Origin of the sequence: Serratia aquatilis, assembly GCF_044865145.1 — a bacterium.
Taxonomy (GTDB): Bacteria; Pseudomonadota; Gammaproteobacteria; order Enterobacterales; family Enterobacteriaceae; genus Chania; species Chania aquatilis.
The window spans coordinates 2,132,881-2,190,551 of sequence record NZ_CP173186.1 but is presented as its reverse complement, the minus strand read 5'-3'; the positions used below and the strand labels follow the sequence as shown (position 1 = coordinate 2,190,551).

At 52.3% G+C, this 57,671-nt stretch carries 41 protein-coding genes and 1 tRNA gene (2 of these 42 only partly in view); 10 read left to right on the top strand and 32 right to left on the bottom strand.

Translation table 11 applies throughout. The features are described 5' to 3' along the window. The 15 genes from hybB to SAQUA_RS09605 all read right to left on the bottom strand — a co-directional run. Positions 1-1,162, bottom strand: the 5' portion of a protein-coding gene (gene hybB, locus SAQUA_RS09675) for a Ni/Fe-hydrogenase cytochrome b subunit (protein WP_380672984.1). Its footprint begins 38 nt before the window's first position; the window shows 1,162 of its 1,200 coding nt (coding positions 1-1,162); it begins with the start codon at positions 1,160-1,162; the stop codon falls past the left edge of the window. Then, positions 1,149-2,162, bottom strand: coding sequence for a hydrogenase 2 operon protein HybA (gene hybA / locus SAQUA_RS09670; RefSeq protein ID WP_380672982.1), 1,014 nt, complete (start codon positions 2,160-2,162; stop codon positions 1,149-1,151). Before hybA ends, hybB begins: the two co-directional genes overlap by 14 nt. A 3-nt stretch (positions 2,163-2,165) precedes the next feature. Next, the gene (gene hybO / locus SAQUA_RS09665) at positions 2,166-3,299 is read right to left on the bottom strand and encodes a hydrogenase 2 small subunit (RefSeq protein ID WP_380672980.1); all 1,134 of its coding nucleotides are present in this window, start codon (positions 3,297-3,299) and stop codon (positions 2,166-2,168) included. Between the two features lie 773 nt (positions 3,300-4,072). After that, a complete protein-coding gene (locus SAQUA_RS09660) occupies positions 4,073-5,116 on the bottom strand; it encodes a mechanosensitive ion channel family protein (RefSeq protein WP_380672978.1) in 1,044 nt (347 codons plus the stop codon). A 61-nt stretch (positions 5,117-5,177) separates the two neighbouring features. Continuing rightward, positions 5,178-6,647, bottom strand: coding sequence for an amidohydrolase family protein (locus SAQUA_RS09655; protein WP_380672976.1), 1,470 nt, complete (start codon positions 6,645-6,647; stop codon positions 5,178-5,180). Positions 6,648-6,807: 160 nt separating this feature from the next. Further along, positions 6,808-7,293, bottom strand: a complete 486-nt coding sequence (locus SAQUA_RS09650; RefSeq protein ID WP_380673627.1) for a flavin reductase — start codon at positions 7,291-7,293, stop codon at positions 6,808-6,810. Between the two features lie 9 nt (positions 7,294-7,302). Then, positions 7,303-8,235 (bottom strand): PDR/VanB family oxidoreductase, encoded by a 933-nt coding sequence (locus tag SAQUA_RS09645; protein WP_380672974.1) that lies wholly within the window; start codon positions 8,233-8,235, stop codon positions 7,303-7,305. Positions 8,236-8,252: 17 nt separating this feature from the next. Then, the gene (locus SAQUA_RS09640) at positions 8,253-8,993 is read right to left on the bottom strand and encodes an SDR family NAD(P)-dependent oxidoreductase (RefSeq protein ID WP_380672972.1); all 741 of its coding nucleotides are present in this window, start codon (positions 8,991-8,993) and stop codon (positions 8,253-8,255) included. Positions 8,994-9,002: 9 nt separating this feature from the next. After that, a complete protein-coding gene (locus SAQUA_RS09635; protein WP_380672970.1) occupies positions 9,003-9,485 on the bottom strand; it encodes an aromatic-ring-hydroxylating dioxygenase subunit beta in 483 nt (160 codons plus the stop codon). Beyond that, positions 9,472-10,794 carry a Rieske 2Fe-2S domain-containing protein gene (locus SAQUA_RS09630; protein ID WP_380672968.1) on the bottom strand — a complete coding sequence of 441 codons (1,323 nt, stop codon included), beginning with the start codon at positions 10,792-10,794 and terminating at the stop codon, positions 9,472-9,474. The genes SAQUA_RS09635 and SAQUA_RS09630 overlap by 14 nt, the downstream gene beginning before the upstream one ends. Beyond that, positions 10,784-11,335: a nuclear transport factor 2 family protein gene (locus SAQUA_RS09625; RefSeq protein WP_380672966.1), complete on the bottom strand. Its 552-nt coding sequence runs from the start codon at positions 11,333-11,335 to the stop codon at positions 10,784-10,786. Before SAQUA_RS09625 ends, SAQUA_RS09630 begins: the two co-directional genes overlap by 11 nt. 11 nt (positions 11,336-11,346) lie before the next feature. Then, positions 11,347-11,706 (bottom strand): IacB protein, encoded by a 360-nt coding sequence (locus SAQUA_RS09620; protein WP_380672964.1) that lies wholly within the window; start codon positions 11,704-11,706, stop codon positions 11,347-11,349. Positions 11,707-11,729: 23 nt separating this feature from the next. Beyond that, complete coding sequence (locus SAQUA_RS09615; protein WP_380672962.1) at positions 11,730-12,857, bottom strand: acyl-CoA dehydrogenase family protein; 1,128 nt, start codon at positions 12,855-12,857, stop codon at positions 11,730-11,732. A 112-nt stretch (positions 12,858-12,969) separates the two neighbouring features. After that, the gene (locus SAQUA_RS09610; protein ID WP_380672960.1) at positions 12,970-14,094 is read right to left on the bottom strand and encodes an amidase; all 1,125 of its coding nucleotides are present in this window, start codon (positions 14,092-14,094) and stop codon (positions 12,970-12,972) included. Between the two features lie 427 nt (positions 14,095-14,521). Then, complete coding sequence (locus SAQUA_RS09605) at positions 14,522-14,989, bottom strand: MarR family winged helix-turn-helix transcriptional regulator (RefSeq protein WP_380673626.1); 468 nt, start codon at positions 14,987-14,989, stop codon at positions 14,522-14,524. Between the two features lie 382 nt (positions 14,990-15,371). Between SAQUA_RS09605 and hpaX the strand changes: the two genes are divergently transcribed. The 5 genes from hpaX (at position 15,372) to SAQUA_RS09580 (ending at position 23,387) form a co-directional block, all read left to right on the top strand. Further along, positions 15,372-16,760 carry a 4-hydroxyphenylacetate permease gene (gene hpaX, locus SAQUA_RS09600; RefSeq protein WP_380672958.1) on the top strand — a complete coding sequence of 463 codons (1,389 nt, stop codon included), beginning with the start codon at positions 15,372-15,374 and terminating at the stop codon, positions 16,758-16,760. A 283-nt stretch (positions 16,761-17,043) separates the two neighbouring features. Next, the gene (gene xdhA / locus SAQUA_RS09595) at positions 17,044-19,329 is read left to right on the top strand and encodes a xanthine dehydrogenase molybdenum-binding subunit XdhA (protein ID WP_380672956.1); all 2,286 of its coding nucleotides are present in this window, start codon (positions 17,044-17,046) and stop codon (positions 19,327-19,329) included. An 11-nt stretch (positions 19,330-19,340) separates the two neighbouring features. Next, positions 19,341-20,219, top strand: a complete 879-nt coding sequence (xdhB, locus tag SAQUA_RS09590; RefSeq protein WP_380672954.1) for a xanthine dehydrogenase FAD-binding subunit XdhB — start codon at positions 19,341-19,343, stop codon at positions 20,217-20,219. Then, on the top strand, positions 20,216-20,689 hold the full coding sequence (xdhC, locus tag SAQUA_RS09585; RefSeq protein ID WP_380672952.1) for a xanthine dehydrogenase iron sulfur-binding subunit XdhC: 474 nt from the start codon (positions 20,216-20,218) through the stop codon (positions 20,687-20,689). Before xdhB ends, xdhC begins: the two co-directional genes overlap by 4 nt. A 424-nt stretch (positions 20,690-21,113) precedes the next feature. Next, the gene (locus SAQUA_RS09580) at positions 21,114-23,387 is read left to right on the top strand and encodes an ATP-binding cassette domain-containing protein (RefSeq protein WP_380672950.1); all 2,274 of its coding nucleotides are present in this window, start codon (positions 21,114-21,116) and stop codon (positions 23,385-23,387) included. A 155-nt stretch (positions 23,388-23,542) separates the two neighbouring features. On the opposite strand, the gene SAQUA_RS09575 is transcribed toward SAQUA_RS09580, so the two are convergent. The 7 genes from SAQUA_RS09575 to ygfK all read right to left on the bottom strand — a co-directional run bounded on the left by SAQUA_RS09575 (position 23,543) and on the right by ygfK (position 36,709). Beyond that, entirely contained in the window at positions 23,543-24,907 is a 1,365-nt protein-coding gene (locus tag SAQUA_RS09575; protein WP_380672948.1) for an NCS2 family permease, read from the bottom strand. Positions 24,908-25,035: 128 nt separating this feature from the next. Beyond that, the gene (guaD, locus tag SAQUA_RS09570) at positions 25,036-26,352 is read right to left on the bottom strand and encodes a guanine deaminase (RefSeq protein WP_380672946.1); all 1,317 of its coding nucleotides are present in this window, start codon (positions 26,350-26,352) and stop codon (positions 25,036-25,038) included. 442 nt (positions 26,353-26,794) lie between these two features. Continuing rightward, positions 26,795-28,210: a nucleobase:cation symporter-2 family protein gene (locus SAQUA_RS09565; protein ID WP_380672944.1), complete on the bottom strand. Its 1,416-nt coding sequence runs from the start codon at positions 28,208-28,210 to the stop codon at positions 26,795-26,797. Between the two features lie 354 nt (positions 28,211-28,564). Continuing rightward, entirely contained in the window at positions 28,565-31,447 is a 2,883-nt protein-coding gene (locus SAQUA_RS09560) for a molybdopterin-dependent oxidoreductase Mo/Fe-S-binding subunit (protein ID WP_380672942.1), read from the bottom strand. Beyond that, complete coding sequence (gene ygfM / locus SAQUA_RS09555; RefSeq protein ID WP_380672940.1) at positions 31,444-32,220, bottom strand: molybdopterin-dependent oxidoreductase FAD-binding subunit; 777 nt, start codon at positions 32,218-32,220, stop codon at positions 31,444-31,446. The genes SAQUA_RS09560 and ygfM overlap by 4 nt, the downstream gene beginning before the upstream one ends. 50 nt (positions 32,221-32,270) lie before the next feature. Then, positions 32,271-33,599 (bottom strand): putative aminohydrolase SsnA, encoded by a 1,329-nt coding sequence (gene ssnA, locus SAQUA_RS09550; RefSeq protein ID WP_380672938.1) that lies wholly within the window; start codon positions 33,597-33,599, stop codon positions 32,271-32,273. 2 nt (positions 33,600-33,601) lie between these two features. Beyond that, positions 33,602-36,709 (bottom strand): putative selenate reductase subunit YgfK, encoded by a 3,108-nt coding sequence (gene ygfK / locus SAQUA_RS09545; protein ID WP_380672936.1) that lies wholly within the window; start codon positions 36,707-36,709, stop codon positions 33,602-33,604. Between the two features lie 430 nt (positions 36,710-37,139). Here ygfK and yqeC point away from each other — a divergent pair, with 430 nt between their 5' ends. Continuing rightward, the gene (gene yqeC / locus SAQUA_RS09540; RefSeq protein ID WP_380672934.1) at positions 37,140-37,925 is read left to right on the top strand and encodes a selenium cofactor biosynthesis protein YqeC; all 786 of its coding nucleotides are present in this window, start codon (positions 37,140-37,142) and stop codon (positions 37,923-37,925) included. Between the two features lie 20 nt (positions 37,926-37,945). Then, the gene (gene yqeB, locus SAQUA_RS09535) at positions 37,946-39,535 is read left to right on the top strand and encodes a selenium-dependent molybdenum cofactor biosynthesis protein YqeB (RefSeq protein ID WP_380672932.1); all 1,590 of its coding nucleotides are present in this window, start codon (positions 37,946-37,948) and stop codon (positions 39,533-39,535) included. A gap of 446 nt (positions 39,536-39,981) precedes the next feature. Here yqeB and arcC read toward each other — a convergent pair whose 3' ends face one another. The 5 genes from arcC to ygeW form a co-directional block, all read right to left on the bottom strand. After that, positions 39,982-40,914 (bottom strand): carbamate kinase, encoded by a 933-nt coding sequence (gene arcC, locus SAQUA_RS09530; RefSeq protein ID WP_380672930.1) that lies wholly within the window; start codon positions 40,912-40,914, stop codon positions 39,982-39,984. Between the two features lie 67 nt (positions 40,915-40,981). Then, positions 40,982-42,382, bottom strand: a complete 1,401-nt coding sequence (hydA, locus tag SAQUA_RS09525) for a dihydropyrimidinase (RefSeq protein ID WP_380672928.1) — start codon at positions 42,380-42,382, stop codon at positions 40,982-40,984. Between the two features lie 53 nt (positions 42,383-42,435). Further along, entirely contained in the window at positions 42,436-43,653 is a 1,218-nt protein-coding gene (locus SAQUA_RS09520; protein ID WP_380672926.1) for a YgeY family selenium metabolism-linked hydrolase, read from the bottom strand. A gap of 96 nt (positions 43,654-43,749) precedes the next feature. Continuing rightward, complete coding sequence (gene dpaL, locus SAQUA_RS09515; RefSeq protein ID WP_380672925.1) at positions 43,750-44,943, bottom strand: diaminopropionate ammonia-lyase; 1,194 nt, start codon at positions 44,941-44,943, stop codon at positions 43,750-43,752. Positions 44,944-45,081: 138 nt separating this feature from the next. Continuing rightward, positions 45,082-46,269, bottom strand: coding sequence for a knotted carbamoyltransferase YgeW (ygeW, locus tag SAQUA_RS09510; RefSeq protein ID WP_380672923.1), 1,188 nt, complete (start codon positions 46,267-46,269; stop codon positions 45,082-45,084). A gap of 483 nt (positions 46,270-46,752) precedes the next feature. Between ygeW and SAQUA_RS09505 the strand changes: the two genes are divergently transcribed. Both SAQUA_RS09505 and SAQUA_RS09500 read left to right on the top strand, forming a co-directional pair. Then, positions 46,753-48,501, top strand: a complete 1,749-nt coding sequence (locus SAQUA_RS09505; RefSeq protein ID WP_380673625.1) for a sigma 54-interacting transcriptional regulator — start codon at positions 46,753-46,755, stop codon at positions 48,499-48,501. 170 nt (positions 48,502-48,671) lie between these two features. Then, positions 48,672-50,129 (top strand): AMP nucleosidase, encoded by a 1,458-nt coding sequence (locus SAQUA_RS09500; RefSeq protein ID WP_380672921.1) that lies wholly within the window; start codon positions 48,672-48,674, stop codon positions 50,127-50,129. A gap of 118 nt (positions 50,130-50,247) precedes the next feature. Here SAQUA_RS09500 and SAQUA_RS09495 read toward each other — a convergent pair whose 3' ends face one another. Together SAQUA_RS09495 and SAQUA_RS09490 are read right to left on the bottom strand one after the other, a co-directional pair. Further along, entirely contained in the window at positions 50,248-52,941 is a 2,694-nt protein-coding gene (locus tag SAQUA_RS09495) for an FKBP-type peptidyl-prolyl cis-trans isomerase N-terminal domain-containing protein (protein ID WP_380672919.1), read from the bottom strand. After that, the gene (locus SAQUA_RS09490) at positions 52,938-53,393 is read right to left on the bottom strand and encodes a hypothetical protein (protein WP_380672917.1); all 456 of its coding nucleotides are present in this window, start codon (positions 53,391-53,393) and stop codon (positions 52,938-52,940) included. The genes SAQUA_RS09495 and SAQUA_RS09490 overlap by 4 nt, the downstream gene beginning before the upstream one ends. 1,526 nt (positions 53,394-54,919) lie before the next feature. On the opposite strand from SAQUA_RS09490, the gene SAQUA_RS09485 reads away from it, so the two are divergent. Next, a tRNA-Asn gene (locus tag SAQUA_RS09485) sits at positions 54,920-54,995 on the top strand. Between the two features lie 166 nt (positions 54,996-55,161). On the opposite strand, the gene SAQUA_RS09480 is transcribed toward SAQUA_RS09485, so the two are convergent. From SAQUA_RS09480 to SAQUA_RS09470, 3 genes are all read right to left on the bottom strand, one after another. Then, positions 55,162-55,506 carry a cyclophilin-like fold protein gene (locus SAQUA_RS09480; RefSeq protein WP_380672915.1) on the bottom strand — a complete coding sequence of 115 codons (345 nt, stop codon included), beginning with the start codon at positions 55,504-55,506 and terminating at the stop codon, positions 55,162-55,164. Positions 55,507-55,674: 168 nt separating this feature from the next. After that, a complete protein-coding gene (locus SAQUA_RS09475; protein ID WP_380672913.1) occupies positions 55,675-56,703 on the bottom strand; it encodes an alpha/beta hydrolase in 1,029 nt (342 codons plus the stop codon). A gap of 121 nt (positions 56,704-56,824) precedes the next feature. Next, a protein-coding gene (locus SAQUA_RS09470; RefSeq protein ID WP_380672911.1) for an MFS transporter crosses the window boundary here: on the bottom strand, positions 56,825-57,671 show its 3' portion. Its footprint extends 350 nt past the window's final position; only the last 847 of its 1,197 coding nucleotides appear in the window; its start codon lies off the right edge, out of view — the gene reads right to left on this strand; its stop codon occupies positions 56,825-56,827.

Here is a 57,671-nt window from a genome sequence, read left to right as displayed (position 1 = left end):
GGTTGTTTTGTTTCTTGTGTTGCTGCGCAGGGAGCACCGGTAACAGCCGGATCAGCAAGATGTACGCGCACACTTCTATTGCCACAAAGCCGATGGAGATCAGCAGTTCGCTAGCAGTTGGGAAATAGCCGTACCCGTTGCCTGGGTCATAGGCCAATAATGAATAGTTCAGCCGCCAAAACGACGCGCCGCAAACCATGCTAAGCGCCCCGAGAAACAGCAGCCGCGAGTCCTGGCGGTTGCGCTTCCAGCGGAAAAGCAGCAGCGGTAATAGCATCAGCAGGATTTCAATCCAGAACGAAATGGCAAAACGATCCAGATGCCACAGGTAGGCCGTTTTATTGCGCACGATCAGTTCCCCAAAGCGCAGCACAATAAACAGCAGCAGGAACACATCAATGATGTAGGTCATGCGGCTAAACAGCGGCGTCTCTTCTGCTCCTTTGCCTCTTAGCCCCGCTTGCACCAGCGAACCTTCAAAAATCACAATCGAAAAGCCCAGAATGGCGGCGGTCAGCAATGAATACAGCGGCAGCATTTCGTAGCTTTGCCATAACGGGTGGATTTTGATGCCCGCAGCAATCATCAACGACCCCATTGATGACTGGTGCATTGCTGGCAGTAAGGCACCGAAAGCAATCACCAGGAACATCACCTTGTTCAACCACTTGAGCGAGACCTTCCAGCCCAGGCGCTCAAATAGCGCCGGGGCAAACTCCAGAGCCACAATTCCGATGTAGATAGTCATACAGACCGCCGTCTCAAACAGTACCGACGACGTATTGAAATGGCCGGGAATATAGAAGTAAGGCAGATTCCAGTAGCGCCCTACGTCGATGGAGATGGACAATCCACCTAACGCGTAGCCAAACAGGCTGGCTAACAGCGCGGGCCGCACCAACGGGTGGTATTCACCACGGTTGAACACATACACCGCCCAGGCCAGCGCCCAGCCGCCGCATGCCAGGCCGGTTCCCACCAGCAGATCGAAAGCGATCCAAATCCCCCAAGGATAGCCCCCGTTCAGATCGGAGACCGCACCGAGCCCCAGAACCAGCCGCTTCATGATCAACAACAGGCACAACACTACAAACGGCGCCAGCAGCATCACTGGCCAACTCACCAGCCGCCCGCCAAGGGGTTGGGGTTTATGCGTCGTCATGTTTATCTTCCTTTTTGTCCTGACGCTCGTGACGAGTATTACGCTGCACCAAGAAGGTGATCCCCACCAACGCAGCAAACGGCAACACCATGCCTTTATACAGCGAGTGCTGCACGTGCTCTGAGCGCGCACCGGTAGACAGGTTTTCCAACGGTGGCAACCCCAGATTTTCAAAAGGCACGCCGGTCAGTACCAAAACCTGAGTACCTCCCCCTTCCAGTTCGCCATACAGGTGTTGCTGGTAATGTGGCAGCGGATGTTCATAACGGTCATTGCCTTGCAGAGTCTGGCGTGGGAAGCGGTAGTTTTCGCCAGGTTTTCCTGCCAGCCGCTGTTTGGCCTCTGCCATCAGTTGCTCGCGGGTGCCAAAGATCACCGCACCAGTCGGACAAACCTCTACACAGCCTGGCAGGCCCCCCTGATCCAGCAGTTCAACGCCCTTCTGATTGCAGAGTTCACACTTATGAATTTTGCCGAACGGGTTGTCGTAGTCGTACTTCGGTACGTTGAACGGGCAGCCGACCATGCAGTAGCGGCAACCGGTACAAACATCCGGGTTGTAGTGAACAATGCCGGTTTTCGGATCTTTATGTAGTGCCTGTACCGGGCAGACGGAAACGCAGTTGGGATCCACGCAATGCATGCACTGCTTCTTGATATAGGCATAGCCATTTTCCAGTTGGTCTTTATGCTTGCCGTCCCCACTGGTCCACACCTGAATAATGTTGTTGGTATAAGGGCTGAGCTTATCGTTGTTAGACCACGTGGCTTCAGTACCCGCATAGTTATAGGTCTCACCATGCGGTTCGTTGTCGGTATGGTTGATGCGCTGGCACTGGCTGACGCAGGCCTGACAACCCACACACAGCGTCGAGTCATACAGCATACCCAGCGAGTTCGGGATTGGTGCCCGGTTCTCTGCCCCGGCCTGCGCAGGCGGTGTGACGCCTGCCAACATCACGCTACCGGATGCCAGTTTTAAAAAATGACGTCTGTTCACGGCTTACTCCTTGCGCGGCGGCTGTTCGTCATCTTTGCGATGCGATTTCTGTTGCCGCCCCAGCTCTCTCACAGCCATCAGGCTGACTCCGCCGACCAGACCCACCACCCCACCCAGTAGACCCATTGCTGTCGGGCTGGTATGTCCCCCTTCCTGATTACGCACTTCTGGCTTGGCATAGCGTGGGGTTGGGTTTTCAACGTTGGCCAGTTGAGCAATTCCCTTGGTGAAACCGATACCCTGTTCATTACAGCCATAGCATGGGTGGCCGATCCCTACCGGCCAGATCCCCCCGCCCACGTCACAGAACTCCAGCGTTGAGCAGTTACCGTAGGTTTCCGGCCCTTTGCATCCCAGGTGGTAGAGACACCATCCTTGCCGGTGCCCTTCATCGCCGAACTGTTTAGCAAAACGGCCTGCATCAAAATGCGGACGGCGTTCGCAGTTCTCGTGGATCAGGCGAGCATAGGCAAATTCAGGGCGGTTTTTCGCATCCAGAGCGGGGGGGCGCTGGTAGGTAATGATGTGAGCGACCGTCGCCAGAAAGTTATGTGGATTGGGTGGACAGCCGGGGATATTGATCACGGTCTTTCCAGGCAGGATCTCTTCCAGGCTGACCGCGCCGGTCGGGTTAACACCGCTTGCAGGAACGCCGCCCCAGGCAGCACAGGAGCCGATAGCGATCACCGCAGCGGCATGCTCCGCCGCCTCACGGATATGCTCGACGATCGGCTTGCCCGCCACCATGCAATAAATACCGCCGTCCTTGATTGGGATCGAACCGTCCACAACCAGGACATACTTCCCTTTGTACTGTTCGATAGCACGGTGTTTGTTCTCTTCAGCCTGATCACCAAAGGCGGCAGAAAGGACTTCGTGATACTCCATTGAGACAACGTTGAGCAAGAGGTTCTCAATTGTCGGATGGGTTGCGCGCAATAATGACTCCGTACAGCCGGTACACTCCTGAGCACCGATCCAGATGACCGGTGGCCGCTGTGGAGAACCTACGGAATCGGCAATTTCAGCGGCTGCCTGGCTATTTAGCCCCATAGTGGCAGCCAGAGCCGCACAAAGTTTCATAAAGTCGCGGCGATTCACACCATCACGGAAAAATGTTGGATTTTCCCTTATCATTATTATTAATCCCCTGTAGATAACCGATACCCGTCCCGTAGACATTTGTGCGGGCGGTTAATTTATTGTTATTTTCAGGTAGCGATAGGTTGATCTTTATCAACTTTTGTTAAGGTAATAATCAATATTTCATTAACATGAGAAAAATCGCTTCAGCAAAAAATATTTCTCTTGCATAATTTTATGGCATTAAGTAATTACGCAAATAAAAACCATTAGTGACCCGCCCATCAATCGGATAGGAATATTTTCAAAAGTGGTAATGGTTTCATTAATGATAATTAACTATTCATTTATGAAATAAAATCAGTTTACTAATAAATACCCACAAATAGGTATTATTTTAAAATAAAGACTAGACCCAAAATAATTCGAGTTGCTTGTAGGCGGCAACTGAGCGAATCCCTAGGAGCTTACTCAGGTAAGTGACTGGGGTGAACGACAAATCTGCTTGGCAGATTTGAACGCTGCTTGCAGCGGCCCCGAAGGGGCGAGGCCCGACATGGGCCGAGTAACGCAGCCAACAACCAAGCAATTTGAAGTATGAAGGGTATAGACCCAAAATAATTCGAGTTGCTGGTAGGCGGTAACATCACCAACTCTAGGTTGTGTCCCTTAACAGCACGCAAATGACCGCCAGCGGCGCTCGCGTGCAATTAAGGGACACAGCCTAATCTGGTAGAGATCGTGAAACTGTAATTGGCTTTAGGGGGCGGGCTTACCCGCCCCCTGGTTTAAAGCAATAGCCAGGCGGGGATAAGCTCTTGGCGTGATTAACCCTGTAAAGCGGCAGAAGCCATTTTTTGCTGCTGATTTTCAAAGTAAAGCGTACTACTCGGAAATGCGAAGTCAGCCCCATGCTGATGTACGATATCGATGATCTTTAAATAAACCTCTTGTTGTACCGCCAGCCAATCACTCCACACGGTGGTTTTTGTAAAACAGTAGATCATGATATTTAACGAGGAGTCACCGAACATATTGAAATAGACCAGAAGGGATTTATTCAAGTCGATATTTTCATCGGCCTTTAACATAGCCCGTATATCCCGGGTGATAGCCCCAATCTTGCTCGAATCCTCATAGCGTAAACCAATCGAGGTTTCGATACGACGATTGGCCATTCTTCCGGGATTTTCAACACTGATAGATGAAAATATAGAATTGGGAATATATAATGGCCGCTGGTCAAACGTTGTTATTCTGGTCATTCGCCAGCCAATCTCTGCAACGGTACCTTCAATATTTCTATCTGGTGACCTGATCCAATCACCGATATCAAAAGGGCGATCAAAATACAGCATAATGCCAGAGAAAAAATTACTGAGTATCTCTTTACCGGCCATGCCGATGGCAATACCACCAATACCGCCGAATGTCACTAACCCCGACACACTCATGCCAAAATGCTCGCCATACAGCAGCATCATTATCACAATAATGGTGACTTTCAGTATACGAGAAATAATGTGCGCAGTAATCAGATCTCGCCCCAGCTTAATCTGCTTCTTTTCCAATCGATTGATCATCAGGAATAGCTTCCTGATCAAGATCAATGAAATGATGGTGGTACAGAAAAAGTTAATGCTACTCGAAGAGATAAACGAAATCTTATACTGAACGACAAAAATTTCCGCATAGCCACCCAGGATAGTAATAATACAAACCCAGAGGACAAATTGAGCCAAGTGAACAATAAAACCAAACTTACCTCTTTCCCGTTCACGTTCATAAATAGCCAGCCCGATAACGCCAATAATACAGACCGCCAATATACTAACGCTTAGTATATTATTAGAGACAAACTCACTGTCCATGCACCCACCTTACATTTTCTCTATTTCTCGTACTGCCTATTAGGCGTATTGGCACAGGCAATTACGCTACTGATTTACCCACCAAGGTGTTTTTAAACATCTGCCCATCTTTCATGATGACTCGGAATGCGCTATCTGGCTGAGCCACCAATTGAATATCGCTCAGCGGATCGCCGTCTACCAGGATCAAATCGGCAAACGCGCCATTTTCTATCACACCCAGCTTGCTGGCATAAGGGTTCCTTGGCCCGGAAAGCGCGCAAAGTTCAGCATTAACGCTGGTCGCCATCTTCAGTATTTCAACCGGTGAATACCAGCGAACCAGTTTTGCGAGTTGCGCCCCCTGCCGAGTGGCAAGCTTGGCATCAAATAACGTGTCGGTCCCCCAAGCGGTCTTGATGTGGTATTTTTTTGCCAGCATGTAGGCCGTATCGGTACCGGCTACCATCTGCAGCTGCTTGGCTCGGGAAGCCGGGTTGCTCATCGGCACCGCATCCTCATCATCCAGGAAAGGTTGCAAGCTCCACCAGATATCTTTTTCCGCCATTAACTGAACCGTTGCCTCATCCACCATTTGCCCATGCTCGATGCACTTCACGCCGCCGGTGATCGCCATGGTAACGGCCCTTGCCGTGTAGGCGTGAACGGTGACATAGGTGCCCCAATTTTCCGCCGCCGTGACCGCCGCCTGGATCTCCGGCACCGATCCTTCCGTAACATCGAGAGCATCATACATAGAGGCAACGCCACCTCCCGCCATATACTTGAGCTGAGAGGCGCCTCTCATCAGTTGCTCTCTGGCGCGCAACAAGACTTTATCTGCCCCGTCGGCAATGGCCGTCATTCCGACTCTTTCTGCATAACTCAATGGATCGGCAGGCGCATGGGGCAGATCTCCTAACATGCGAAAGTCGCCATGGCCGCCGGTTTGGGTGATAAAGGCTCCCGAAGGGTAGATACGCGGGCCGGTAGCGATCTGTTCATCAATGGCACGCTTTAAACCAAACACCGGGCCGCCCATATCACGTACGGTAGTAAAACCGCGCATCAGCGTAGCCTTTGCCTCTGCAATAGCCAGCGCCTGAATATAGTTAAAATCTGCCGTCATCGCCGTCATCATTGATGGACGGGCCATAATCGCGTGCCAATGGGCGTCGATCAGCCCTGGCATCAGGACGCCACCAGCCCCGTCAATCACCTCTGCATCCGGCGGCAACACGCTATCCACTGGCTCGACAGACTTGATCTTGTTACCTTCCACTAATACTCGCAGCCCATCCCGCAGGTGGTCGGAGACACCATCAAAGATACGGACATTGATAAATACCGTCAGCCGAGCCGCTTTGGCTAGCCCAGTATGGACTTGCGCTTCAGCGCCAGGTAATGCCGCAGCGACAGTGGCCGCAGTAATTGGCGCAGCTTGCGCCGCATTTTGCGCAAGTAAGGTATTGATACGCTTAAAAGCAGGGCTATGGCAGAGACAGTAATCTGAGTGGGTATGCGGAGCCAGGATCAGTGGAGCATGGGGCATGAAGCTCTCCTTGAGAAGTTGTTATTCATGATAACCGTAATCATCATAGAACAACTTTTCTCGGAATTAACTAGGCTGTGTGCCTTAATTGTCCGTGGTGCCGTCGCAGACCCAAAAGCCCATGATCAAGGTGAAGGGCAGAGTGGCCCCTGCCCTGATGCTATTCCGCAACCAAATCATAGTAACGGCGGTTGAAGTATACCAATCCACGTGGGCTTTCACCGACCCGCACAGCCTTTACCTGGCAGTAAAATACCGTGTGGCTGCCGACTTCATGGAAATCATCAATCTCACAGTCAAAATTGGCCACGGCAGAACCCAGTACTGGCGCTCCGGTGCTTAAGGTTTGCCAACTGTCGTGGTTAAACCGCTGTTCAGAGCGCAGCGCTGCATTGGCAAAAACCCCTGACAGATCGCGGTGGTTACTGGAGAGCACATTCACACACAGCTTGCCATTCTGTTTGAAATGCAGATTGGCAAACGAGTTGCGATTCATACACACCAGCAAGGTTGGTGGCTGGTCAGTCACACTGCAAACCGCCGACGCAGTGAAACCATATTTCCCCGCAGGCCCGTCAGTGGTGATCACCGAAACGGCGCTCCCCAGTTGGGCCATGGCATTACGAAATTCAGTTTGTAACATCATCATATCCCCTTATAAATCGAGCACCAGGTGCGAGCCTTTCGCCCGTGAGCAACACAGCAAGATCAGATCGTTCGCCGCTTTCTCTTCATCCGTCAGATAGCTATCACGGTGATCGGGTTCTCCAGCCAACACATCGGTCAGGCAACTACCACAGATCCCCTGTTTGCAGGATAAGCAGACTTTCAGCCCGGCCTGTGCCAACGCTTCAGCAATGCTCTGATCGGGTTTGACGTGCACGCGCTGGCCACTGCTGGCAATGGTCACATCAAAAGCCGCACCCTGCGTTGCCACTTCGGCGGCAAAGTATTCCTGGTGGATCTGCTCGCGGCGATAACCCAAGCGACTTGCCTGCTGATTAACCTCATCCATCAGGCGTGCCGGACCGCAGACATAAACATGGGTGTTCTGCGGTACATCCGTCAGTATCGGGGCAAGCACCAAACGTCGCTCATCACTGAAATACAGTTGCACCCGGTTAGCATAGGGTGAGCGTTGCAAAGCTTCGGCAAATGCCGCCTGCTGACGAGTTCGGGCGCAATAGTGCAAGGTAAAAGAGCTGCCTGAAGCCAGCAGCGTCGCCGCCATAGCCAGCATTGGCGTAATGCCAATGCCACCGCCAATTAACAGGCTGTGGCTGGCTTTGTCGTCCAGCGCAAACAGATTACGCGGTTCCCCCACCTGCACCAGATCCCCTGGCTGCAAAGCATGGGCCGCCAGAGAGCCCCCCTGTGACTGTGGGGCTTTGAGTATCCCTAACTGATAGCGGTAGCAATCGGCTGGGTCGCTACACAAGGAGTATGGGCGTACCAGACCGTTGCCCAAATGCAGATCGAGATGCGCCCCAGCCTCAAAAGGGGGCAATTCCCCACCCTCTGGTCGGCTCAGCGTCAACAGCACAACATTACCCCGCAATTCCCGGTCAACCACCCGTAATAACAACATACCCACTCCTTCACGCTTCAGCGCATAAACAAGCCACCGTTGATGTCCCAGGTAGCGCCGGTGACAAATGCCGCTTGCGGTGAGGCCAACAACGCAACGGCTTGCGCAACAAACTCCGCATCGCCCAGTTTACCCACCGGTATCGCCGTTATCAGTTCCACTAACTTCTCTTCAGGCACCAGCGCATGGACCGCTGGCGAATCCATCGGCCCCGGAGCAATCGCATTGACCGTGACCCCAGATTTGCTCAACTCACGGGCAAACACCTTGGTCAGCGTCAGGATGCCGCCTTTCGAGGCGGCATAGTGCGCCCCTGACGCGGTGCCCCCATTCTGCCCCGCCAGCGAAGCCAGATTGATAATGCGGCCATAGCCCTGTGCGGCAAAATAGCGCCCAACCGTCTGGCAGCCGATAAAAGTACCGCGCAGGTTGGTGGTGATCACCCGGTCAAACTCATCCGGGCCGATCTCCATTACCGGCGTTGCTAAAGTCAACGCGGCGTTGTTGACCAACACTTCCAGGCTACCAAAGCGATCGATAGTGGCCGCCAGCGCCCGCTCAAAGTCTGGCTTATTGCGGATATCCAGCCCAAGGGCCAACACCCGCCCCTCGCCATTGTCCAGTTGCGCGGCAGCCCGCTGCGCCCGTTCAGCGTCAACGTCGGTCAACACCAGTTGATAGCCCTGCTGCAACAAACCTGTGGCGATAACATTGCCTAGACCACTGGCGGCCCCGGTCACTAATGCTGTCTGTTTCATGTTCACTCCTTACAGGATGTAGCCAATAGTATGCAGCGCGTCATCACTGTTAATCAGGCGGATCACCTTTTGCCGTATCTGCCACGTTTCCCCTTGCCGCCCCAACTGATAAGTAATATCGGCAGCATAGTTACGGCTACTACCTTTACGGTGTTCCCATAACGACTGGGCGCAGCGCACCACAACCACTTGCTCATCGGCCTCCAGCAGACGAAAACGAGAAAGCGTGCGCAACGTGCGGGCACGTGGCGTGGTAGAGATCGATTCACCGCTATTGAGCCGATGCACCCGCTTGGCCCGCATAGCGTGATCGTCATAGGCATAGTTAAGGCTGTTTTTAAAATCGGTTTCCTGTGGGTCTATCGGGATGACATACAGCCCTTCAGGCTGCCAAAGATCCAGCCAGGCAGCGAACTCGCCCTGGTCAAGCAGATCGCCTTCCAGATTAATCAGAGCGATTGCATCAAACAGCACGGCATTAGCGGTTTCCATCGGAGTTCTCCGTCATCAGTTTTTTCCACATCTGGTAAGCGGCACGCATGCCGGTTTCGGCGCTGACATCACTGAGCACACCGTCGGTGGTGGTTTTTTCACCGGCCAGACCACGATTGAGCATGATCCACAGGTTTTCACCCGCTGTAGCACCCCGCTGTACACGTTCCCAGGCCTCTGAGTCATCCGGTGTGCCAAACCCCATCGGCCCCTGAAAGTGTTCATGCATACGTAAACGGGCCTGGTTGGCAATTTCCGGTCCACCATCCATGGTGATCACCGCGTGATGGATTTCTGTCTCATTGACAGACAACGGCTGCAGCACGCGGAAAAATGCCATCGAACAGGCAATATTCGGGAAGATATTCAGGTTGAACCCGGTTCCCCCTACGGCACGTACGATGCGCCGTACCTGCTGTTCGTCGTGATCCTGGCGCAATGCCTGTGCCAGTTCGACAAAGCGGTCGGGGATCGGTGCCTCAAGATCGGCTTCAAGGTCTACCAGTTCAGGGATCATCACCATCACGCTGTGACCATTACCCAGATCTTCGACATAGCCGCTACCGCCGACAAAGTTGAGCATCTCTTCGGTCTGTTTATTCACCGAGCTCAAGAACGAACGATGTACCACCGGAAAATGGTAGCCATCGGTGGTATTTTCCAGTTGGATTTTCCAGTTACCGGGGAAACGAAAACGGTGTGCAGGACCGGTTTTTACCGGGTAACCTGCGCCCTGCTTCATAAACAGATCGATCCACTTTTTGGCCGCCCCCAGGTAGGCGTCTAATGGTTCAATCTGCTGATTGAAGGTGGCAAAGACCATTCCGCCGTATTGCTCGGTACGCAACTGCACCAACCCCAGCTCCCCTTTTTCCAACTGGTCGGCATAGCTTTCAGGGTGTGGCACACCACGCAAGCTCCCGTCCAGGGCATATCCCCAACCGTGATACGGGCAAACAAAGCTGTTGGTTTTGCCACTGCGATGCTCGCAAACCGTTGCAGCCCGGTGGCGACAGCGGTTGAGCAAAGTGTGGATTTCCCCCTTGCGATCGCGCACCACAATCACCGGCTGAGTAGCGATTTCCGTGGTTTTAAAGCTACCCGTGTCCGGTACTTCACTGACGTGAGCTACCCACACCCAGGTTTTGCTGAAGATCCGGTCCAGTTCCAATTCAAACAGTTCAGCCGAGGTATACAGCGAGGTATGAACCCGGTCAGCCTTCACCAATGCGCCAATCTCTACGTTGTCCGGCGCGGTATGGGGTGTGGCTGCCAGATTTTTAACCTGGATAGCGTTATTACAATTCATGGTTATTCTCCTGCACGGGTTCTAATAGCGGCTTTCTTTCAGGTACAGGCAATTTCGCTGTGCTGTTCCAGTGGTCCACCGGGCGGCTGAACAGGTTGCGGGTAGTAAAATGCGCTATCTGCATCGCAGAGCCTTCGCGCACAAACCAGGCAATAATCTCCGCCGCATTCAGGTGAGCGCCCCCGGCACTGAACGCTGAGGTTTGCAGCATCAGCCAACGGCCACGCAGCCGCCCTGGTTGTTCATGAGCGATTGCTTCAGAACACAGGAAGTGTGCATTCATGGCAAAGTGCGCGGGCTGACGCACATAGTGCTGCATCATCGTGACAATGGCCGAGCGCCCCCGATGAACGCCAAGCACGGCGGCATAAGGATCGCCAATGCCTTGCCAGCACGCCTGCTCAGTAAACAACTCACCGATGGCCTGCGCAGTGGCCGGGCTGTTGAGATCGTCACACAGGCGCATGTAATCACTGATGCATACCCGCACCGCTTGTTGATCTTCCAACTGCTGTAGCCGCTGAGCATCCTGTAAGTTCATTGCCACCTCCATCAGTGCTGGATAATCAGCTCACGGCCAATGCGAGCCTCGATCTTGCAGTACTTCCACAAGTTGTAGGTTCCATCCCCCACCGGGGTGGTGCGGAACAGGTTGCATACCGCGCTGACGCATTCGAGGGTGTCGGCATCAGCCAATACGTAGGTGGTCCAAGGCCAGCCCGGTGAAGGCCCGACCATAATCTGGTCGTCGTCCATATTGCCGATTACCCGGATACCCGGCGTTTCCGCCATTCCCTTCATCATCACGCCAAAGGCTTGCCATACCTGCTTAGCCTCCGGACCTGTGGCATCAAAAAAGTTCTGGTTTACGCCGATGCAAAACAGCACCCGCAAAGTGTTTACTTGGCTCATCGATAGTTCCTTTTCAGTAAAAATCACAAGTAACCCGGCAGCGGTTTACCGCCAAAAAACACCGTGCCGGCATTGATATAAGTGAGGTCGCCCATAAAAGCGTGCTGGGTAATCACCATGGTGTCGCGCACATAGCGCTGCAAAGGGCTGGTCAACACAATCCCGCCCATCCCATTGAGTGCCAACGCCTGGCGCGTCGCCTCCGCTGCCACCCGGGTAGCGTGCGTGGAGGACAAACGCAGCGCGTTGACCTGCTGGCAAGAAGCGTCGTCCCCCGCCAGCAGTGTTTGCCAGACTTCATCAATCGCCTCATAGAACCAGGCGCGAGCCGAGCGCAGCTCAGCCTCGCTACGGGCAATCTGCATCTGAGCCTGCTGCCGCTCTGCCAGGCGCGGCGCACCGGTTACAGATTGTTGCTTATGGGCAATAGCGTAAATTTCATTCAGCGCGGCCCGTGCAACGCCTAGCGCTACCACCGAGAGCACCTGCGTCGCCAGTGACAATGTCGGGTAGCGATACAGCGGCCCTTCCAGGTTAAGGGGTGCGCCGCGGATAAAGGTCCACTCCTGCGGGACAAACGCATCGTTGATCACCAGATCGTGGCTCCCTGTCCCCGCCAACCCCACGGTATTCCAGATGGGATCGATCTGGACACTGCTCGGCGGTAACACGGCTATGCGTGGCAGCGGCTGCCCCCCTTCAGGCATGATCCCCACACCAAACACCGAAGCCCCTAGGCAACCACTTGCAAAACTCCAGCGGCCAGTGACCCGGTAGCCACCCTCTACCTGTGACGCTCGTTGAGGAGGAAAAATCCCCCCGGCAAACACCACATCCGGGCCATCGCGATAAAGGAGTTTCAAGGTATCCAGTGGTAATGCCCCGAGATAGAACGGGTTCATGCCAAAGCTGGCTACCCAGCCTGCGGAACCATCGGCGGTCGAGATCTGTTCGATCAGTTCGCAAAACTGGGCCGGAGAACATTCGTCACCACCGAAAGCCTTAGGCACCAGCGCGCGGTAAACGCCAATCTGTTTAAAGCGCTGAACGATGTCTTCAGGGATATGACGTTGCTGCTCAAAATCGCTACTGCGGGCCGTAATGTCCCCTAACAGTGGGGCGATATCTTCACGGATGTGTAAGGCTGACATGGCTTCCTCCCGAGTTATTTTGCGGTTCGCGGGCAGCAGAGTGCCGCCACAGTGAGCCGTGCTTACTGAGTTTGTTGCTAGATTGAGGGTGGATCAGGTCTAGACTACAGCGTCAGCGATGCAGCCTGGCAAGCAGGTATCCCGCCGCCTCCACCAGCATCGCGTCGCGGCCTTTGCTGGCGACCAATTGCAGCGCAACCGGGCGGCCGTCAATCTCACCAAGCGGGATAGAGATCGCCGGATGTCCGCTCAGGTTGAACGGGCGTACTAGCCGCGTCATGCTTACCACCTTCAACGGGTCGCTGGCTTCTGATAACAACGGCGGCAGCTCAGGCAAGGTAGCCAACGCCAACAACGGCATGCTGGTCAGCAGAGTATCCAGGCGATCGCTAAAACTGCGGCGCACCTGTTCGGCCTTGGACAACTCGATGGAACTTACCGATCCACCCGCGCGAATACGGCTGGCAACGTCACTGGAGACCCCCCCCAGCTCAAGCAGTGAATGAAATGCTTGCCAGTTTTCATGGTTGATAATGGTGATCCCGGCAAGGTAGGCCTGTTCCATCTCTGGCAGCAAAACGGTATGTAACCTGGCTTCAGCTTGAATTAACCTCTGATGAATTAACGCATCAATACGCGGCGCGGCGGCGCTAATCAGCCCAATCGCAGGTAATGAGTGCAATGCCTCACCCGTTGGGATGGCTAAACGATCGAGAACTTCACGCAACACATTAGCCTCACGGGCAAACAACCCTACACAGTCCAGAGAACTGAACGGCGGCATGACACCTTGGCGGCTAAGCAGGCCGTAAGTCGGCTTCAAACCCAAAATACCGCAGCAGGCTGCTGGCATACGAACAGAACCGCCGGTATCGGTGCCGATGGCAAAATCCACCTCACCTGCCGCGACTACCGCCGCCGATCCGCTGGAAGAACCCCCAGGGATCAACTGCGGATACTGAGGGTTTAGCGGTGTCCCGCTCCAGGGATTAATTCCGGTGACGCCAAACGCCAGCTCATGCAGCGTGGTCTTGCCCGTCAGAACGCAGTGCTGATTTAACAGGGTAGCCACAATCTGTGCATGGCGTTGAGCCAGAGGAGCTGACGCCAGAGCCCGGCACCCCGCTTGCGTGGCATGGCCTGCAACGTCGAGCGTATCTTTCACCGCAAAGCGCAGGTCGCCTTGCCCTAGGGTAAATTTCTTAATGTAGGCATTGCTCTCACAGAAGTGGTTCATTATTTTTACCTTAATGACAAACAATGTATCTATTTAAAAAACAGTAATATGAGGCTAATGACAACGTGTTCTTAAACCCTTTGGGCCTGATGCAGGAAGAATGTTGCCTGCACCACACCTTAGGTAGCGATTTTCCAGCAACCAGGGTGAGTATATTTTTTGTTCTAATTGACGGTAGAGTCATCATGGCTGATTTAGATGAATATTCAAGTAATATTTCACATAAAAATTACAAGTTATTAACATTAATGTTAATGTGGTTAATGACTTATCGCTATGAATAAGCTAAAGAAATGGTTATTTTTTGACAAAAAAAGACCACCAGAGAAAACCCTGATGGTCCTTTGCCAAGTGTTGTATTTACAGTAACTTAATAGCCGTATCTCTACGTAGATCACAATTTTGCCATCACGCTCTCTAGCCGCGATCACAGCTCATTGAGATTACCCAACACGCGGCCCAGGGACAGATTCATTTTCTCTATCTGCGCCGCCGTCATGCCCTTGAATGCCTTTTCAAACACCTTCTGTGTCAGACGGAGCGCCTCTTCCACTTTAGCCTTGCCGGCTGGGGTGAGTGTCACCTCGGTAACGCGAGCATCCCGTTCACTACTGAGTGTGGTAACCAACCCATCGTCGCGCAGACGCCCGACGATTTTGGTGACCGTGGGCATTTTTGCCATCGCATATTCAGAAATCTGCGAGATGCTGGCCTTGCGATACTGGTGGGTGATCGCAAGTACTCGAAAACCGGAAACATCCAGTTGAACCTTCTTGAGTGTGACTTCCATGATTTGGGTATAACGCGCATAGACATTGACGATCCAGTAGAAAGGGAATTCTTCCCGGTGAAAAACGGGATCCTCATGCGGCTGACTATCAGGCGTTTTGCTCATCATTTTCCTTACTGAGGGAAGTGGTTGCGCAACGATTATAACTGCTTATGTTAAGCCCCTATAGCACTACACTGAACCGATGTGTGACGCTTCCCTCGATGACTCACTTACGGTGGCCGAACATCGCACAAAATTGATACAAAAATGCAACATAGTTAACACTTCTGTATCATTTCTGAAAAACTTGTTGCTTGCCGAAACCATTCCTTCCTATAAGTGAGCCAAGCTCCAGCGCCGATCCTGGCAGAGCGATCCACCGATAACCGGCGGCAAGCACTTACAATAACGGCTACTTTTGTTTTTATTATCATGATATTAGAGCATTAACTCACGTGCCTGCCCTGGTTCCCCAATACCTATAAACGTTTTATGCGGAGTCATCATGAACGGTAGCCCTATTGCTGAACCAATACAGCATGACCCACCAGGTTGTTCAGCGGCGGACAGCGCCAAGCTCAATGCCCGCCAACAGGCCGTCATCAACAAGCTATTTCGTCGGCTGCTGGTGTTTTTATTTATTCTGTTTGTGTTCTCTTATCTGGATCGCATCAACATTGGTTTTGCCGGTCTGACCATGGGCAAAGATCTGGGCCTGACCAGTACCATGTTCGGCCTGGCTACTACCCTGTTTTACGTGATGTATGTGATTTGCGGCATCCCCAGTAACATCATGCTGGGCATCGTCGGCGCAAGGCGCTGGATAGCCATCATCATGGTGATATGGGGCGTGGCTTCTACCGCGACCATGTTTGCTACTGGTCCTAACAGCCTGTATGTATTGAGAATGCTGGTGGGTATTGCAGAGGCCGGTTTTTTACCCGGATTACTGCTGTATTTAACCTACTGGTTCCCCGCCTATTATCGTGCCAGAGCCAACGCGCTGTTTATGATTGCCATGCCGGTGACCATGGCGCTGGGATCGCTGGCTTCCGGTTACATTCTGAGTATGGATGGTCTGCTGGATCTTCGCGGCTGGCAGTGGTTGTTCCTGCTGGAGGGATTCCCCTCGGTGCTGTTGGGAGCCGTCGTGTGGTTCTATCTGGATGACAGCCCGGCCAAGGCCAAATGGTTAACCGATGACGACAAAGCCTGCCTGCAGGAGATGATGGAAGCAGACAAGTTGAGCCTGGTACAACCCCAGGGCAGCACCAGCTATACCGCACTGCAGCACGGCAGCATGTGGCGTGAGTTGTTTACCCCGGTGATTTTGTTATACACCCTGGCTTACTTCTGCCTTACCAACACCCTGAGTGCCCTGAGCGTGTGGACGCCACTGATTTTGCAGAGTTTTAACCAAAGCAGTAGCAATATCACCATCGGTTTTCTCAGCGCGGTCCCGCAGGTTTGTACCATTATCGGTATGATCTGGTGGAGTAAGCGTTCAGACCGCAAGCAAGAGCGCAAGGTTCATACCCTGCTCCCCTATCTGTTTGCTGCGGCTGGATGGATGTTCACGGCGCTTAGCACCCACAGCATGTTGCAGTTGCTGGGAATTATTATGGCGTCCACGGGGGCATTTGCCGCCATGGCAATCTTCTGGACCACGCCAGATCAATCCATCAGCTTCCGTGCCCGGGCTATCGGTATCGCGGTGATCAACGCCACAGGCATGAGCGGTGCGGCACTAGGCCCACTGTTGATGGGCTGGCTCAAAGATGTCACCGGGAGTTTTAATGCCGGTATCTATCTGGTCGCCGGTTTTCTGGTGCTGGGTGCGTTAGTGATCTCTTTCATTCCCATGAAAGGCAGCCGCCCGAGAGCGACACCATAAATCCCCTCTTGGCCCCCTAAACTGGTTTCAGTGTGGGGGGCATTTGGGCTATCAACCTGATAATCGCCTCTATCAGAATGATAAATTTATCCCCACAGGTATCCTCTGCCACCGCTTGCCCCGCCCCCCCAACATTACTTTGATCACGGAAAAATCAACCGCTGTTAATACAAATAGGATTTCTCTCACGAAATGCACATTCTCCCGGTTTATCAACCTACTGTGGCGTATAAGTTGCAGATCTTTCAGGTCGCGACTTTATTCTCTCACCAAGGAGGCCACTATGCCTTTAGGAGCGTCGCTTAAACGCGTAGATGCCGAAGCAAAAGTCACTGGTCGGGCCCGGTATACCGACGATTTGAGCATGCCAGGAATGCGTTATGCCAAGTATGTCCGCAGCCCCATAGCCCATGGCCTGGTCACACGTATAGATACTGAGAAAGCCCTGCAACTGCCGGGGGTGGAAGCCATCTTTACCTATCAGGATGTTCCACAGCACGGTTTCCCCACTGCAGGCCATGCCTGGTCGCTGGATGCCAATAAGCTCGACGTGGCGGATAAACAACTGTTGACCGGCCATGTCCGGCACCACGGTGATGGTGTGGCCATCGTCGTGGCCTGCGATCTGCTGACGGCAGAAAAAGCCGCCATGCTGGTTGAAGTGGAATATCAGGAGTTGCCGGTAATGACCACTGCGGCAACGGCATTAGCTACAGGTGCCCCACTGCTGCACGGTGGTGAAAGCAATCTGCTCAAGCAGCACACATTAAAGGGGGGCGATCCTGATGCCGTGCTGGCAGAGGCCGATATTCGGATTGAAGGCCAATACCAAACGCAAGTCGTGCAACACTGCCATCTGGAAGGCGTGATCTCCTATGCGTATATGGATCAGATGGAGCGGATAGTGATTGTCTCCAGCACCCAGATCCCACACATTGTGCGTCGGGTGGTGGCGCAGGCGCTAGACCGCCCGTGGTCCTCAATCCGGGTGATCAAACCCTACATTGGCGGTGGATTCGGCAATAAACAGGATGTACTCGAAGAGCCAATGTGCGCATTTCTGACCTGGAAACTGGGCGGTGTGCCAGTCAAGGTTGAACTGAGCCGTGAAGAGTGTTTTCTGGCGACGCGAACCCGGCACTCTTTTGCCGTAACCGGTCAAATTGCGTTAACCCGTGATGGCACCCTGCAGGCCTGTAGCCTGGATGTCCTTTCCAACACCGGCGCTTATGCCTCCCACGGCCATTCCATCGCCTCCGCAGGCGGCAACAAGATCGCCTATTTATACCCACGCGTCGCCTTTGGTTACCAAGCCGCGACTTACTACTCCAATCTGCCTAACGCCGGTGCCATGCGCGGCTATGGTGCCCCACAGGTGACGTTTGCCCTGGAATGCATGATAGACGAGGCTGCCGCCCAGTTGGGGATGGACCCTCTCGAACTGCGGATCAAAAACGTCGCCCGACAGGGGGATATCAATCCGCTAAATCACAAGGAAATCAAGAGTGCCGGGATCCTGGAATGCCTGCTGAAAGGCCGGGAGCTGTTTGACTGGGATAACCGGCGTGCCGCTTGCCTGAATCAGAGTGGCCCAATCCGCCGTGGCGTTGGCGTGGCTTGCCTCAGCTATGCCTCCAACACTTATCCGGTCGGGGTGGAAATCGCCAGTGCCCGGCTGCTGCTCAATCAGGACGGTACCATCCACCTGCAAGTGGGTGCCACGGAAATTGGCCAAGGCTCAGATACCGTATTCGCCCAAATGGCCGCGCAAACCGTGGGCGTTCCCTTCTCCTCGATTTATGTCATTTCGACGCAGGATACCGACATCACCGCTTACGATCCCGGTGCCTTTGCCTCACGGCAAAGCTATGTTACTGCCCCAGCGATTTACCAGGCAGCCACCGAACTGCGGGAAAAAATCATCAAGCATGCCGCCTTTATGTGTGGGCAAGCGGAGTGGGCGCTAGAGGTTGTTGATGGCAATGTGGTGCTCAAACACCGGCCAGAGAAAGTGCTGTTATCGGTGAAAGAGGTCTCCATGAGCGCCCATTACCATCAGGAAGTCGGCGGGCAGATCATCGCCGAAGTCTCGTGCAAAACCCGCAGCAATCCGCCAGCATTTGGCTGCACCTTTGTCGATCTCACCGTCGATATCCCGCTATGCAAAGTCACCATCAACAAGATTATCAATCTGCATGACTCCGGGCAGATCCTTAACCCGCAGTTAGCCGAGGGGCAAGTGCACGGCGGCATGGGGATGGGCATCGGCTGGACACTGTTCGAAGAGATGATTATCGACGAGAAAAGCGGCATCGTGCGCAACAATAATCTGCTGGATTATAAATTCCCCACCATTCTCGATCTGCCCGATCTGGACTGCGCGTTTATCGAAACCTATGAACCACAATCGGCCTATGGGCATAAGGCCTTGGGTGAACCACCGCTGATTTCTCCCGCTCCGGCAATCCGTAACGCTATCTGGATGGCAACCGGCGTGAAAATCGATGAATTACCGCTGACACCGAAAACACTTTACCAGCACTTTGCACTGGCGGGTTTGGTCGAGTAACAGGAGAACCTATGTACGATATCGCGCAATATTATCGGGCAACCAGTATAGAAGATGCCGTGCTGCAATTAACCGCCGATCCTCAGGCCAGGTTGATTGCTGGTGGTACCGATGTATTGATCCAGCTTCATCATATGAACAGCAAGTACCGTCATTTAGTGGATATTCACGATCTGCCCGCACTGAGCGGCATCAGTTTACTGCCCGATGGCACGTTGCGGATCGGCAGTGGCACCACATTCAGCCAGATTATCGACTCCCCGCTGATACAGCGCCACCTTCCGGTACTGGCAGAGGCTGCCGCCACTATCGCTGGGCCTCAGGTACGTAACATGGCTACGCTCGGTGGCAATATCTGCAATGGGGCTACCAGCGCCGATTCTGCCTCTCCTTGCGTGGTTATGGAAGCCGAGCTGGAAATTGCCACCGTTGAAGGGCCGCGCCACACGCCAATACACGGGTTTCATACCGGCCCCGGTAAAGTCGCACTGGGGCAAAATGAGCTGGCAGTCGCGTTTCTGTTCCGGCCCCAACACTATCAGGGCTATGGTGCCAGCTATTACAAATATGCCATGCGCGACGCGATGGACATCGCCACCATCGGTTGTGCCGCCGCCTGCAAGATCGAAGGTGGACGCTTCAGCTCGGTGAAAATTGCTTTTGGCGTGGCTGCGCCAACGCCGATCCGTGCGCCCCACGCCGAAGCCGCCGCCCGTGGCCGCCCTTTTACTGCGCAAACCCTCAAGGCGGTGCAGGAGGCGGTGATGCAAGACGTTTTGCCACGCTCTTCCTGGCGTGCCAGCAAAGAGTTTCGTTTGCAGATTATCCGTACGCTGGCGGAACGCGTACTAATCCAAGCGGCCCAACGCGCCGGAGGAGAGTTATCATGATGATCAACTGCACCATCAATGGCCGGGCGTATCAGTTTAGGGTAGATCCCCGCATGTCGCTGATGGAGCTCCTGCGTCAGCAAGGGTTTAACAGCGTCAAACAGGGGTGTAGCGTCGGGGAGTGCGGTGCCTGTACCGTGTTGATCGATGATATCGCCACCGATACCTGTATTTATCTGGCCATTTGGGCCGATGGTAAAGCGATCCGTACCACGGAAGGCGAAGTGAAGAACGGGCAGCTTTCCGCCGTGCAACAGGCCTACGTTGCTATGGGCGCCGTGCAATGTGGTTTCTGTACACCGGGCCTGGTGATGACCAGTACCTCGATGGTGGAACGCTTTCGCGGCAAACGCCTCACCGAGCAGGAGATCCGCCGGGGGTTGTCCGGCAATCTGTGCCGTTGTACCGGTTATACGTCGATCGTGCGGGCGGTACAAAAGGCACAATTACTGGATGAGGGGGAGAAATAATTCACCGCCTGATGGGATGGCCGTGTTTTTACTCCATGTTTCGGTTTAGGTGGATACCTCATCCCGCTACCACAGGAAGCGGCAAATCAGTCTGTTGAGCTCAACCGGACTCAACAGGCTCCCTCCCCACTCTCTTGCACCCGATAAGCACTGGCTAAATGACTTCTTTTCGGTCTATCATCGCTGAGCGCCCCCCACCGAAATCAACAACTATTTTGGGGCTAAAATCAGAAAGCCATACCTATCCCATCAACCGTTCGAAAACATCGATACGGTCAACCCCACCGTCGGGCAAGGACTTTATCTTAGGCTCCCCGCAATTTGGTGCACGACTATCACTCTATCGACGGCGTTAGCCTTGGTTGGATGCGCTATTTTGAGTTTACTGTTACTGCGTTCGAGCAGGGCTAAAAGGAAAACGCTAATGAATATTAGAACGTGTGAAGCCATGCGAATCTGTGGGGCGAGACAGAGCAATCTAAAAAATATCAGCCTATTAATACCAAAAAATAAAATTACGGTATTTACCGGCGTTTCTGGCTCCGGGAAAAGCTCACTGGTATTTGGAACTATTGCGGCTGAATCTCAACGACAGCTAAATGATACATTCCCCCCCTTCATCCGCCATCGCTTGCCTCACTATGGGCAACCCGATGTCGATGAAATACATAATCTCTCAGTGGCGATTATCATTGACCAAAAACGTATCGGCGGGAATGCGCGCTCAACGGTCGGCACTGCATCAGATATTTATACATTGCTCCGGCTACTTTTCTCACGCGTGGGCACACCTTTTGTTGGTTATTCTAATATCTTTTCATTTAACCACCCATCGGGAATGTGCCCAGATTGTGATGGCCTCGGTGTGACCAGCACACTGGATATCAATAAATTGTTAGATGAAACCCGATCTCTGAATGATGGGGCAATTGATTATTCCTCCTTTGCTCCCGGCACCTGGCGCTGGAAGCGCTATACGTATTCTGGTTTATTCGATCCCGATAAAAAAATTGCAGACTATTCAGACGAGGAAAAAGAACTGTTGCTCTACGGCGATAATATTACGCCAAAGACACCTCGGCCTGGGTGGCCGAAAAGTGCGAAATTTGAAGGAGTAATTCCGCGTTTTACACGTAGCTATCTGAGAAAAGAAAATAAAGAAGCCAAAAATGACGAGTTTCAAAAAATCGTCTCGCTGCAAGTATGCCCTAGCTGCCATGGCGTGCGGCTAAACCAGAAAATCCTCTCCTGCAGAATAGAAAATAAAAATATTGGAGAGTGCGCTGTAATGCCTGTCACTGAGCTGAAAAAATTTATTAATCGGCTCTCTTTCCCTGCGGTAAAGCCACTCCTTGTGGCTTTGGATGAAAGGCTCGAGGCAATGTGCGCTGTCGGTTTAGGTTATCTCGATTTGAACCGTTCCACCCCAACCCTATCTGGTGGAGAATCACAGAGATTAAAAATGGTCAGGCATCTTGGCAGTAGCCTGACAGGGATTTCCTACATTATTGATGAACCCAGTACCGGGCTTCATCCTGCGGATATTGCCAAGTTAAACACATTAATCAAGCAACTGCGTGATAAAGGAAATACCATTCTGATGGTAGAGCACGATCCCGATATGATTGCGATAGCGGATCACATTGTTGACATGGGGCCTGGGGCTGGTTCGCAAGGGGGTAATATCGTCTTCCAGGGCGATCTGGCTGGTTTGCGCAAGGCGAATACTTTAACAGCGAAATACTTCTCTCGTCCGGCAATCATCAATATGCATCCCAGGCCGCCCAAAGGAAAAATTGCGATCAAAAACGCAACATTGCATAACTTACAGAATTTGTCCGTCGATATTCCTTTGAACGTTATTGTCGCGGTCACTGGTGTTGCCGGTTCAGGGAAAAGCTCTCTGGTGACCGGAGTCTTAGCAATATGTTGTCCAAATGCGATAGTTATTGACCAAAAACCGGTACATACCTCCAAGCGCTCCCATGTTGCCTCATGGAGCGGGGCCTTCGATACTATCCGGGCGTTATTTGCAGCCAAGAATCATACCAGCGCGTCATGGTTTAGTGCTAATGCGCAGGGAGCTTGCCCTGAATGTAAAGGGCTTGGCATTATCCAGACCGACCTGGCCTTCATGGATACCGTCAATCTTCCTTGCGAATCATGCCAAGGGCAACGGTACAACGCTAACGCTCTGCAATATCTGTGGCAAGGTAAAAATATAGCAAAAGTGTTAAGCATGTCGGTGGATGAAGCCATCACCTTCTTCAATGATGAACAGCCATTGCTGCATATTTTTAGCCACCTGAAACAGGTTGGGTTAGGCTATTTAAGACTGGGAGAGTCGCTGGACCATCTCTCAGGCGGTGAAAGCCAACGCCTTAAGCTGGCTTCAAGCCTTAACAGGCAAGGCGATATTTATATTTTTGATGAACCTACCACCGGTTTACATCCTAGCGATGTCGCAACCCTGATCGTTTTATTCAATCGCTTAGTCGCGCAAGATAATTCAGTCATTATTATCGAGCACAATATGGAGCTGATAGCCCAGGCTGACTGGATTATTGATATCGGACCATTAGCAGGAAAAAAAGGTGGAAAACTTCTCTTTAGCGGCACACCCGAAGCAATGCTTTCATGCCATAACTCGTTGACCGCGCAATGGTTAAGAAATCATTACCAGCCTCAACAAATATGATATCGGTTGGGACAATCAGTATGCTGCTGGCAATAACGCTACACATAAACATTATTAGTAATAGCTCTGGTCGCCACTATGCCGCTACTGGGTACAGGGGACTGGCTTGCCCCGGTACCCAGGTATGTATCAGCGACAATCCACTGACTTAACCATCAGATTGCCCAACCGCCGGCATAAAATGCCACTAGCGCGATAGCGATAAGCACCGTACCAATGTTCAGCTTTCGCCACTCATTTGAGCAGACTCGGCCAATCACCAGAGTGCTGAACCCCAGCATAATGCCGGTGACGATGTTACAAGTCAGCACGATAAATACCGCGCAGATCAAACCCGACATCGCATCTACAAAGTCGTCGAAATCCAGTTTTCCGACATTACTCAACATCAGCAGGCCGACGTACATCAGCGCTGGGGCAGTCGCATATCCCGGCACCAGATACGATAACGGCGACAGGAACAGCATCAGCAGGAACAGGATCCCGACCACTGCTGCGGTCACTCCAGTTTTGCCCCCTGCCGCCGTACCCGCCGCAGACTCAATATAGACCGCAGCCGGCGAGGCGCCCACTAGCGCGGAAAACATGCTGCTCATGGAGTCCGTGGTCAAAGCGCGGGCACCGTTGATGATCTGCCCATCCTTGTCCAGCAGGTTGGCCTGCCCGGCTACCGCCCGAATGGTGCCGGTGGCATCAAACACCGCCGTCATTACCAGTGCCAACACGCTTGGCAATACCAGCGGATTGAGCGCACCTTTAATGTCCAGGCTGAAAATCAACGATTGACCATCCGCCCCGGTGAGACTCGGCAGCGCGAATAGCCCCTGATATTTTACATTAGGGTCAAAAATCAGGCCAACGATGGAAATGCCGATAATGACCAATAAAATCCCGCCGGGTACGCGCAGTTTTTCCAAACCAAGGATCACCGCCAGCCCAAGCAACGACATCATTACTGGGAAAGACGCAAACGCTCCTAACGCCACCGGCAAGCCTTCCAGCGGGTTTTTGATCACCAGGCCAACGCCATTGGCGGCTATCAGCAGCAAAAACAGCCCGATGCCAATCCCGGTACCATGAGCAATGCCCATTGGCAGGTTACGCAGGATCCACGAACGCACGCCGGTCACTGAAATCGCAGTAAACAACAACCCCATCAGGAAGATAGCCCCTAATGCCACCGGAATGCTGATCTGCTGGCCAAGCACCAGACTGAAAGCGGTGAACGCCGTTAAAGAGATAGCACAACCAATCGCCATTGGCAGGTTTGCCCATAGGCCCATAACCAGCGAACCCACTCCCGCAACCAGGCAGGTGGCAACAAACACCGCAGCGGGAGGGAAACCGGCCTTGCCCAGCATGCCGGGAACGACGATAACCGAATAGACCATTGCCAGAAAGGTGGTCAGCCCTGCCAACACTTCCTGCCTTACGCTGCTGCCACGCTCGGTAATTTTAAAATACGCATCTATCGAACCGGCAGCTTTCTCTGACGTCACCTGTGACAAATTATTAGACATAGTTATGCCCTCTGAAAGTTTACACTCACACACCCTTGTTACCAGGCATTACAGCGCTGGCTTGGAGCCTGGTTGCAATGCCAGCCGTTCCGGGTAAGGCCACTCCTGGCAAATTGTGGTGCACTTCTTTACGTCCGTTCATACACCAACCGGCCATCAACATAAGTGCGATATATCGACCGGTCATCCCCTAGCGTCATCATGACAAACAGCTTATCCATCAATGTTTTTGAGTTGTCGTACCGTAGTTGTTGCAATGGTGTGGCGGTGGGTTCGAGCACCACGAAGTCAGCCTCTTTACCCACGTTAAAGTTACCAATGGTGTTTGCCAGCCCCAGCGCATCGGCCCCGCCCAGCGTGGCCAGATAAAATGCCTCGTAGGCCGACAGGCGATAGCCTTGCAGTTGCATGATCTTGTAGGCTTCGTTCAGCGTCTGCAGCATGTTGAAAGTGGTCCCGGCACCGATGTCGGTACCCATTCCCACCTTGACCCTTTTCTGCCAGGCTTTGGAAAGATTGAACAAACCGCTGCCAAGGTAGAGGTTAGAGGTCGGGCAAAAGGCGATGGAGGAATCGGTTTCACGCAGGCAATTCCACTCGTCCTCTTCCAAATGGATGCAGTGAGCAAATACGCTTTTTCTGCCGGTCAGGCCATAATGATGGTAAACATCGAGATAGTTTTTACGTTCTGGGAACAGCGCCTTCACCCAGGCAATCTCATCTTTGTTTTCCGACAAGTGGGTATGCAGGTAGGTATCCGGATATTCCTGACGCAAACGCTGCACCATTGCCAACTGTTCGGGTGATGAGGTAGGCGCAAAGCGCGGAGTAATGGCATACAGCAAACGGCCATTCTTGTGCCAGCGTTCAATCAACGCTTTGCTCTGGGTGTAACTACTTTCTGGCGTATCCAGCAGATAGTCTGGCGCGTTTCTGTCCATCATCACTTTGCCAGCAATCATGCGCATATTGATATGGCGGGCAGACTCAAACAGGGCTTCTACCGATTCGGGGTGAACGGTACCGAAAACCAGTGCGGTAGTGGTGCCATTACGCAACAGTTGCTTGATAAAAAAGGCCGACATTTCACGGGCGTATTCAAGATCGTTATAGCGTTTCTCCGCCGGGAAAGTATGTTTGTTCAGCCAGTCCAGCAACTGCTCGCCATAGGCACCCACCATTTCACACTGCGGATAATGGATGTGGGTATCGACAAAGCCCGGAACGATCATTTTGCCGCTATAATCGCGCACCCGGATGCTATCCGGTATCTGATGATGGCCCTCTTCCCATGAGCCAAACCACGCTACGTGCCCGTCACGGATCAACAATAATCCGTCTTTGATAAAACGCAGACTGCTTTCTATTTCCTCTGGGCACTGCACGGTGTGGGTAATATCAAGAAAATTCCCCCGCACCGCCTTGATTGATTGTTCACACTCCATATTGATCTTCCTTTTAAAATAAACTGAAGACGTTAGGCTGTATCCCTCAATTGCCCGTGGTGCCGTCGCAGCCCCAAAAGCCCGTTATCAAGGCGGAGGGCGAAGGGCAGAGTGGCCCTCTGTTCAAGCCCGACAACACAGAAAACGGGCTTTTGGGGCGCGACCCTTCGGGCTGGGGCCATTTGCGCGCATTGCTGCGTTATTCGCCGCTTATTTGGTCCACCAAACCTCGCAGCTCACGCCTTGCCCTGCGCGCAAATGACCACCAGCGGCGCTCACGTGCAATTGAGGGACACAGCCTAGCCTCAAACTGCTGACAAACCCCGTTATTAGGGAGAGCCTGCCGATGGGGTCGTAACGGCGTAAGCCGTCGGAGCGCCCCTCGCTGCGCTAGGCCCGGGTATCTCGGGTTAGAAGGCGACTTAGTCATCAACCTCAGACGTTAGTCTGTCTCTCTCTCCGCCGATCTCACATTCAACTCAGTGGCTTCTACGCTATGGCTTTCAGTCTTATTCAGCGGTATCAGCAAATTCAGAAAAATAGCCGTCAGCCCGCCAGCACAGATCGGGTTTTCAACCAGGACATAAATTGATGCGGGTAAAACGCGGAATACTTCTGGATCGTAAGAAACACCGAGTCCCAAACCCAAGGAGGTGGCAACAATAATGGTTTCCCGGCGATTTAATCCGTTGGAAATAATGATGCGTATCCCGGCGATGGCAATCATTGAAAACATCAGCGTCATCGCACCACCCAGTACAGGCGCGGGAATAGTAGTGAAAAAGCGGCCAATGACCGGGAATAGCCCGAGAATAACCAGGATCACGGCGATAAATTTACCGACATGGCGCGAGGCAACGCCGGTCATTTGGATCACCCCGTTGTTTTGCGCAAATGTCGTCAGCGGCAAAGAGCCCAACATGGTGGCAATCACCGAAACCAAGCCATCGGCCAATACGCCACCGCTCAGGCGCGAGGTGTATTCCTCCCCTTTAATTGGCCGGTTGGATACCATGGCGGTGGCCGTAATATCCCCCACGGCTTCCAATACGCTCAGCAGATAGATAGTGCCCGCCACCAGAAAGGCGTGCAGATCAAAAGTGAATCCATACTTGAAGGGAACAGGAACCGTGACAAGCGGCAGGTTCTGCATAACCGAGAAATCGACCATGCCTAGGCAAAGCGCCACCACATAACCAACGATGATCCCAATGGCGATCCCGCCCATACGCAACAGCGCATTTTGGCAACAGTTGAATCCAATCACCACCAGCAATACCAGCAGACCAATGCCAATACTTTGGTAGTTGCCAAAGGTGCCACTACTCTTCGCGGAAAAACCGCCGCCGAAATCAATAATGCCGACTTTTATCAGGCTCAAGCCGATCATTAACACGACGATGCCGCTCACCGTTGGTGTAATGACCCGATGCAGATAGGGCAGAATAAATGAGGAACCCACCACCAGAAATGCGCCGACAAAAGAGACGCCCAGCAAGGTGGACATTATCGCCTCCACATGCAGGCCGTCGCCTTTCATGGTGCTACCCAGCGCAATCATCACGGTGACAAAAGAAAAGTTAACCGATTGAATAGACAATAAACCGGAGCCGACGCGCCCATAGCGATTTACCTGGAGCCAGGTACCAATGCCAGAAGCAATCATCGCCATAGAAACCAGATAGGCCGTTATTTCTGCCGGGAGCGACAGCGCGGTACCAACAATTAATGCCGGCGCCACCATGGGAACAAAAATAGCCAACAAATGGGTAATTGCACTAATAACACTTTGGTTAAACGGTGGCTTATCATCAACTTGATAAATAAGATCGCTATTCTCGGTATGTATATCAGACATCTCTTTACTCCCTTCCAGTAAATTTGATCATCTGATTCAATAAATACGCGTTAACTGCTCCACGCCCTGCTCTTTCGCCATGTTAATTCCACGGGCTATCCTGAGCACTTTCACCTGGCTCATTATTTATTAATGGCGGCAATAACAGATTAGCTATTTCGCTCAGCTAATATATTGAATCGTTTATACCCGTCGCCCTTCAAGTTGCATTGTAGAAGGCAAGACCGAGGCTCACTACGTGACTGGTGCGAACGGACGCAGCCAACATCCATGCAGCTTGAAGTATGACGAGTATATCCTCAGGTACTTGAAGCTGCCGGATGTTGGCGGCAGCTCCAAGTACGGTGAGTATATTTACGCTGACAGTTTGTTTAACCCCCTCAGTATTTTCTCTGCCGTGAAATGCCATTCACGTAGCCACACACCGCAGGCGTCATGGATCGCCATGGCGATAGCCGGTGCAGCGCCGTTAACACCGATTTCGGAAATCGATTTGGCACCGTACGGCCCCACATGGTCGTCGCTGGGCACCAGGAAGGCCTGGAAGTCGAGCGGGATATCACCAATCTTGGGCGCACCATAACTCTGCAAGTCACGCGTTATCGGCGAACCTTGACGGTCATAGAGGATCTCTTCCGTCATGCTGTGGCCGATAGCACGCATTGAAGCACCGTAGATCTGCCCCAGCGCCAGCTCAGGGTTGACCGGCGTGCCACAATCCAGTAATGCGTAGAACTTGTCCAATCTGATCTCGCCGGTACGCACGTTAACCGCCACTTCGGCAAAGTTGGCACCAAACGGGAAGGCAAAATCAGAGGAAATATAGCTGGCCGTCGCCACCAGGGTACCAAAGCCGGTGCCAGTCTCAGCCTTGTGTGCGATGTCTGCAAACGACACCTCACCGCGTTTGCCAAGCACCACACCAGGTGCCACCAGCACAACATCGGCCTCAGGCTCACCCAACATCTGCGCCCCATGGAACAGGATTTTTTTCCTGAGATTTTCCGCAGCATTCTTCGCCGCGTTGCCGGAGAAGCAGGTGCCGGAAGAGGCATACGCCCCTTTATCAAACAGGGCGTGATCTGTATCTCCCGAAATCACATGAATATCGGCAAACGGGCAGCACAACACTTCTGCCGCGAGTTTACCCACTACCGTATCCAACCCGGTACCAATGTCTGCCCCGCCAGAGTGCACGATAAAGGTGCCGTCCGACTCCAGCTTGATCATGCAGTTGGCCTGATCGATATCTGGAATGCCGGATTTCTGCATGATGATGGCAACGCCACGACCAATCTGCCAATCGCCGTCTTTCGCCTTCGGCGCGTTCCAGTTGATCAGTTCACGCCCTTTACGCAGGATCGGTTCTAGCGCACAGCTGGCGGCACTTGGTACCGACGTTGGCATTTTACCTTCACCAATTGCCCCCAGTATCTTCAGTTCCTGGCCTTCTACCACCCGGTTGAGTTCAATCAGTTCCAGCGGATCGCGCCCCAGTTTTTCTGCCAGCTCCGCCAGGATCATGGTCAGCGCAAAGTTGCCTTTCGGCGCACCGTACCCTTGATAAGCACCGTTCGGGCAAATGTTGCTGTAGTAGGTGGTGACCTGGAAGTTAACGTTCTCGCAGGGATACAGCGGCAGCGACAGCGCCGGGCCGTTACTTGGCACCGTCAATGCATGGTTGCCAAAAGGACCGGTATTCGCCAGGAAGTTCATGTCGATCGCCGTCAAGCGCCCCTCTTTAGTCGCGCCGATTTTTACCTTCACTTTGGCAACGTGGCGTGAGGTATTACTAATGAACTCCTCTTCGCGGCTGTAGTGGAAATAGACTGCACGGCCGGTTACACAGGTTGCCCAGGCGCAGACCTCTTCCAGCAGGATATCCTGCTTGGAGCCAAAGCCCCCACCCACACGCTCTTTGATCACATGGACCTTGTGCTGCTTGAGCCCGACAATCCGCGCCACCTGACGGCGCAGGTGCCAAGGAACCTGGGTTGACGCGTGGATCACCAAACGGTCGCCGTCCATATAGGTGTAACAGACGTGTTTCTCCGCCGGGCATTGCTGGGCCTGGGTGGATTCGTAAGTGCGCTCCAGTACCACATCCGCCTCGGCAAACCCCTTTTCCATATTGCCAATATGCCCGTGAACCGCTGCGGCAATATTGCTATGGGGCTTGGCACCAATCGGGAAATTGATAGTCAGATATTCGCCATCACGCTGCGCACTGCCCTGATTCTGTTCGGCCAGATCGGCCGGAGCGCCATGAACATAGACAATGGGCTCGTCGTGTACCAGCGGTGCGCCTTCGGCCATCGCTTCATCAATCGACATCACCGGTTGCAATACCTGATACTCAACCTCAATCAGTGCCAGTGCAGCCAACGCAATCTCTTCACTTTCGGCCACTACTGCCGCAACCCGGTCACCGACGTGGCGGAGTTTCTTGCCAAACATGCGCCGATCCAACGGTGAGGGTTCCGGGGCGCTCTGCCCGCCGGGAGTGTAGTAAATATCCGGGCAGTTCAGGTGAGTGATGACATGCACCACTCCCGGTAATGCCTCGGCTTTACTGACGTCCAGCCGGGTGATCAGCGCATGGGGATGAGGGCTGCGCAGCATTTTGATGATGCAGGCATCGCGGGCCACCCGATCCTCTACGTAGCAGGGCTTGGCCTGTACCATTTTCGCTGCGTCCACTTTAGGACACAGTTTGCCAACCACGTTCAGATCGCTGCGAAACTCTGGTGCGGATGGTGACTGAAACCCCGGATCGCTGCGGCGTGCCACCGCCAGTGCCACTACCTGATAGAACTGTTGGTAGCCAGCATCCCGGCTGAACAGACCAGACAGCGCATCGTCGATCTCTGCCCGCGTGGGGGCGGCGATACGATCCAGCAGGTCGGTGAGGATCAGCGCTGCCGCTGGGTCGTTATAACCGGACTGGACAATCCCCACATCCACCATAGCCTGTTGCACCAGACTGAGCTGGTTCCAGCTTCCCAGGGATTCAGCGGTCTTCACCACCGCCCCTTCGAGCTGGGCGGCAATCAGCAAGGAAGCGTTGACGACTACGCCATTAAAAATAATCGCATCCGAACCGGCAAAACCAAATCCGTCGTCACTGTTGCGTACCGAGTGCATCCCCAGTTTGAACAGCAGTGCCTGCACGTTTTCGCCCAGTAGGCTCTGTATTACCTGCTGAGTATCATTGAGTGTAAAACGAATGTTGTTCATTGCTTCTCTCCTGAAGACTGACAATCCGCAAGCAGGTCTGCCACCACCACACCGGTGATGTAGCGCTTATAGTCGGCGCTACCGCAAATGTCGGATTGAGGAGAAATGGCTGCAGCCACCGCCTTTTCCAGCGCCGCACCGCTCAGGCCGAGCTGCTCGGCATCACGCAAACGGCTGGGCCGGTCAACAACAGCGCTTAACGCAATGCGCACTTTGGCATGCAGATCCTGTGATACCGCGGCGGTCACTATCGCCAAGCCAGCTGCTGAACGCGCAATTTTACGCGTGGCGCAACTGCGATAAGGGTCTGGCAACACCACTTCCAGCAATAATTCCCGCTGGCCACTGGCCAGATACTCTTCCAATGTGAGGGTTTTACCGCTGCCCACGACTACCTTGGCACTCAGGGCCAACAGCACCGGTAACAACGCCGAGTCTTTTGCGGCAACGGCAATTTCCCCACCCAGGGTGGCTTGGTTACGAACATGACGCGAATAAACAAATCCCAATGCCTGTTGCAAGGCCTGCGGGATTAACGAAGTGTCTCTTAAGCGTTGCAGGGTGATGGTGCTACCGATATGCAGTTCACCCTGTTGCCAATCCACCCGATCAAGTCCAAGTTGCAATAATGAAATCGCTACCTTTTTCGTCGTCTTGGTCGGTGTGGCGTTTAGTTTACTGCCGCCACCGAAGTAGACGGCATCATCAAGAAACTGGCCTTTCAATTCCAGCGCCTGTTGCACCGACTCTGGCCTATAGAATTGCTCAATCATTTTTCACCCTCTTCAATGTTGCCGCCTGCTTTCGCACAGCGGCAACCGGCTTAGTTCAAGGCATCCATTCGCTTCCAGAGATTGGCCGCAACCTTGCGAGCCTCGGCATAAATAGGCTCTACATCGAATGGGAATTGGCGGTCCTGATAGACCATGCGGCCTTCCACCATCACGCTATTGACACTGCTCGCCCCCATGCCAAAAGCCAGATGACCGGCAATATTCTGTGCCGCCAGTGGTGTAGGTGCCGCGTAATCGCAAATAGTCAGATCCGCTTTGTATCCGGCAGCCAGGCAACCAAACTGGGCAGCAAAATTGCGGGCCAGCAGTTGGTTGCCGTTAGACAGGAAGCGGGCAAAACTGTCTGGCCACAGCGGGCCACCAGCGTCACGGTGTTTGAAGAAGGCAAACTTCAGCTCTTCAAACATGTCAGAGCCGATGCCGTCAGTGCCGAGTGCCAAATTGCGATATTGCGCCAATTGGTGGTTGTAGCCGACGTGGTTGTTCATATTGGAACGGGCGTTGTGCACCAGGAAAGCATCGTGCTGATTGATCAGCTCGATATCGGCGGCGGAAAGATACAGGCCGTGGGCGACCAGGGTTTTGGCATTGATAAGGCCGTGCCGATCCAGTCGTACCATCAGATCCTGACCATATTTGTCATGGCTGTGGGACACATCATAGCGGTCTTCTGCGGCGTGGATATGCAACCCGCGCCCGGTGCTCTGCACCGCTTCCTTCAACATCTCCAACCCGGCATCAGAAACGGTAAACGGCGCGTGAGCACCGATGTGCGCCTCAACCAGATAGGGCTCTTTGCCCACGCTCTTGGCGCTGTCGATCAAGCGGGCAAAGGCAATGTTCTCTTCAACCCCAGCCTGCAACTCGCGGTTACCCACATTGCGGTCAGTGGTCTCAAAGCAGGTCATGCCGCGCAGCCCAACCTTGATAAAACCATCGCGCAGGGTTTTCAGCGAGCCTGCGATGAAGTTTGGTGAGGCGTGGTGGTCGATCACCGCGGTACAACCGCTCTTGATAGCCTCTAGCGAACAAATCAGACCGCTGTAATAGAGCGACTCCTCATCCAGCGCGCGATCCAGACGCCACCACAGGTTTTTCAAGGTGGAGATAAAATCCGGGCTTGGCGCGATGTTCGCCATAATGCCGCGCGATAAACCGGAGTAGAAATGGTTATGGGCGCAGACTATCCCTGGCATCACCCATTTACCCTGCATATCGCGGATCTCTGCCTGTGGATATTTAGTTGCCAGGCCGTAGCCAACCTCTTTGATCACGCTGCCTTCAATCGCGATATCAATACCGTTCTGTACGCTGGCGGGTTCAAGCTGTACGGCAGTTGCATTGGTTAATATCAGCATGATTACGCCTCCACCAGGCCAAGAAGATAATGATGATGCTGCTGCACATGGCTGATAATGCGGCACATGTCATCCAGCTCCTGCGGGATATTGACGAAATGACCGTTACTGTCCATGCGCAGTTGGTAAATATTACCGTCCTGTCGCACGCTGACTACCTGCCCATCCACCAGGAACCCGGCATTAGTGCTGTTGGCAAAATCCTGTGGCAGATTAAAGATGGTCACTTTGTCCTTGTAAGGTTTGCCTTGCCATGGGCAGAACTGGGCACAGTTGCCGCATTCGTTGCAATAGGCGTCCAGGTGCAGGGTCTGGAAGCGATCGCGGAAGCCCGGAATGGCGATCGATACGTTGGCGCGGTTCGGGCAAACGTCGACGCATTTGCTACACACGTAGTTACACTCCAGACAGCGCTGCGCTTCCTGAGCGACAAAGGCTTCGCGTTCCGTCTTGTCCACCATCGCCACCGAAATGGCCCCCTTGCGGCGGTAAATTTCAGCGGGATCGACATTCGACCAGTATTTGTCCGTGTGGTGTGTTTTGACATTCTCCCGCGCCAGTACCTCTTCGGCGGCGCTGCGGGCACTGCCAATAGCGGCCACAATCGAAGACGGGCCGCGCTGTACGTCGCCAATCAGGAAGACGTTACGGCGGGCCGTTTCGCCCGTAGCATGATTGACCTGCGGATAACCGGCTTCATCGAGTGGCACCCCGAGCTTGCGCAACACCTCCTGATCGGCCTGTTCACCTATAGCAGTGATCAAAGCATCGATCTGCAAGGTAAGGGTTTGTTCAGTGGCCACCGGACGCCGACGCCCCTGTTCATCCGGTTCACCCAGCGTCATGACGCGGGCGGTCAGGGTACCGTTGGCATCAAAGTGTTCCGGGTTGGTCAGGAACATAAACTGCACATTATCTTCCACCGCCTCTTGATACTCTTCGCGGTAAGCGGGCATTTCGTTCAGCGTGCGGCGGTAGAGTACGGTCACCTTCTCTACCCCTGGCACTTTCAGCGCGGCGCGTGCGCAGTCCATCGCGGTATTACCGGCACCAACCACGGCAACGTGTCGGCCCAGGCTCATCGCTTCGCCCTGATTGAAACTGCGCAGGAACGGCAGCGACTTGTAGATATTGCGGTTATTACCCGCCAGCTTCACGCCGCTGTTCTTGTCGGTACCGATGCCGATGAACACATAGTCAAAACCCTGTTGTTGCAACTTGTCGACCGTCAGCTCTGGATCGCAGCCATAGACAAATTTCACGCCGTGAGCAGCAACAAACTCAATATCATGCTCGATGGCCTCAGCCGGGATACGGAAATGTGGGATGATATTCTTCACCACGCCGCCAGCATTGGCCTCACGCTCAAACAGCGTTACCTGATAGCCCGCACGCGCCAGGAAGTAACCAGCGGACAAACCTGCCGGACCCGCGCCCAAAATGGCAACCGGATGTTTGCTACCTGAACCCGCAGGCTTGTGCCACCGCCGTTGATACTCCTCCCACCCTTTCTCAAGGGCGATCTTTTTCAGTTCACGGATATTCAACGCGCTGTCGTAATCAATACGGGTACAGTTGTACTGGCATTGGTGATCGCAGATATGGCCGGTGATGGCAGGTAAGGCGTTACGTTGATAAATCAGTTCCAGCGCATCGGCATAGCGCTGCTCGCCCAGTAAGCGGATATATTCTGGAATATCCTGTTTAATGGCGCAGGCGCTGACGCAAGGTGCAACGTAGCAGTCGATCATCGGTAACGGGCCACCGGCATCGATGCTGTCCTGTGCCTTCCAATGCTTTTGGGTGTACTCCATGCTGACTGCTTTTTCCGCCAGCTCTTCCAGCTTGTCGACGTCAATCCGCGTCATGCCCCAGCTGTCGGAACTATCCAGCTCCTGCATACATTCAGTCTGGCGCAGGTAACCGCCGGGTTTGAGCAGATCGGTCGCCATGGTAATAGGCCGGATGCCGGTTTCAAAAATATCGCGGATATTGAATTTGCTTGCCCCGCCTGAGTATGAAATAGGCAACTCACCGTTGAACTCGCGGGATAACACCGCCGCTACGTTGATCGAGAGCGGGAATAGCGCTCGTCCTGACATATACATTTCTTCGCCAGGCAGCGCTCCTTTATGGTTGATGGTACCCAGGGTATTGGTTAATTTGACCCCGAAGCCCAGTTGGCGCTGTTTACCCAGTTCGACCAGGCGGTGTAGCATCGCTATCGCCTGCTCCAATTTAAGATCGTGCTCAAACGATTCCTCTTTCAGACCAACATAATCGAAGCCGCAGGTATCCAGAATGGCTCGCACACGTTGGTATCCCAGCAATGTCGGGTTTAATTTAACGAAGGTGTTAAGATTTTTCTCTTCCAGCATATATCGGCAGATAGCTTCTATTTCATGCGGCGGGCAGCCGTGCATGGTTGAAAGCGTTATTCCGCTAACCAGTTGCGCAGGGATATGTGCGGGTAATTGTGTCAATATGCTGCGTTGGGCCGCTAAAGAAAACTGAGTAATAAATTGCTCATTGCCAACCCACTCTTCAAGGGTTTTGGCATATTCAGCATATTTCGGGTGCTGTGTGGAGTTCATCATATTATGGATGAATTCCTGCATCGGAGGCTGTTTAATCCCATCCAGGTTATAACCAACGCTCATGTTAAAAATAAAGGATTTACTTTCCCCTTCCGTGCGCGGATCAAACAGGGCTTCCAGTAAGTGCAGAGCAAACCAGGCTTTCAAATACTCATCATACGCCTTGAGTAAGGTAAACTCTGTTGACCATTCGGTGTTAAAACATTCGTCTTCTGCATCAATACAGGGTTTCTCAATCTCCAGGCGATCAAGGATTTGCACGGTTTTCAATTCAATGAAGCGCCCGCCGGTCAGCCAGGACACAATAATATTCTGTGCCAGTTGCGTGTGCGGGCCAGCAGCCGGGCCTAGCGGAGTTTCGCAGCTTTCATTGAAGACGTTAATGTGCCGTTCGTCACGTTTGCGATAAAATTGTTTTTCTGGAATACCAAAAATAGACCGGCTCTCATGATATTCATCGAAAATCCGGGTTAACAGCGCCTTGAACGGAACGGGACGCATTATATCTCCCATAGCTAATCTCCTTGCGACGAAATGCCTGAATGGTGAGTCAGCAAAAAACTGATTGTGGTTTTTCACCTCGGTTGAGCATAACGCAGCAACAATCAGGCCAAATTTCCTTGCGCCGTTTCGCTTAGATAAAATTCGTGAGGAAGTTCTAATTGTTATTTTTATTTGTGAAGCGACTCACAAGTGCAAGTGAGAACAAATATCAGTGGTAACAGACAGTCAACATGAGAAATAGCACCCAACCCGTCAATTATCAAAAATGCGTACCGTAATATCAATTTGATACATTACCTACCGCACTGAGATAAATCGTGAACGCAATCGATAAACGTCAATTATCTCAAACAGATCCCGCTATTAAGCTGCCAATTTGAAATAAAAACGCGGCATATTAGTACCCATTAGTTATTCCTTTCGCATTACTGGTATTTTTATGACTCTGGCCTTCAGGGAATTATTCAGCGAAGAGTTTCATCGCCTCGATAATGGTGATCCATTACTCATCAGCCTGATTGGCGCTGGGGGCAAAACCAGTACGCTGATGTGGCTGGCGCAGGCTTTCTACCGCCAGGGTAGGCGAGTGCTATTCACTACCACCACCAAAATGTACCGCCCTGCCGCGTCCACTTATCATCACCTGTGGATCGGGCAACCCTCCAGCGCCAGCAATACCCCGGCTATTACCGCTTGGTTCAGCCACTATCAGCCGGAAAGTAACAAGGTTGAGGGCCTCAATTGCCAGCAGATCGATGAGATTAAGCAGCAGGGGGAATTCGATGTGATTCTGGTCGAAGCTGACGGATCCCGAGGGTTACCGCTAAAAGCCCCGGCAAGGCATGAACCTTGCATTCCTTCCAACAGTGATTGTGTTATCGCATTAACCGGGGGCCAGGTGGTTAATCGCCCTGCCAATCCGCAGCAGATCCATCGCTGGGCTATTTTCTCAGAGCTGACGGGGATCAATGCCGGTGACTGCCTGAACCAGCGGGTGTTCAGTTGGTTGATTTCTCACCCGCAAGGCATGTTCAAAGGAACACCGCCCGATGCGCGGCGGATTTGGCTGGTTAATCAGTTTTCTCATTCTGATAATCAGCCTGATCCCGCGTGGCATCAGGTTCTGCGGCAGGATCCGCTACTCAGTGCCATCTGGTTGGGCTCGGTGCAAGAGACCCCGCCCATCCGACACTGTTTGCGACGCGTAGCACAACAAAGCTTTTGAAGTTAACCCATGAGGTCAGAATGAATATCTTCGCCGAAGCAGCACGACTGGAAGAAGGAAACCGGCCCTTTGCGCTCGCCCAGATCATTGAAAGCCGTGGATCCACACCACGCCACTCTGGGCAAATGCTGATCATGGCCGATGGCAACTGTATTGGCACCATCGGTGGCGGCATGATTGAACGTATGGTGATTGAGCAGGCTCTTGCCGCCATTGCTGAACGCAAAGCCAGAGTATTTCATGGCCGCATGGCCCGTAACGGCCAGGATGCTGTAGGTTCTGACTGTGGCGGCGCAATGTCAGTCTATATTGACGTTCACGGCCTGCGCCCAAAGCTGGTCTTGATTGGCGCCGGACACGTCAACCGCGCTATTGCCAATGCGGCCAAACCCTTGGGGTTCGATATTCACGTCGCCGATATCTATTCTGCCAGCCTTGATCCAGATTTGTTCCCGGCGGGCACGACCCTGGTTGATGGCGAAAGCTTTCCTGATGCTATCAGCAAGATGAATATCGAACCCGGTAACTTTGTGATCATTGCCACCAATAATCAGGACTGTGAGGCACTGAACGTTCTGATCAAACAGCCGTTGCGTTATCTGGGGCTTCTTGCCAGCAGACGTAAAGTGCAAACCTTCAAGCATCAACTGAGACAACGCGGCATTGGAGAAGATGAGCTGGCAAGGTTACACGCCCCCGTCGGCTACAATATCGGTGCAGAAACACCGGAAGAAATCGCCATCAGCGTGTTGGCAGAACTGTTGCAGATACGAAACCAGTCCTCCGGCGGGCTGATGAAAGATGATATTCGGTTGGTACGCGACAGGCTGGTGGTGATCCGTGGCGCAGGTGACATGGCTACCGGCGTGGCGTTGCGGCTCTATCATGCCGGTTTTCAGATCGTCATGCTGGATATTGCCCAACCTACCGCTATCCGCCGCAGCGTGGCTTTTGCGCAGGCGATGTTTGACGGTCAAACCTGCGTTGAAGGTGTGACCGCTTGCCTGGCAAAGGATGTCGATGAAGCCTTCGAGATCATCAACCGCAACCAGATCCCGCTATTGGTCGATGAAGATGCCCAATGCTTGCAGCAGCTGAAACCCCGTTTTCTGGTAGATGCCATCCTGGCCAAGCAGAACCTGGGGACGCACCGCAATATGGCCCCCATCACCATAGCCCTTGGCCCTGGATTTAATGCCGGACAAGACTGCGATGCGGTGATTGAAACTAATCGCGGACACGATCTGGGGCGAGTGATTTACCATGGCTATACCCATCCTAATACCGGTATTCCTGGCAATATCGCTGGCCATACCGAGCGCCGGGTGATCCGAGCACCGGCGGATGGCGTAATGCACTGTTGCGTGTCTTTGGGTGACTTGGTGCAGGAAGGTGATCTGTTGGCCCACTGTGGTGATACCCCGGTGATCGCTCCCCTTTCCGGGATGGTTCGCGGGCTGTTACAACCGGGGCTGGAGGTTAAAACTGGCACTAAAATCGGCGATATCGACCCACGCGGCGCGATGGCGGACTTTACTACCGTGTCGGATAAGGCGCGAGCCATCGCCGGTGCGGTGCTAGAGGCAATGCTGAAGCTTGGGCGAAGCTAGGCTGTGTCCCTTAACTGGACACCAGCGTCGCTGGCGGTCATTTGTACGCAGAGCAAGGCGTGAGCTGCGAGGTTTGGTGGACCAAATAAGCGGTGAACAACCTAGGCTGTGTCCCTTAATTGCACGTGAGCGCCGCTGGTGGTCATTTGCGCGCAGGGCAAGGCGTGAGCCGCGAGGTTTGGTGGACCAAATAAGCGGCGAACAACGCCGCAATGCGCGCAAATGGCCCCAGCCCGAAGGGTCGCGCCCCAAAAGCCCGTTATCTGTGTTGTCGGGCTTGAACAGAGGGCCACTCTGCCCTTCACCCTCCGCCTTGATAACGGGCTTTTGGGTCTGCGACGGCACCACGGGCAATTAAGGGACACAGCCTAGCAGGCCAGTTTCAACCGGGCTGGCCCCTGTGCATTTCTATCCGGCCATGTTATGACCGGATTTTTGTTTGGCGATTACTGACCAATCACCGTACCGGTTTTTCCTTCAATACCCTGTTGTGCCTTGTTCAATACAGTGATCAATGCCTGACGACCGGGTTTGGACTCGGCAAAAGATACTGCGGCTTCCACCTTCGGTAACATCGAGCCCTTGGCAAAATGCCCCTCATCAATAAAACGCCGAGCATCGGCAACGCTCAACTGCTCCAGCCATTGCTGGTTGGGCTTGCCAAAATTAATCGCCACCTTTTCCACTGCGGTGAGGATAATCAGCATATCAGCGTCGATCATTTCTGCCAGTTTGGCGCTGGCCCAGTCTTTATCAATCACCGCGCTGGCCCCCTTGAGATGATGACCTTCACTGATGACCGGGATGCCGCCGCCACCGACGGTAATCACCACCTGCCCGGCGTCCATCATGGCGCGTACCGTCTCTTTTTCAACGATATCCACCGGCATTGGCGAGGCTACGACCCGGCGATATCCCCGGCCCGCATCCTCTTTCATCACGTAACCCTTGTTGCTCAGCAACTTGGCTTCCTGTTGGGTAAAGAAAGAACCAATCGGCTTGGTAGGGTTGAGGAAAGCCGGATCATTGCCGTTGACGATCACTTGAGTGATCAACGTCGCTACCGGTTTGTTAATCTTCCGGTCCAGCAACTCTTCACGCAGGGCATTTTGCAGATCGTAGCCGATATAGCCCTGGCTCAAGGCTACGCATACCGACATGGGTAACATCGGCGTATGTGCTTCGGTCTTAGCCGCCGCTTCAAACGCCAGATTAATCATGCCGACCTGTGGGCCATTACCATGGGTAACAACCACCTGATGACCATGTTCGATCAGATCGACAATCGCCCGTGCGGTAGTTTTCACCGCCTGCATCTGCTCCGCCAGTCCTTCACCCAGAGCGTTCCCTCCTAATGCCAGTACAATTTTCTTTTTCATTCTGCTCCCCGTTTACTCGCACGATGTTGAATAAAGTGCCCCCTTTAGCCAAAGGAGAACCAACCGATTAGCCCATTTTTGCTGCAATCTGGTCATTAAAAGGCCGCCGACGTATGAACTGCCCAAACCCCTGTTGACCGGTAAATTCGCCGTTACGGGACACCACTTCCCCCCGACACAGCGTCATAATCAGCCTCCCCTGACAGTGAAAACCCTCATAAGGAGAATAATCTGCGTTGTCATGCAGTTGGCTATGCCTGATGACCGAAGATTGGCGCGGATCGAATATCACCACATCGGCATCCGCCCCAAGGTTAAGATTGCCTTTGCGCGGCCACAGGCCAAACAGCCGGGCCGGGTTACCGCTGGTCAGCGCAACAAAGCGTGAGGGAGAGATACGCCCACTCATCACTCCGTGGGAAAATAGCAGCGCCATGCGGTTCTCAACCCCAGGGAGGCCGTTCGGGCAACGGGTAAAATCCCCTGCCGCCATCGCTTGGCGTTGCTGATAAGGGAAGGTGCAATGATCGGTAGCCACCGTGTCAATCGAGCCGTCGGCAACCCCTACCCATAAGCGATCCAGTTCCTGCTGACTACGGAGCGGTGGGCTGAGGATGTACTTCGCGCCATCGTCCCGCAGATAGCACTGCTCATTAAGCAACAGATAGTGTGGGCAAGTTTCCACCCAGACCGGTTGCCGTTGTTGCCGCGCCAGACGTAAATAGTCCAAACCCAAACCGTTGGATAAATGGACAATATAAAGTGGTGCGTTATCCGCCATACGGGCCAGATTAATCATCCGGCCAATCGCTTCCGCCTCACATTCAATCGGGCGGCTTAAGGCATGATGGATCGGTGCCGTTTTACCGGCAGCCACTAGCGCTGCACGGCGGAAAGCGATCGCCGCATCGTTTTCCGGGTGGACGGTGGTTAACGCCCCAACCTGCCGCAACTGCCATAATGCCCGCAGCACATCGGCATCGTTTATCTTGTAGTGGTAGGTCAGGTAGAGTTTGAAACTGCTGATCCCCTCGTCATGTACCATGCCCGCCATTTCAGCCAGAATGTCATCGTCTATGTGCTGAATAACGCCATGAAAGCCATAATCGATCGCCGCATTACCCGCCGCGTAGCGATGATAAAGGTTGAGTTGATGATGTAGGCTACACCCCGCCGGGCCAAACCCCATATGGTCGACAATGGTGGTAGTTCCCCCGCAGGCGGCTGCACGGGTGCCGGAAAAAAAATCATCGCAACTGCGCGCGATGCCGACATCAATATTAAAGTGGGTATGCACATCAATGCCGCCAGGCATGACATAGCAGCCAGTAGCATCAATAACCTCGCAGCGCCCTTCAGGCTCTATGTCGTTACCGCGTTGGCAAATGATGCCATTCTCAATCAATAGGTCCTGATAATATTGCCCCTCGCTATCAACCAGAATGCCGTTCTTTATCAGTTGCTTCATTATTGGCACCCCCTGAAAGAATAACCCCGGCAAACCTGGCCGGGGCTCGATACTTACTGGTCAAGTTCTTGCAGGTAAGCCAGTGGCACCGCAGCATACATAGCGGCACAGGTCACCAGATGCTCTTTCCAGGTTTTCTCGTTCGGCGCATGAGCCTCAGGCTCTTTGCCTGGTCCAAAACCAATCACTGGGATGCCATGACGGCCCATGATGGAAACCCCATTGGTTGAGAACGTCCACTTGTCCACCACCGGTTTTTTCTTGAATAGCCCCTGATAGGCTTTGCTCAAGGTTTTTACCGTGATGTGATCCTCTTCGACTTTCCAGGTCGGGAAGTAACATTCGGTCGGGTAGACCAAGCCGGTATAGGATGGCCGCTCATAGTCATACATCGACACCGTTGCTTTGGCCGCTTGTACCGCTGGCAATGCGCGGATCTCTTCAAGCGCACCTTCCCAGGTTTCTCCCCAGGTCAGGCGGCGGTCAATTGATACCGCGCAGCTGTCGGCTACCGCGCAGCGGCTGGGGGAGGTGAAGAATATTTCTGAAACGGTGAGCGTGCCTTTGCCCAGGAATTCATCGTTACCGAGATTGCCGGATAACTCCTGCAATTCGTTGAGGATCGGCCCCATTTTGAAGATGGCGTTATCGCCGCGCTCCGGTGCCGAGCCGTGGCAACTGATCCCCTGCACATCGACACGGATCTCCATGCGGCCACGTTGACCACGGTAAATCTGGCAGTCGGTCGGTTCGGTACTGATGACAAACTCCGGGCGGATCTTCGACTGTTCAATGATGTACTGCCAACAGAGGCCATCGCAATCTTCTTCCTGCACGGTGCCGGTCACCAGCAGGGTATACTGATCTTCTAACCCTAGATCCTTGATGATTTTCCCGGCATACACCATCGACGCCATGCCGCCTTCCTGATCCGATGCGCCACGGCCACCGATAATTTCGTCGTTTTCCATCCCTTGGTAAGGATCAAAGGTCCAGTTCTTGATATTGCCGATACCAACGGTATCAATATGCGCATCCATCGCAATCAGGTGGGGGCCGTGGCCGATATAGCCCAGAATATTGCCCATCGGGTCGATCTCAACCCTGTCGAATCCGACCTTCTCCATCTCTTTCTTGATGCACAGTACCACCAGCTTTTCATCACAGCTTTCGCTCGGGATCGCAATCATGTCCCGCAGAAAACGTGTCATCTCATCTTTATATTGGTATGCTTTTTCCAATACCATTTCGAACGGAATTTGCTTTGCCATTGTGTTTTCTTCTCCACTCTTCTATTAGCTCTCGCTTAAGCGAGAGAGACAGCAATCCAATGATTACCCGATGGTTTCAAACCGCTGCAGGTATTGTCAGACGGGATGTTTCCCTTCCCACACCACCTCACGATAGTGCTTAACGTCGGTATCCCCTTCCGAACTGATCAGCAACACTACCGACTGGCTGTTCAGGCCAAGTCTTTCCATCAGCTTTTCACGCTGTGGATGGTGATGTACCGCAGCCAGAACGCCGAGCCCAACGGCCCCGGACTCGCCAGAGATAATGCGCGGGTCGTTGCCAAAGGGGTTGCCTAGCACGCGCATTCCCAAGGCCGCAACGCTATCTTGGCAGGAGATAAACTGCGTGGTGCAATTGCGCAGCAGCGGCCACCCCAGCGGATTAGGCTCGCCACAGGCCAGACCGGCCATGATGGTTGCCATATCACCGCCAACATTGACGATTTCACCTTTCTTGCCGGAACGATAAACGCAGTCTGCCAATTCAGGCTCGACGATCACCGAGTGCAGTTCTTTGGCACCAAACACGTCCACCAGATAGCCCAGCACACCCGCAGCCATCGCCCCTACCCCTGCCTGCAGAAAAACATGGGTTGGCCGCTTAATGTTCATCTGGCGCATTTGTTCCGTCGCTTCATCGGCCAGCGTGGCATAGCCCTGCATAATCCAGGTTGGGATCTTGGTATAGCCTTCCCAAGCCGTGTCCTGAACCACCATCCAACCGCGCTCCTCAGCGGTTTTCATGGTCAGCCGCACGGTATCGTCGTAGTTCATATCGGTGACGATGCACTCGGCACCCAGATTGAGTATGTGATCTACCCGCTCCTGCGCTGACCCTTTGGGCATATACACCACGGCATGTTGCCCCAGTTGCTTAGCCGCCCAGGCAACCCCACGGCCATGGTTACCGTCGGTGGTTGTGGCGAAGGTCATTTTCTCGCTAGACGTGGATTTGAATTTTTCGAAGGAGAACGCATTGATTTCAATCTGATACTTTTCGCACAGCAAGCGGGCAATTGCGTAAGCGCCGCCGAGCATTTTGAAAGCATTTAAGCCAAAACGTTTGGATTCGTCTTTTACCAGGATTTTCTGCACGCCAAACAGTTGAGCCAGATCATCCAGCGCACACAGTGGCGTTGGCTGATAACCCGCTATTTTTTTGTGAAACTCACGCGCTTTTTGCGCTTCTGCCTGCGAGAAAAGTGGCGATGTTTCACCGTTAAAATTACGGTTATCCTCAATATCCACTTTCAATGAAAATACCGACATAACTTCTACCTCCTCTGGTCGCATTAACCTTTCACAACTCGGGAACCCCCGTATGCCTGTCGTTCTTCAAGCTGCAGTGCTGTTGACTACCTGCAGCTTGAAGTCGCTTGGTTACAGCGATCCCCGGCCAGAGTCGGCTTATTTAATGCGTCTTTCTGCGTCTTTAAGTAATTGCTCCAACACCGGACCTGGGTTAGAGAATTTCCGTGCCATGATCATGGCGGCGATGATATAAGGCTTCCAACTGGCTTCCTTATAAGTGGCGATGCGGTATTTCTCGAAAACGCTGGCTGACACTTCTCCTTCGCTACATGAAACGTCGGTAATATCCGCAGGCAGGCAGTGCATATACAGCGCTTCGCCGCCTTTGGTCAGCTTCATCATCTCTTCGGTACAGTGCCAGTCTTTATAATGGGCGTTCTGTGCCAGGCATTGCTGTTCCAGCGCTTTCAAGCCTTGGTGATCGTTGGCACGCAACAGATCGGTACGCTGCTCCATAACTTTGTAAGGTGCCCAAGACTTCGGATAAACGATATCGGCACCCTTGAAAGCTTCAGCCATTGAGGTAACCTGCTGGAAACTGCCGCCAGATGCCGCAGCATTGTTTTTCGCGACTTCAATTACATCAGGGATCAAGTCATAACCTTCTGGATGAGCCAGCGTCACTTTCATCCCGAAGCGGGTCATCAGGCCAATGATGCCTTGCGGCACAGACAGCGGTTTGCCATAGCTTGGAGAGTAGGCCCAGGTCATGGCGATCTTTTTACCTTTCAGGTTCTCCAGGCTACCAAAGTGCTCCTGTAACCAGGCCAGATCGGCCATGGCCTGCGTTGGGTGGTCAATATCACACTGCAAGTTGACCAGCGCCGGACGCTGCGGCAATACCCCCTTCTCAAACCCCTCATCCAGCGCATCGCCAACTTCACGCATGTAGGCGTTACCCGCACCCAGATACATGTCGTCACGAATACCAATGGCATCCGCACAGAATGAGATCATATTCGCGGTTTCACGTACCGTTTCCCCATGAGCGATCTGCGATTTCCCTTCATCCAGATCCTGCTGGGCCAGCCCGAGCAGATTGAGTGCCGAGGCATAAGAAAAGCGCGTGCGCGTTGAATTATCACGGAAAATAGATATACCTAAACCACTGTTAAATATTCTGGTTGCGATATTTTCTGACCGCATGGTTTTCAGTGCTTCAGCCAGGTTGAGCACCAGTTCCAGCTCTTCGCGGCTTTGTTCCCATGTCAGCAAAAAGTCTTTTTGATGTAAATTCGACTTTAACGCGTTTATATCCTTGATTAACTGGTTAACTGTTCTCATCTTTGCCCCTAAATATCAAGAGTGGTTCGTTATCTGATACCACCGACGTTTAATCTCAGAATGACCCATCGCTTTGCAGCGCCTGTTCTTCAGGCAATCAATAAGCGTGCCAAGTGGCCGGAACACCCGAACTGGAGGGATTAAACCAAGGAGTAATGTGATATTCGTCACGCAATCCGTCAAAGGAAGCAACATTGAGTGAAGCCTTTAGGAGAAATCTTTTAAAAAATAAGCAAATTAAAGATCACTACAATAGGTTGTTTATAATTATCACCCTAACACTTCAACCCAAAATGATAGGAATTACCGTGAATTATCATTTTGATAATAAAATGTGATGCTAACTGCATATTCAATTTACTCTGAACGATTAGCTTGATGATCATCAAATTGCCTTGGGCATTGATGTATTATCTTTTCTTTTTCAACGATGAAAACGAGAAACGTGTGATGATAACACCGGCGAATGCTCAGTCTGCACTTATGCAAATCCAACCGACAATTTTACGCTTTACTAAAATGCTCTCCAGTGTATTGCTACTAGAAGTCGAGATTGTCGATGCCAACCTGGTACGCGTAGCAGGGACCGGTCCCTACGGTAAACATTTTGGCATAAAGCTCGCCAGCAACTCGGGGTTACTAAAGCATGTCATTGATACTAAATGTGAAAAAATAGTTACTCACTCGCGTTTCGATCCGGTCTGCGAAGGGTGTAACAACAAAGAGGAGTGCCAGGAAAAAGCGTTTCTTGGTATTCCCATCATCTTCCAGGATGCCTGTATTGGCGTCATTAGCCTGGTTGCCTTCAACCTGGAGCAACAACAGCGATTGCGGGATAACCTGAATGAGTTCTCCGGCTATGTCAGGAATATATCCAACGTTTTCGTTTCCAATTTATTGGAAACACAAGGTAATAGCGGTGGATTAAATAAAGTCCTTTTCAGCCTGATTGAAAGTATGGATCAGGGTGTATTAATTCTGAATGAAAAAAGCCAGCTAAAATTGGCCAACGCGACGGCATTAAAGCAGCTTAATTTATCCCAAGAAGATGTTGTAGGGAAAACATTCACCATCCGTGCTCTAACCTTCAGACAGAATTACACCAGCGGGCATTTGCAACACATTATTTCATTCGATGATAGTCAAGAAATAATGATTGGTCAGTTACACCAGATTCAGGACCATCAATTATTTTTGATGGCATTCCATCAGTCTCATTCGTCGTTTAGCGAAATCCTGAGCCAGGAAGATCCGCGTATTGAACATTTGGCTGGGGAAAGTGAGCCAATGCGCCTACTGAAGAAGTTGATCACGCGTATTGCACCTAGCCCTTCCAGCGTGTTGGTGGTGGGGGAAAGTGGCACCGGTAAAGAGGTGGTAGCTCGCGCGATACACCGGCTGAGCAACCGCAGCGATAAACCTTTCATTGCCATTAACTGTGCAGCTATTCCAGATCAGTTGCTTGAAAGTGAACTCTTTGGCTACCTGAAAGGCGCATTTACCGGCGCCTCGGCCAATGGCAAAGTGGGCCTTATTCAAGCAGCTAACCAGGGCACGCTGTTCTTGGATGAGATTGGTGATATGCCGCTAATGCTACAGGCCAAGTTACTGCGCACGGTGGAGTCCCGCGAAGTGTTGCCTATTGGCTCCAGCAAACCCATCCCGGTAGATATCAGGATCATTTCGGCGACCAATCAAAATCTGGAACAGTACATCGCCGAAGGGAAATTCCGTGAAGACCTCTATTATCGCCTGAATGTCATCCCCATAACCTTACCGCCGCTACGCGAACGCGAGGGTGACATCGAATTATTGGTCCATTATTTTCTCAGTTTGCATACCAAGAGGATCGGTATTATTTACCCCGGTATTTCAGCCGAAGTGCTTAAACTGCTGCGGCATTATCGTTGGCCCGGTAATGTGCGTGAGCTAAGTAATCTGATTGAATATCTGGTCAACGTAGTGCCAAGCGGTGAAATCATTGATACCTACCTGTTGCCACCCAATCTGACACAAGGCCAAAAGTTGACTGCGTCTAGCCCCCTGATGGAGTACAAGGCCAGCGAGCCGTGTGAAAAACAGAATACGGTAGGGTTGGAAAAAATGGAGAAACGAATGATCGAGGAGGCACTGAGTCTGCATTCAAACAAGAAGCTGGTTGCCGAAAAATTGGGGATAGGTATCGCGACGCTGTATCGCAAGATCAAGAAATATGAGTTATCGCCTGATTGATTGGCGGCAAGTCCGAGAGTCGCCAGGAGCATAGAAAACTATGTGACTGGAGTGAACGGACGTAGCCAACACCCATGCACTTGAAGTATGACGAGTATTTCCTGAAGGTGGTATACCTCGGGCACAGGCTTTAAGCTATGCTGAAGTATCGCTACAACCAAGGGATAACAATGAATACACTGCCAGACAAGACGCTGACAGCCTCACAGGCTCTCGACAAGCTAGAAGCGTTGTACGACGCATCGGTTTGCGCATTACGTGAAGCCATTAAGGAGTATATCACTCAAGGTTCCCTGCCAAATGCGCAGGACCGGGCCAAAGGAAAGTTTTCTTACCCAGAGTTACGTGTCCGCTGGGACGGAGAGCAGCCTAATAGCTCCAGAGCGCGTGCCTATGGGCGTTTTACCCGCCCTGGCAACTACACGACCACCATTACGCGGCCACAGTTGTTTCGCCGCTATCTGGCCGAGCAGTTGGCCCTGCTGGAAAGTGAATATGCCACAGTGATTGAAGTGGTCCCCTCTGAGCAAGAGATCCCCTTCCCTTATGTGATCGACGGTTCAGACCTGACATTGGACAGGACCATGAGCGCCGGGTTGACCAAGCACTTCCCTACTACCGAACTGGCCAATATCGGGGATGAAACTGCAGACGGTTTGTACCCGTCGGCCAACCATTTTCCGCTTTCACATTTTGATGCGTTGCGCACGGATTTCTCGCTGGCCCGCCTGAGGCACTACACCGGTACGCCAGTAGAGCACTTCCAACACTTTGTTCTGTTCACCAACTACACGCGCTACGTTGATGAATTCGTTCGCTGGGCCTGTAGCCAGATTACCGATCCAGACAGCCCTTACGTCGCTTTATCCTGCGCCGGGGGGAACTATGTAACGGCGGAAACCCCTAACCCAGAGCAGACGGTGTCCGATCTGGCCTGGAAAAACCACCAGATGCCCGCCTACCACCTTATAACCAAAAATGGTCAAGGGATCACGCTGGTCAACATCGGTGTTGGCCCTTCCAACGCCAAGACCATCTGCGACCACCTTTCGGTATTGCGCCCACATGCCTGGTTGATGATTGGTCACTGCGGCGGCCTGCGGGAAAGCCAGGCTATCGGCGATTATGTTCTGGCTCATGCCTACCTGCGTGATGACCATGTGCTCGATTCGGTTCTGCCCCCAGATATTCCGATCCCAAGTATTGCTGAGGTCCAGCGCGCACTGTACGACGCCACCAAAACGGTCAGCGGTATGCCAGGTGAGGCGGTGAAACAGCGTTTGCGTACCGGGACGGTGGTCACTACTGACGATCGCAATTGGGAACTGCGCTATTCTGCATCCGCTTTGCGCTTTAACCTTAGCCGTGCCGTCGCTGTTGATATGGAAAGTGCAACCATCGCAGCACAGGGTTATCGCTTCCGGGTACCTTATGGCACCTTGCTGTGTGTATCGGATAAACCACTGCATGGTGAGATCAAACTGCCTGGTCAGGCCAACCGTTTCTATGAAGGAGCCATTTCAGAACATCTGCAAATCGGGATCCGTGCCATAGACCTGTTGCGGGCTGAGGGCGAGCATCTGCACTCGCGCAAGCTTCGTACTTTCAACGAGCCACCATTCCGCTAAGTGTGTGTATCAGGTAAGGGCGGGAACACCGGCCCCTTACCTTTTAGCAACTTTATGTCTACTCCAAAGTGAAAAACCCCGCCGATGGTCTGGCGGGGTTCTGTCTTGGCTAACGTTCTTACTGGCCGGAGGCTGGTATCACATCCAGAATGCGGACGTTATAAACCATAGTCGCCCCTGGCGGGATATCAGGCGGCATACCTTTGTCACCATAGGCCAATTCAGGCGGCACGACTAATGTCATACTACCGTGGTTTTTGAGTTTGCTGAGAGCCTCGCGGAATAGTGGCGGATATGAGCTCAACGGCTGCGATATTGAAGTACCCGCCAAATCCATATCTTTGACCACTTTACCATCGGTCAGACTTTCTTTAACTACCACAGCTACGGTATCGCCTTCCTTAATAGCACTGTCACCCGCGTAATCAACACGGTAGTAGAATCCCTGCGGAGACTTGACTACCCGAGCCTGCTTTTTAAATTTATCGATATATTTACTGCCTTTCTGTACATTCTGCTCTTTAATCTTTTTATGCTGGTTACTCAGTTCTACTTCGCTGTCGTAGAGTGCTTTGTCTATCTGGGCTTTGGCAAGTTTGATCTGCCCATTGATCACATCTGAAACACCTGCCAACGCCAGTTTGCGATTGACGTCTACACCTTGTGACTTTTTACTGTCGAGTAAACTCAGTATGTCATTACCTAATGCGGTACCTATCGCGTAATCGCGTTTTTCCAGATCCGTCTTCGGCTCAGTTACCGTAGCATCGCCTGCAGTCTGTTGTTTCTCTTTCAACTGTGCGAGTTGCTGCGTTTTCTGTTCACTCTCTTTAACCTGTGCGGCGAGCTGCTCTTGCAGTTTGGCATTCTCATCCTGGCTTGCCTGTTGTGCTGCCTGCAGTTTCGCAAGCTGCTGCACTTTCTGCTCACTGTCTTTAGCCTGCGCTGCAAGTTGTTCTTGCAGTTTGGCATTCTCATCCTGGCTTGCCTGCTGTGCTGCCTGCAGTTTCGCAAGCTGCTGCACTTTCTGCTCGCTGTCTTTAGCCTGCGCTGCAAATTGCTCTTGCAGTTTGGCATTTGCATCCTGGCTCGCCTGCTGTGCTGCCTGCAGTTTCGCTATCTGCTGCACTTTCTGTTCGCTGTCTTTAGCCTGCGCTGCAAGTTGCTCTTGCAGTTTGGTACTGACTTGCTGCAACTCAGCTAACTGCTTGGCCTTTTGCTCGCCTTCTTTGTTTTTCGCTTCTAACTGTTCTTTTAACTTCGCCAACGCCTGCTGGCTTTTTAGCTCGATCTCTTTGCCACTAGATACCAGCTGTTCTTGCAACTGCTTAACCTGCTTGCCTTTCTGCTCACTGTCTTTACTCTGCGCGGTGAGCTGTTCTTGCAGTTTGGCGCTCGCCTGCTGCATCTCAGCTAACTGCTTGGCTTTTTGCTCGCCTTCTTTGTTTTTCGCTTCTAACTGTTCTTTTAACTTCGCCAACGCCTGCTGGCTTTTTAGCTCAATCTCTTTGCCATTAGACGCCAGCTGTTCTTGCAACTGCCTGACCTGCTTGCCTTTTTGCTCACTGTCTTTACTCTGCGCGGCGAGTTGTTCTTGCAGTTTGGCGCTCGCCTGCTGCATCTCAGCTAGCTGCTTGGCTTTTTGCTCGCCTTCTTTGTTTTTCGCTTCTAACAGTTCTTTTAACTTCGCCAAGGCCTGCTGGCTTTTTAACTCGCTCTCTTTGCCACTAGATACCAGCTGCTCTTGCAACTGCTTGACCTGCTTGCCTTTCTGCTCGCTGTCTTTACTCTGCGCGGCGAGTTGTTCTTGCAGTTTGGCGCTCGCCTGCTGCATCTCAGCTAGCTGCTTGGCTTTTTGCTCGCCTTCTTTGTTTTTCGCTTCTAACTGTTCTTTTAACTTCGCTAAGGCCTGCTGGTTTTTTAGCTCGCTCTCTTTACCAGTAGATACCAGCTGTTCTTGCAACTGCTTGACCTGAAGCGCCTTTTCTTCAATATCTTTAGTTTGCGCTGCCAGTTGTTCCTGCAGTTTGGCACTGCTTTGCTGCAATTTTTTCAACTGTTCAACTTTCAGATCGCTATCTTTACCCTGCGCTGCCAGTTGCTCCTGCAATTTTGCCAATGATTGTTGGCTCTTTTGAACATGATCTTTGGCTTGTGCCGCCAATTGGTCCTGCAGCTTGGCGATCGCTTGCTGATTTTGTTGCAGAGACTGTTGCAACTCTTTGATCTGCGATGCTTTTAGCTCGTTATCTTTAGCTTGCGCTGCAAGTTGTTGTTGTAACTGTACGTTGGCTTTTTGCTCTTGTTGCAGCAATTTCAATTGCTGCCCCTTTTGATCGCTGTCTTTAGCTTGCGCCGCGAGTTGCTGCTTTAACTGGGCGTTTTCCTGTTGGCTTTGCTCTATTGCCTGCTGCAAACGAATAAGTTCTGTAGAAGAAGCTTTTTGCTTAGACTGCGAATTGCGCAATTGCTCAAGAGCGGCCTCTTGCCCGCTGACCTTAGCCTTCAACTGGTTAATCGTCGCCTGCAACGTTTTCATTTCACGAATACGCCCGCTGGTATCATCATCCGCAGACTTCACCAATGAATTCGGTTTGCTGGTTGATTTACTCTTTTCTTTCGCCGGTTCAGCAGTGTTATCTATTTGCGAAGGCGTCAAAAACAGCAGTGCCGGAGCTTCGTCCACCTGACGCGTTATCTCATCAAGTGAATTCAGCTTGCCGCCTTCATCTGTGCTGGCTACTTCAGCCTGCACAGCCCCCAGGGGCAGTGCCAGCGTCAGCAATGCGCCATAATATATCCTGCGCCTCATTTCACGCTTTCCCCTCTCCGGATAAGACCTTGCAGGACTTCAAACTGGATATCGGCGCATAGCTGGTTAGTTTTGAATTTGTACAAAGCATCTAGCGTATCTTTGGTGTCTGCATTGACTTCACCACGAATCGAGCCATAAACAGAGGCATTGTTTAGCAGACGATTAAACTCGGCTTGCTTCGCTGCATATGCTCTCGGGCTGATTTGCTTCAAAGAAGCCAATTCACTTTGACACAGACCAATTTTAGTGGCCTTGCTGTCTGCAGGAGCAGGTGCGGGGGGCGGTGTAACACTGATCTGTTTAGGAGGTGCCTGAACAGCACTACTATTACTAACCTGAGACTTATTCTGTAACGACGTCTTGGCATTATTATCACTCTGGCAGCCGGTCAGTACCCAAACGCTGCACAACAACACGCCTAAACAGAGGTTCTTTTGCTTGCATACCATTGAAAATTCCTTTCAAAAAATCCCATTACTCATATTTTGCAGACAGTTCCGGGTATGAGTCTGGTGGATGTTTACTTGCCATTATTCAAGTCGTTCGTGTACTAGCAGCGGAATGCTGCACCTTATCGGGCCCAGCCCTCAGGATCTGCAATGAGCTACGTTCAAATCTGTTCACAACATATTTCTCAATAGGTTACCACTTTCACGCATTTCGGCTCGCCTGGCAAACGCTGTGCGTTTTTCAAACAATCAATTGGGTGAATAACCACAAGTAGGCCCCTAGCCAACGCTCACTATAGATGATCCCAAGAACGTTGGATGCTACCGTTACATCAATTTGTGACCACCTATCGACCTGACGAGCACATGCTCATGTCAACATGGTGCAAAAATTGCAAAAAAGATGTTAAAACACTTAGCATAAACCGCTCATAGCGGTCAGAAGTACAAAATAATACTAATATTTTCTATATCCAGCAACCGCCGAAGAGAAGCGAATGGCTGAAATAAGGCGTAGTAGTAGGGTCTTTTGAATCAAATGGTAAAAGAATAAAAACGGCACAACTACGCAGCCTCTCATCAACTTGATTCATCCATATTAAGCGTGAAAATAAAAATTATTATAAAACATAATGATAAGTTTATTTTTTTTGAAAAAAACTCAATTTTGGATATTTCCTATCAGGCGATTTTTCACCGTAACTGGCAACTCAAATTCCGTAATAGGTGGATATTTATTTTACCGCACCTGGTCGTTATGGTGATTTACTCCAAACACCATAAGTAACCTTGTATAAAAGCAATGATAGTATGAGATTTTTCTCGAGAGTGGCTATGATTGAGGTTAATAAACAGCCTTTAACCTTCTGATGCAAATGATTTATTTCAGTGGATCATGCTTGGAAACATTAAATTCGAGAAATATCTTAGGTGGATATAGTTAATCTGTTGATTGCTTGCACTGACTCACCTAGCGCGGCTTTTTTTGAGTTAGAGATACTGCTCTTTTTTTGCAGGGGTAAAGTTTGAGCTCTGTGCAAGTCACCTTAATACCACCAAGATTTGCAGGCGATTATATCTGCCCACCTAGGCTGTGTCCCTTAATTGCCCGTGGTGCCGTCGCAGACCCAAAAGCCCGTTATCAAGGCGGAGGGTGAAGAGCAGAGTGGCCCTCTGTTCAAGCCCGACTTTACTTCGAACGGGCTTTTGGGGCGCGACCCTTCGGGCTGGGGCCATTTGCGCGCATTGCGGCGTTGTTCGCCGCTTATTTGGTCCACCAAACCTCGCGGCTCACGCCTTGCCCTGTGCGCAAATGACCGCCAGCGGCGCTCGCGTGCAATTAAGGGACACAGCCTAATATGTTTATTCAGCCCGGCGCTTTCTGCATGAAAATCATACAACACAAAGCTCATTAACTCGCTGAAAACCAATGCATTTGCTCATTTGCGCAGCAAACAGAACGATGACACATTTTGATGCTTTACAAGCATAATTAGCACCGCTATTATTCGCCCCGTTCACAAGATTCCTCTGTAGTTCAGTCGGTAGAACGGCGGACTGTTAATCCGTATGTCACTGGTTCGAGTCCAGTCAGAGGAGCCAAATTTAAAAAATCCCGCTTGGGCAACCAAACGGGATTTTTACGTTATCAGAGCCTGAATTTTTAGGCATTTTATCGCAGATGTCGAGTCGACCACTTTCTCAAAAGCTCTGTGTCTTCGTCAATCTCATTGTCGATAGCCTGTTTCGAAATTATCATCAATAGCAGTCACTTAAAGAACTCGATCTGCACGCTCTGTGTGCCTGTGGTTTCCGCCAGAGTTTGCGGCGAATCGACGCGGCCAACGGGCGTGTACGCGTATGATGACTTGAAAGTTGCATAAAACAGCACTAATGTCTGAGAGCCATACATCATAAGGTCGCCATTGTGAATAATGCCGGGACGTGTCACGCTGGTGGGAAACGAATGTGGTAGTTCTGCGTATTTTTCATTACCGTTTAACTCCATCATCTCCAGCGTCATAGGTAGTTGTGCAGCGAATGCCTTGGCTGCGGGGTTATCGTAGAGCGCAATCTCATAACGCTGCCCGTTAATTTTCATCTCAATTTTCATGTCATGTTCCTTATGAGATTGTGAGTCAGCAGCCCCGACCCAAAAACACCCAAGCGTTGCAATGATCAGCGAAACAAAAACGCTACTTCTGCCGTGCCCCTTCATATCCATATTCTCCCCAAGCAGCGTTGGAACCGGCCATACCTAGCGAAGGAGGCTGGCCTTCCCTTATTTAAGATGCTCTCTAAAGAATGCCGTCAGTTTAGCGAAAGGGATCAGGTCTGTACGATCATACAGATCCACATGGCCCGCACCGGGGACGATATACAGTTCTTTCGGCTGCGCAGCTCGCTGGTAAGCATCTTCACTGAATTCCTTCGAATGCGCCTGGTCACCAGTGATGAACAACATCGGGCGCGGGGAAATAGTTTCAATATCGTTGAATGGATAGAAATTCATAAACTTGACATTACTGGTCAGCGTTGGATGCGTGGTCTGTTGCGGTGAAGCGCCTTTCGGGGTGAACTCGCCACGTGGAGTACGGTAGAAATCATAAAACTCTTTCTCGATGGGTGATGAGTTCGCATCGATCTTGTGTACCGTGCCGCTGGTATATTGCGTTTTGCCACCGGTGAACTCGACATATCGCTGTTCTGCCGCGTCCGCGATGATTTTCTTACGCTGTTCCAAAGTTAGCGAATGATGCAGCGCATTCCGGTTAGCAGACCCCATGTCATACATGCTCACGGTAGCAATCGCCCTCATACGCGGATCAATTTTAGCCGCGCTAACAGCGAAACTGCCGCTACCGCAGATACCCAAAACGCCAATGCGGTTTCTGTCGACAAACGGCCTGGTGCCAAGGTAGTCGACCGCCGCGCTGAAGTCCTCTGCATACATATCCGGTAATACCGCGTTACGCGGTAAGCCCTCGCTCTCACCCCAGAAAGAGAGATCGATTGCCAGCGTGACAAAACCCTGTTCTGCCAACTTCTGCGCGTACAGGTTAGAACTTTGCTCCTTCACTGCCCCCATTGGATGACCGACGATAATCGCCGGATTTTTGGCGTTCTGATTGATGTTTTTTGGCATGAACAGATTGCCAGTGACTTCCATCTGATACTGGTTTTTAAAAGTCACCTTTTGCTGGGTGACCTTATCGCTTTGGTAAAAATTATCCGCCCCCGGAGACATATCGGCTGCAGCTACAGTAAACGAACTGATTAACAGCCCTAACATCATAGTCAAAGTTCTCATAACACTATCCCTATTGGATGAGCGGGCAACAGCCCACTTGGTTAATTAATGGAATACGCCACAATCCGGCAATTCCGAAGTACGTACCAATAGCTTTAATTCTCACAGCATTAACTCCTGTTCATGCGATATGTTTAGGGTCTTTACGTGATGCCAATAAAGCCAGCATGGCTGCGATCGCCAGCAAGAGACCGCTGATGGCGAAACTGCTTTGATATCCGCTGTGGTCATACGCCAGCCCGCCAAGGGTGGAGCCCAGCGCAATAGACAGCTGTATTACAGCAACCATCAGCCCGCCGCCTGCTTCGGCATCATCAGGCAGCGTTCTGGCAACCCAAGTCCACCACCCTACAGGGGCGGCAGTCGCTACCAGTCCCCAGATACCGAGGAGGGGCATCACGATCCAAATGCTGTTACCGAACACGATCAGCATCCCGGCAATCACGGTCATCAGCAATGGGATGACGATCAGCGTCGGGTAAAATCCACGACGCAGAAAAATGCCGATCAGCAGCGTGCCGATGGATCCTGCAACCCCGGTGATCAGCAGCGTAAGCGACAGCGTGGGGACACTCACATTGGTGGCCGTTTCCAGGAAAGGCCGCACGTAGGTAAAGAGCGTGAACTGCCCCATAAAGAAAATGCCGCAGGCCGCCATCCCGGTTGCAACCAGCCGATTGCTTAACAGGCGCAAAATATTGCCTGAACGCTTACCGTCACTTTTTGCCACCATTGCAGGTAGGCTGATCCACAACCAGACAAAAGCAATTAACGCCACCAGGACCACACTGAAGAATGCTCCACGCCATCCGATGACGGCACCGAGATAACTGCCAAGCGGCGCGGCGATCACCATAGCCAGCGCATTGCCACCGTTGAAAATAGCCAGCGCCTGCGGCACCTGATGAGGCTGAACCAAGCGGATCGCCGTCGCTGCTGACATTGACCAGAAGCCGCCAATGGCCACA

Coding starts and splice junctions, on each gene's coding strand:
- guaD (WP_380672946.1), bottom strand. CDS start 26,352: ATGGAGTGTGAACAATCAATCAAGGCGGTGCGGGGGAATTTTCTTGAT.
- yqeB (WP_380672932.1), top strand. CDS start 37,946: ATGAATATCTTCGCCGAAGCAGCACGACTGGAAGAAGGAAACCGGCCC.
- SAQUA_RS09645 (WP_380672974.1), bottom strand. CDS start 8,235: ATGTTGTTATTACGGGTGGTTGACCGGGAATTGCGGGGTAATGTTGTG.
- SAQUA_RS09480 (WP_380672915.1), bottom strand. CDS start 55,506: ATGAAAATTGAGATGAAAATTAACGGGCAGCGTTATGAGATTGCGCTC.
- yqeC (WP_380672934.1), top strand. CDS start 37,140: ATGACTCTGGCCTTCAGGGAATTATTCAGCGAAGAGTTTCATCGCCTC.
- SAQUA_RS09650 (WP_380673627.1), bottom strand. CDS start 7,293: ATGATGTTACAAACTGAATTTCGTAATGCCATGGCCCAACTGGGGAGC.
- hpaX (WP_380672958.1), top strand. CDS start 15,372: ATGAACGGTAGCCCTATTGCTGAACCAATACAGCATGACCCACCAGGT.
- xdhB (WP_380672954.1), top strand. CDS start 19,341: ATGTACGATATCGCGCAATATTATCGGGCAACCAGTATAGAAGATGCC.
- SAQUA_RS09490 (WP_380672917.1), bottom strand. CDS start 53,393: ATGGTATGCAAGCAAAAGAACCTCTGTTTAGGCGTGTTGTTGTGCAGC.
- SAQUA_RS09630 (WP_380672968.1), bottom strand. CDS start 10,794: ATGAATTGTAATAACGCTATCCAGGTTAAAAATCTGGCAGCCACACCC.
- SAQUA_RS09660 (WP_380672978.1), bottom strand. CDS start 5,116: ATGGACAGTGAGTTTGTCTCTAATAATATACTAAGCGTTAGTATATTG.
- SAQUA_RS09615 (WP_380672962.1), bottom strand. CDS start 12,857: ATGTCAGCCTTACACATCCGTGAAGATATCGCCCCACTGTTAGGGGAC.
- SAQUA_RS09610 (WP_380672960.1), bottom strand. CDS start 14,094: ATGAACCACTTCTGTGAGAGCAATGCCTACATTAAGAAATTTACCCTA.
- SAQUA_RS09495 (WP_380672919.1), bottom strand. CDS start 52,941: ATGAGGCGCAGGATATATTATGGCGCATTGCTGACGCTGGCACTGCCC.
- SAQUA_RS09520 (WP_380672926.1), bottom strand. CDS start 43,653: ATGGCAAAGCAAATTCCGTTCGAAATGGTATTGGAAAAAGCATACCAA.
- SAQUA_RS09575 (WP_380672948.1), bottom strand. CDS start 24,907: ATGTCTAATAATTTGTCACAGGTGACGTCAGAGAAAGCTGCCGGTTCG.
- SAQUA_RS09605 (WP_380673626.1), bottom strand. CDS start 14,989: ATGAGCAAAACGCCTGATAGTCAGCCGCATGAGGATCCCGTTTTTCAC.
- SAQUA_RS09640 (WP_380672972.1), bottom strand. CDS start 8,993: ATGAAACAGACAGCATTAGTGACCGGGGCCGCCAGTGGTCTAGGCAAT.
- xdhA (WP_380672956.1), top strand. CDS start 17,044: ATGCCTTTAGGAGCGTCGCTTAAACGCGTAGATGCCGAAGCAAAAGTC.
- hybO (WP_380672980.1), bottom strand. CDS start 3,299: ATGATAAGGGAAAATCCAACATTTTTCCGTGATGGTGTGAATCGCCGC.
- hydA (WP_380672928.1), bottom strand. CDS start 42,382: ATGAAGCAACTGATAAAGAACGGCATTCTGGTTGATAGCGAGGGGCAA.
- SAQUA_RS09565 (WP_380672944.1), bottom strand. CDS start 28,210: ATGTCTGATATACATACCGAGAATAGCGATCTTATTTATCAAGTTGAT.
- SAQUA_RS09620 (WP_380672964.1), bottom strand. CDS start 11,706: ATGAGCCAAGTAAACACTTTGCGGGTGCTGTTTTGCATCGGCGTAAAC.
- SAQUA_RS09475 (WP_380672913.1), bottom strand. CDS start 56,703: ATGAGAACTTTGACTATGATGTTAGGGCTGTTAATCAGTTCGTTTACT.
- SAQUA_RS09635 (WP_380672970.1), bottom strand. CDS start 9,485: ATGGAAACCGCTAATGCCGTGCTGTTTGATGCAATCGCTCTGATTAAT.
- arcC (WP_380672930.1), bottom strand. CDS start 40,914: ATGAAAAAGAAAATTGTACTGGCATTAGGAGGGAACGCTCTGGGTGAA.
- SAQUA_RS09655 (WP_380672976.1), bottom strand. CDS start 6,647: ATGCCCCATGCTCCACTGATCCTGGCTCCGCATACCCACTCAGATTAC.
- ssnA (WP_380672938.1), bottom strand. CDS start 33,599: ATGCTGATATTAACCAATGCAACTGCCGTACAGCTTGAACCCGCCAGC.
- SAQUA_RS09625 (WP_380672966.1), bottom strand. CDS start 11,335: ATGAACTTACAGGATGCTCAGCGGCTACAGCAGTTGGAAGATCAACAA.
- SAQUA_RS09500 (WP_380672921.1), top strand. CDS start 48,672: ATGAATACACTGCCAGACAAGACGCTGACAGCCTCACAGGCTCTCGAC.
- xdhC (WP_380672952.1), top strand. CDS start 20,216: ATGATGATCAACTGCACCATCAATGGCCGGGCGTATCAGTTTAGGGTA.
- ygeW (WP_380672923.1), bottom strand. CDS start 46,269: ATGAGAACAGTTAACCAGTTAATCAAGGATATAAACGCGTTAAAGTCG.
- ygfM (WP_380672940.1), bottom strand. CDS start 32,220: ATGATTGAGCAATTCTATAGGCCAGAGTCGGTGCAACAGGCGCTGGAA.
- SAQUA_RS09505 (WP_380673625.1), top strand. CDS start 46,753: ATGCAAATCCAACCGACAATTTTACGCTTTACTAAAATGCTCTCCAGT.
- ygfK (WP_380672936.1), bottom strand. CDS start 36,709: ATGGGAGATATAATGCGTCCCGTTCCGTTCAAGGCGCTGTTAACCCGG.
- SAQUA_RS09560 (WP_380672942.1), bottom strand. CDS start 31,447: ATGAACAACATTCGTTTTACACTCAATGATACTCAGCAGGTAATACAG.
- SAQUA_RS09580 (WP_380672950.1), top strand. CDS start 21,114: ATGAATATTAGAACGTGTGAAGCCATGCGAATCTGTGGGGCGAGACAG.
- dpaL (WP_380672925.1), bottom strand. CDS start 44,943: ATGTCGGTATTTTCATTGAAAGTGGATATTGAGGATAACCGTAATTTT.